At 46.3% G+C, this 42,667-nt stretch carries 38 protein-coding genes and 1 other RNA gene (1 of these 39 running past the window's edge); 25 read left to right on the forward strand and 14 right to left on the reverse strand.

All coding sequences use genetic code 11. The annotated features are described in order from the left end of the window. A protein-coding gene (locus QUA70_RS09170) for a putative PEP-binding protein (RefSeq protein ID WP_333346392.1) crosses the window boundary here: on the reverse strand, positions 1 to 2,283 show its 5' portion. It extends 204 nt beyond the left edge of the window; only the first 2,283 of its 2,487 coding nucleotides appear in the window; the start codon lies at positions 2,281 to 2,283; the stop codon falls past the left edge of the window. Between the two features lie 72 nt (positions 2,284 to 2,355). Between QUA70_RS09170 and QUA70_RS09175 the strand changes: the two genes are divergently transcribed. Continuing rightward, on the forward strand, positions 2,356 to 3,042 hold the full coding sequence (locus QUA70_RS09175; RefSeq protein WP_333335176.1) for a ComF family protein: 687 nt from the start codon (positions 2,356 to 2,358) through the stop codon (positions 3,040 to 3,042). 138 nt (positions 3,043 to 3,180) lie between these two features. Here QUA70_RS09175 and QUA70_RS09180 read toward each other — a convergent pair whose 3' ends face one another. Further along, the gene (locus QUA70_RS09180) at positions 3,181 to 3,735 is read right to left on the reverse strand and encodes a 2'-5' RNA ligase family protein (protein WP_333335178.1); all 555 of its coding nucleotides are present in this window, start codon (positions 3,733 to 3,735) and stop codon (positions 3,181 to 3,183) included. Between the two features lie 120 nt (positions 3,736 to 3,855). On the opposite strand from QUA70_RS09180, the gene QUA70_RS09185 reads away from it, so the two are divergent. From QUA70_RS09185 to QUA70_RS09240, 12 genes are all read left to right on the forward strand, one after another. Further along, on the forward strand, positions 3,856 to 4,122 hold the full coding sequence (locus QUA70_RS09185) for a YciI family protein (RefSeq protein WP_006632991.1): 267 nt from the start codon (positions 3,856 to 3,858) through the stop codon (positions 4,120 to 4,122). A 23-nt stretch (positions 4,123 to 4,145) separates the two neighbouring features. Next, an RNA gene (ffs, locus tag QUA70_RS09190) (signal recognition particle sRNA small type) lies at positions 4,146 to 4,242 on the forward strand. A 23-nt stretch (positions 4,243 to 4,265) separates the two neighbouring features. Next, complete coding sequence (locus QUA70_RS09195) at positions 4,266 to 4,646, forward strand: phasin-related domain-containing protein (RefSeq protein ID WP_333335181.1); 381 nt, start codon at positions 4,266 to 4,268, stop codon at positions 4,644 to 4,646. Positions 4,647 to 4,844: 198 nt separating this feature from the next. Beyond that, positions 4,845 to 5,288, forward strand: a complete 444-nt coding sequence (locus QUA70_RS09200; protein WP_242723709.1) for a hypothetical protein — start codon at positions 4,845 to 4,847, stop codon at positions 5,286 to 5,288. A gap of 34 nt (positions 5,289 to 5,322) precedes the next feature. Continuing rightward, on the forward strand, positions 5,323 to 5,892 hold the full coding sequence (locus QUA70_RS09205; RefSeq protein WP_333335185.1) for a Uma2 family endonuclease: 570 nt from the start codon (positions 5,323 to 5,325) through the stop codon (positions 5,890 to 5,892). A gap of 96 nt (positions 5,893 to 5,988) precedes the next feature. Further along, positions 5,989 to 7,335 carry a DNA phosphorothioation system restriction enzyme gene (locus tag QUA70_RS09210; protein ID WP_333346455.1) on the forward strand — a complete coding sequence of 449 codons (1,347 nt, stop codon included), beginning with the start codon at positions 5,989 to 5,991 and terminating at the stop codon, positions 7,333 to 7,335. Positions 7,336 to 7,422: 87 nt separating this feature from the next. Beyond that, positions 7,423 to 7,698 carry a hypothetical protein gene (locus QUA70_RS09215; RefSeq protein WP_333346389.1) on the forward strand — a complete coding sequence of 92 codons (276 nt, stop codon included), beginning with the start codon at positions 7,423 to 7,425 and terminating at the stop codon, positions 7,696 to 7,698. Next, on the forward strand, positions 7,695 to 9,761 hold the full coding sequence (locus tag QUA70_RS09220; protein WP_333346386.1) for an AAA family ATPase: 2,067 nt from the start codon (positions 7,695 to 7,697) through the stop codon (positions 9,759 to 9,761). The genes QUA70_RS09215 and QUA70_RS09220 overlap by 4 nt, the downstream gene beginning before the upstream one ends. Further along, positions 9,751 to 10,407 (forward strand): Uma2 family endonuclease, encoded by a 657-nt coding sequence (locus QUA70_RS09225; protein WP_333335193.1) that lies wholly within the window; start codon positions 9,751 to 9,753, stop codon positions 10,405 to 10,407. Before QUA70_RS09220 ends, QUA70_RS09225 begins: the two co-directional genes overlap by 11 nt. Before the next feature lie 12 nt (positions 10,408 to 10,419). Further along, complete coding sequence (locus tag QUA70_RS09230) at positions 10,420 to 10,749, forward strand: nucleoside triphosphate pyrophosphohydrolase (RefSeq protein WP_333335194.1); 330 nt, start codon at positions 10,420 to 10,422, stop codon at positions 10,747 to 10,749. A 134-nt stretch (positions 10,750 to 10,883) separates the two neighbouring features. Next, positions 10,884 to 11,354, forward strand: a complete 471-nt coding sequence (locus tag QUA70_RS09235; RefSeq protein ID WP_333335197.1) for a DNA phosphorothioation-associated protein 4 — start codon at positions 10,884 to 10,886, stop codon at positions 11,352 to 11,354. A 208-nt stretch (positions 11,355 to 11,562) separates the two neighbouring features. Then, positions 11,563 to 12,159: an endonuclease/exonuclease/phosphatase family protein gene (locus QUA70_RS09240; RefSeq protein ID WP_333346383.1), complete on the forward strand. Its 597-nt coding sequence runs from the start codon at positions 11,563 to 11,565 to the stop codon at positions 12,157 to 12,159. Positions 12,160 to 12,435: 276 nt separating this feature from the next. On the opposite strand, the gene QUA70_RS09245 is transcribed toward QUA70_RS09240, so the two are convergent. The 3 genes from QUA70_RS09245 to QUA70_RS09255 form a co-directional block, all read right to left on the reverse strand. Continuing rightward, positions 12,436 to 12,828, reverse strand: a complete 393-nt coding sequence (locus tag QUA70_RS09245; RefSeq protein ID WP_172191416.1) for a type II toxin-antitoxin system VapC family toxin — start codon at positions 12,826 to 12,828, stop codon at positions 12,436 to 12,438. Next, complete coding sequence (locus tag QUA70_RS09250; RefSeq protein WP_333335203.1) at positions 12,829 to 13,080, reverse strand: DUF2281 domain-containing protein; 252 nt, start codon at positions 13,078 to 13,080, stop codon at positions 12,829 to 12,831. 97 nt (positions 13,081 to 13,177) lie between these two features. Next, the gene (locus QUA70_RS09255; RefSeq protein ID WP_333346380.1) at positions 13,178 to 14,770 is read right to left on the reverse strand and encodes a DGQHR domain-containing protein; all 1,593 of its coding nucleotides are present in this window, start codon (positions 14,768 to 14,770) and stop codon (positions 13,178 to 13,180) included. A gap of 230 nt (positions 14,771 to 15,000) precedes the next feature. Between QUA70_RS09255 and dndB the strand changes: the two genes are divergently transcribed. Continuing rightward, positions 15,001 to 16,137 (forward strand): DNA sulfur modification protein DndB, encoded by a 1,137-nt coding sequence (gene dndB, locus QUA70_RS09260; protein WP_333346377.1) that lies wholly within the window; start codon positions 15,001 to 15,003, stop codon positions 16,135 to 16,137. Between the two features lie 31 nt (positions 16,138 to 16,168). On the opposite strand, the gene QUA70_RS09265 is transcribed toward dndB, so the two are convergent. Next, complete coding sequence (locus tag QUA70_RS09265; RefSeq protein WP_333346374.1) at positions 16,169 to 16,780, reverse strand: hypothetical protein; 612 nt, start codon at positions 16,778 to 16,780, stop codon at positions 16,169 to 16,171. A 222-nt stretch (positions 16,781 to 17,002) separates the two neighbouring features. Between QUA70_RS09265 and QUA70_RS09270 the strand changes: the two genes are divergently transcribed. The 3 genes from QUA70_RS09270 (at position 17,003) to QUA70_RS09280 (ending at position 20,406) form a co-directional block, all read left to right on the forward strand. Continuing rightward, positions 17,003 to 17,971, forward strand: a complete 969-nt coding sequence (locus tag QUA70_RS09270) for an HNH endonuclease (protein WP_333346371.1) — start codon at positions 17,003 to 17,005, stop codon at positions 17,969 to 17,971. 22 nt (positions 17,972 to 17,993) lie between these two features. Next, on the forward strand, positions 17,994 to 19,712 hold the full coding sequence (dndC, locus tag QUA70_RS09275; protein ID WP_333346370.1) for a DNA phosphorothioation system sulfurtransferase DndC: 1,719 nt from the start codon (positions 17,994 to 17,996) through the stop codon (positions 19,710 to 19,712). A 130-nt stretch (positions 19,713 to 19,842) separates the two neighbouring features. After that, on the forward strand, positions 19,843 to 20,406 hold the full coding sequence (locus tag QUA70_RS09280; RefSeq protein ID WP_333330988.1) for a GxxExxY protein: 564 nt from the start codon (positions 19,843 to 19,845) through the stop codon (positions 20,404 to 20,406). Between the two features lie 86 nt (positions 20,407 to 20,492). On the opposite strand, the gene QUA70_RS09285 is transcribed toward QUA70_RS09280, so the two are convergent. Further along, the gene (locus tag QUA70_RS09285) at positions 20,493 to 20,633 is read right to left on the reverse strand and encodes a hypothetical protein (RefSeq protein WP_333330991.1); all 141 of its coding nucleotides are present in this window, start codon (positions 20,631 to 20,633) and stop codon (positions 20,493 to 20,495) included. A 5-nt stretch (positions 20,634 to 20,638) separates the two neighbouring features. Between QUA70_RS09285 and dndD the strand changes: the two genes are divergently transcribed. Continuing rightward, entirely contained in the window at positions 20,639 to 22,636 is a 1,998-nt protein-coding gene (dndD, locus tag QUA70_RS09290) for a DNA sulfur modification protein DndD (RefSeq protein WP_333330994.1), read from the forward strand. Between the two features lie 265 nt (positions 22,637 to 22,901). Then, the gene (dndE, locus tag QUA70_RS09295; RefSeq protein WP_333346362.1) at positions 22,902 to 23,303 is read left to right on the forward strand and encodes a DNA sulfur modification protein DndE; all 402 of its coding nucleotides are present in this window, start codon (positions 22,902 to 22,904) and stop codon (positions 23,301 to 23,303) included. Between the two features lie 29 nt (positions 23,304 to 23,332). Here dndE and thiD read toward each other — a convergent pair whose 3' ends face one another. After that, on the reverse strand, positions 23,333 to 24,139 hold the full coding sequence (gene thiD, locus QUA70_RS09300) for a bifunctional hydroxymethylpyrimidine kinase/phosphomethylpyrimidine kinase (RefSeq protein WP_333346359.1): 807 nt from the start codon (positions 24,137 to 24,139) through the stop codon (positions 23,333 to 23,335). 152 nt (positions 24,140 to 24,291) lie between these two features. Between thiD and QUA70_RS09305 the strand changes: the two genes are divergently transcribed. Continuing rightward, positions 24,292 to 25,056 carry an MBL fold metallo-hydrolase gene (locus tag QUA70_RS09305; protein ID WP_333346357.1) on the forward strand — a complete coding sequence of 255 codons (765 nt, stop codon included), beginning with the start codon at positions 24,292 to 24,294 and terminating at the stop codon, positions 25,054 to 25,056. Positions 25,057 to 25,112: 56 nt separating this feature from the next. Here QUA70_RS09305 and ftsZ read toward each other — a convergent pair whose 3' ends face one another. Both ftsZ and QUA70_RS09315 read right to left on the reverse strand, forming a co-directional pair. Next, the gene (ftsZ, locus tag QUA70_RS09310) at positions 25,113 to 26,387 is read right to left on the reverse strand and encodes a cell division protein FtsZ (RefSeq protein WP_333027130.1); all 1,275 of its coding nucleotides are present in this window, start codon (positions 26,385 to 26,387) and stop codon (positions 25,113 to 25,115) included. Between the two features lie 378 nt (positions 26,388 to 26,765). Continuing rightward, entirely contained in the window at positions 26,766 to 27,668 is a 903-nt protein-coding gene (locus QUA70_RS09315) for an FtsQ-type POTRA domain-containing protein (protein ID WP_333346354.1), read from the reverse strand. Between the two features lie 338 nt (positions 27,669 to 28,006). Here QUA70_RS09315 and QUA70_RS09320 point away from each other — a divergent pair, with 338 nt between their 5' ends. From QUA70_RS09320 to QUA70_RS09335, 4 genes are all read left to right on the forward strand, one after another. Continuing rightward, positions 28,007 to 29,338 (forward strand): P-loop NTPase fold protein, encoded by a 1,332-nt coding sequence (locus QUA70_RS09320; RefSeq protein WP_333346351.1) that lies wholly within the window; start codon positions 28,007 to 28,009, stop codon positions 29,336 to 29,338. 683 nt (positions 29,339 to 30,021) lie between these two features. After that, positions 30,022 to 35,493 carry a WD40 domain-containing protein gene (locus tag QUA70_RS09325; RefSeq protein ID WP_333346348.1) on the forward strand — a complete coding sequence of 1,824 codons (5,472 nt, stop codon included), beginning with the start codon at positions 30,022 to 30,024 and terminating at the stop codon, positions 35,491 to 35,493. 175 nt (positions 35,494 to 35,668) lie between these two features. Beyond that, positions 35,669 to 36,472, forward strand: coding sequence for a TPM domain-containing protein (locus QUA70_RS09330; RefSeq protein WP_333346345.1), 804 nt, complete (start codon positions 35,669 to 35,671; stop codon positions 36,470 to 36,472). A gap of 131 nt (positions 36,473 to 36,603) precedes the next feature. Next, positions 36,604 to 37,227, forward strand: a complete 624-nt coding sequence (locus QUA70_RS09335) for a precorrin-8X methylmutase (protein WP_015179019.1) — start codon at positions 36,604 to 36,606, stop codon at positions 37,225 to 37,227. Positions 37,228 to 37,235: 8 nt separating this feature from the next. Here the strand turns inward: QUA70_RS09335 and QUA70_RS09340 are convergent, their stop codons facing one another. The 4 genes from QUA70_RS09340 to dapB form a co-directional block, all read right to left on the reverse strand. Further along, positions 37,236 to 37,571 carry a DUF2442 domain-containing protein gene (locus QUA70_RS09340; RefSeq protein WP_333346342.1) on the reverse strand — a complete coding sequence of 112 codons (336 nt, stop codon included), beginning with the start codon at positions 37,569 to 37,571 and terminating at the stop codon, positions 37,236 to 37,238. After that, complete coding sequence (locus tag QUA70_RS09345) at positions 37,552 to 37,788, reverse strand: DUF4160 domain-containing protein (protein WP_333346339.1); 237 nt, start codon at positions 37,786 to 37,788, stop codon at positions 37,552 to 37,554. Before QUA70_RS09345 ends, QUA70_RS09340 begins: the two co-directional genes overlap by 20 nt. Before the next feature lie 72 nt (positions 37,789 to 37,860). Then, on the reverse strand, positions 37,861 to 38,571 hold the full coding sequence (locus QUA70_RS09350; RefSeq protein WP_333346337.1) for a phosphate ABC transporter permease: 711 nt from the start codon (positions 38,569 to 38,571) through the stop codon (positions 37,861 to 37,863). A 181-nt stretch (positions 38,572 to 38,752) separates the two neighbouring features. After that, complete coding sequence (dapB, locus tag QUA70_RS09355; RefSeq protein ID WP_333346453.1) at positions 38,753 to 39,580, reverse strand: 4-hydroxy-tetrahydrodipicolinate reductase; 828 nt, start codon at positions 39,578 to 39,580, stop codon at positions 38,753 to 38,755. A gap of 299 nt (positions 39,581 to 39,879) precedes the next feature. On the opposite strand from dapB, the gene QUA70_RS09360 reads away from it, so the two are divergent. Continuing rightward, the gene (locus tag QUA70_RS09360) at positions 39,880 to 42,405 is read left to right on the forward strand and encodes an EAL domain-containing protein (protein WP_333331026.1); all 2,526 of its coding nucleotides are present in this window, start codon (positions 39,880 to 39,882) and stop codon (positions 42,403 to 42,405) included. Positions 42,406 to 42,667 lie beyond the last annotated feature (262 nt).

Here is a 42,667-nt window from a genome sequence, read left to right on the forward strand (position 1 = left end):
GATTAATTGTTCGATCGCCCTCATCACTGCTCGATCGCGCCCGTTGAAAGCACTTGCTACCAGGTCGGAGTGGCGGTGAATGCCTAACAGCAATTGGGTTAAATCGTTGGTGCCGATGGAAATTCCTTGAACTCCTGCTTTTACGTAATCTGGCAATAAAAATAACACCGAAGGAACTTCCGCCATAATCCACAGTTGAAAGTCGGCTGAGCGGTTTTTCCAAACTGTTTCTAAGCGCTGGCGGCAGTAGATAAACTCGTCAACTGAACGCACGAAAGGCAAAATTAAATTAACATTTGTATAGCCTGACTCCCAGACTTTTTGAAGTACGCACAGTTCCCAATCAAATAACTCGGGTTCAAAGGTATTACTGAAACTGCCGTGGGCGCCTGACTCGCGCAAATCCAGAGAGCGATAAAATATCGGCCGCGGCGAAACTGCAGCAGCAAATAAACTCAGGCAATCCGCCATGCGATCGACAAATTCCGATTGGCGGCCGTTTTGCAACCAAATTTTGGGGTTTTGACAGTCCAAAGCTTCCAATGCCATTAATTCCGATCGCAGCAATCCGATGCCGTCTATTGGCAGATTTTTGAGGCGGTCGATCGAACTTGTTTGGCTGACATTAACTAGCACTTGAGTCGCCGTTGGTGGCCCCCAAACATATTCGGCAGACTCAGATTGTCGAGATTTAGGCCCGGAATTGGACGATCGATCAGAGGTAGAAGATTGGTGCTTGGCTATTGACATTTTGGCTGCTGTACTGTATATATCGGCATTTTTTGCTGTGTCCCAAAGTCGGCGGCTGTCTCCTGTGTCGATCGCATCCTGTTGGGCGAGGGCAAAAACTTCTCCGCTATCGCCGTCTACCAAAACGGAATCGCCCGAGGCGATCGCCCGAGTGGCCCCGGTCACTCCCACAACGGCGGGAATCCCCAATTCTCTAGCTAAAATGGCGCCGTGGCAGGTCATGCCTCCTTGTTCCGCCACCACCCCAGCAGCAACCTTCAGCCAAGGCAGCCAATTCGGCTCGATTGTCCGGGCTACCAAAATGCCTCCGGCTAAGAATTCCGCGTTTTCTGGGTGGGAATTAGTCATAACTTGGGCAATTGCTTCGGCTTTTCCTGATGCTGCTCCCACACCTCTAAGTATCGCAGGAGTTCGGGCTGGGGCGATCGAGTTTGGCTGCGGGAGGGCGATCGGATTTTCCTCTATCGGCGCGACTTTTTCCCCTTTTACAAGACGAACTTGAGTGAAATAAAACTGCGGTTCGCTGCTGTTTTCTCTCTGGTTTAGCGTCCACTCTAAGATTAAATCTGAGTCAAATTCGGCGCTCACTTTTTTACTCAATTCAATAATTTTTTGCAGTTGCAATTCCTCTAAAACGTATTCTGTTTGTCCTTCCTCTCCCAGCCCTAAAACTTCCACGCAACTCTCAGGAAAATCAGGAATTAGGAATGAAGAATCAGGAATTAAAAAAGCAGCAAACTTGCCGATATGCAGTTCTTTTTTCGGTTCTCCATCGCCGATTTTGAGATTGTAGGCTAATGTTTTGTAACCGATACGCTGGAATTTAACCGCGCTTGTTTCCGGCTGCACTTGATAGTAATCCGGGATGGTTTCTCCCCTAGCGAGGGACAATCCCAAACCGCTGGTGGCTTGGATTTCCCACTGTACACCCGCCTTTGTTTTCACCTCGCCTGCGGCGATGGCTTCTTGAAGTGGCTGCACCAAAACTGCGGGATTGATTTGCTGTACCCGCAGGCCGCACCGCTGCCAGTAAAATAGACTTCGGGCTCTGAACATTTCTGCCCAAGCTCGTTTGAGTCCGGCCCCAATGGCTTCGGGTTCTGCCCGTACTGCCTGAGATTCCAGAATGCCGACTGTTTTCGGGTTCCAGGAAGTCAGGGAAGGGCGAAAAATTAAGGCTGTGGAGTTTAAGTTTGACTTTGAGTTGAGTTGACTAACAGCAGACTCTAGGGTGGAGAGCAGTGAATCTGGCAGTTTGCCGGCGAGGATTTGGTGGCGGATGCTGCGGGCGATCGATTGCAGTTGTCTGGGTTCATCGACATTCAAGTGCAAGGAAGAGTGTGGCCAGTCAGCAAACAGCGGTTCTAGGCACTCGATCGACTCTAAAAACTGCCAGAATGTTGTAGCTGGCACGACAAAACCCGGTACAACGGGATGATTTTTCTGGAGCAAACAGCTCAAGTAAAATGCTTTTTCTCCCACTGCATCTCGGTCTGAAGGTTGAATTTTGTCTAACCAGTAGAGGTTTTTCACGCTACGAGCCTGTCCGTGGAAACAAATTGAATTTGATAGTTTTTCCCATTAATCACTTACCACAATTTTAGGATGAAAAAGCGACAATGGACGGGATTAGTCAAATCTTTTCTCAATCTATTTCTTAAGTCTAACTGTCCTCTTTGTCAGCGACCGGCCGCCGGAGAGTTTTGTCCGTACTGTCACAAGCAACTTCAGCGATGTCAGTTAAGCGATCCGGGTCGATTTTGGGATTCAGAGCAGCGTGTTTTTGTGTGGGGTGAGTACGGCGGGGCTCTTAAACGGGCGATCGCAGCTTTGAAATATGACGGCAATCCGCAATTAGCCAAACCTCTAGGCGGCTGGCTGGCAGAATCTTGGCTGAGTTTTCCCGAATTAGCTATAGACAATCTAACAGTTGTACCGATTCCCATGCACAAAGAAAAGGTCAAGGAGCGCGGTTTTAACCAAGCGGAACTTTTGGCTGAAAGTTTTTGTGAGCTGACTGGTTTGCCTTTGCAGCGGCACGGTTTGGAGCGGGTGAAAAATACTCAGGCTTTATTCGCTCTGACGCCACAGCAGCGGCAAGCGGAAATGAAAAATGCTTTAAGTTTGGGCAAAGATTTTCGTCGCCGGCTCCCGCGCGATCGAGTGCTGTTAGTTGATGATATTTACACTAGCGGTACTACGGTTAAGTCGGCAATTAAAATATTGAAACTGTCGGGAATTTCGGTTTATGGAACTGTGGCACTTGCAACTCCGAATAAGAGCGATCGGTAAGCTGTGACTGGCTTTAATTTTAAACAGGTTTGTAGTGAGGAAATGATATTTATCAGGATTTCCTAAGAAAAAAAATTTGGAAAAACGAACCGCGAAGACGCGAAGTCCGCGAAGGAAGAGAAAGAAGAGAGAGAGTGTTTAGGCCGAAAGCGGGAATTGGTTGCTGATGTTCCACCGGCTGCCGTCGTGAAGCAGTAAAGTTAATGCCGAAGCGGTAAACTCAAAGTGGAGCGATCGCCCGGAGAATTCCAGCCAAGCCGTTTGAAAATTATCCTTAGTTAAATCGCGAAAGGCTACTGTCATGTGCGGTACAAATGGGCGAGTCTGAGAAACTCGATCGACTATTCCCAAAGTTGCCTCGATATAACTCATCAAATCTTTGTGAATCTCCAGCAATTCGGGTGATTTGACAACATCAGCGTAAATGACACGGGGGGCAAAAGCAGCAAAACCGGATAGAGTAACGGGAATTGAGAGTCGGTTTGCAGAAAACTGGTTCAAACTTTCCTCTAGTTTGGGAACACTCTCCGCTAAGCATTCAAAAGGAGGTTGCAGCGTGATGTGCGGCGGCGAATTCAAAGCACCGCGGCTGTTGTAGTGTTCCGCAAAATATAGTTTAATCTCAGTAATGTGCTGTTCAATATCGGGAGGTGGCACTAAGGCAATAAAAAATCGCTGTTTTGACTGGTTCATGGGATAACATCGCAGTTAAGAAAGGATGGTGGAAAATGGAATATAGAGCATTTGCCCTAGATCCCATTGCTGATCACCCATTCTCAATCTAAAATATAAAATCTAAAATCCCAAATAAAAATGCCTTGGTTTGTCAAAATTGAGCAAGGAATTGTCGAAAAGCCTGTCTTTGACCAATACGTGCCAGCTCACAGAGCTTATGTCCGAGAGTTGATTTCTAAAGGACACCGAGCGAAAACTGGCTACTGGGGGCGGCGGGGCGGCGGTATGTTGCTGTTTGAGGCTGGTTCGATGGATGAGGCGAAGGCGATCGTCGCTGAAGACCCGCTGGTGAAGAATGGTTGCGTTATTTATGAAATTTATCACTGGTGTGTGGTTGAAGAATAAATAACTGTGTTATACTCATAAATGAACTGGACCCACGCGATTCCAACGCCCAAATCTTGTCAGGACCGGAAGGTAGCAGCAACACGGGATGCTTGTAATAGGCGTGGTCTCCGGTTCACCCAGTTTTATGAGGTGTAGCTCCTATGCCTGGTTTCGGAGATATTTTACAAAAAGCAGTTTACCTTGGTGTCGGGCTCGCTTCCTATGCGGGTGAAAAAGCTGGCAGCAAGTTAACTGAATTACGCACTGAAGCCCAAAAGCTGGCAGACGAATTAGTCAAGCGTGGCGAGATGTCCACGGAAGAAGCTCGCCGCTTTGTTGATGATATGGTGCAACAGGCTCAGCAGCAGCCTCCCGTAGAATCGGCTGGGAACGAAAAACCCGCTGAACCTCGGCGGATTGAGATTATTTCTGAGGAAGAAGATGTCTCGGCAAAAGATGTTAAAGAGACAGGCGGCGTAGACAAGCTCCGCGAACAGGTGCAGAATTTACAAGAGGAATTGCGGCGGCTGAAGCGAGATTAAACTCAAAAAAGCTCGCTCAGCAAAGCATGAAGGGAACTCAGGATAATACTCTTGAGTTCCCTTTTTGAATATCTCCCCTGTCAGATGTGGACGGATATCAGGCAATAGGTAATAGAATTGAAAGTAGGTGCAAGCACTTCACTTGAGGCTGGCTGCACTTGTCCGTAAAATATTTTGTAATAGCAAGCTGTCAAATTCATGGAAGATTGGTCTAAAGATTTTTTCGGAGTAATGGAAAATGCTGTTTCTGAAGTAGAGCATTTTTTCAGCGAAATGGGCGAAGAGTTTGTCGAAATGCTGGACGTTTTGGCAAAAATGTCGGAAGAGTTTACAGAAGAAGTACAAAATAATCTGATTAACGACATTGACGGTTATTTCAATGAATTTGACGGTTTATTTAATGAATTTATCGAACCGATAATTGAAATTTGCCGCGACTTCGACCCGGAGTTTGATGAGATAGATTTGTCGATGGTGACTTATGTAGACCCTTCGCCGACGCAGCAGCCGGCTTGTCGTGGTTGTCGCAACTATCACGGTCAAGTTTATGGGGGAAATTTGTTGGTTTGTGCGATGCACCCTACTGGTGTGGAATCGGAGAGTTGTGCGGATTGGGAAACAGACGGCGATGCAGATTTTTAATGGCGGAGTTGATTTGTTGAGGGGTTAATGGCTTATGGTAACGTCAATTCAGTCTCCGTCAAAGATTTCTCTGGAAGAGTTTCTGCTATTGCCACAGACTAAGCCGGCTAGCGAGTATGTTGATGGTCAAATTTATCAAAAAGATATGCCACAAGGAAAACACAGCACGTTACAAATCAAATTTTCATCCGCTATTAATCAAGTTGGCCAACCGCAAAAGTTAGCTTTTGCTTTTCCTGAATTGCGCTGTACTTTTGGGGGATGTGCTGTTGTTCCAGATTTAGCAGTATTTGAGTGGTGGCGCATTCCTCTGAATTCTCAGGAAGAAATTGAAAATAGGTTTGAAATTGCTCCGGATTGGATAATTGAGGTTTTATCGCCGGAGCAAAGTTCAACTCGCGTGATTAAGAAGATTCTGTTTTGCCTGAAGAATCATACTAAATTAGGTTGGCTGATTGACCCGGAAGAAGAATGGGTAATTGTTTTTAAACCGCAGCAGGAACCTGAGATTAAAGAGAATGAAGATATTTTACCTGTGCTCGATGTGCTGTCGGATTTGCAACTGTCGGCGGATGATTTGTTTGGGCTGTTAAGTTTTAATTAGAAATGAGTTACAGTTGAGTCAGGGTAATTTTGCATCTAACGACATTGAAAGGTGAATCGCTCAACGGCTAATAATTCGCAATTTGGGTTTCCGAAAATGCCGCCCTCGCTGCAATTACGACAGTATCAGCGAGTGGCGGTTGCTAATTGGTTTGCGAATCAGGGACGCGGTACGCTGAAGATGGCGACGGGTAGCGGCAAGACGATTACTGCACTGGCGATCGCCACTGAATTATACAATAAAATTAACCTGCAAGTCCTGCTGGTAATTTGCCCTTACTGTCACCTGGTGAATCAGTGGGCGCGCGAATCGGAGAAATTTGGTTTAAAACCTATTTTGGCTTTTGATAGCGCCCGCAGTTGGCAGAATAAGCTGGCTGGGGGTTTGTATGAAGTGCGAGCGGGCGATCGAGCATTTCTCACAATCATCACTACTAATGCTACCTTAATGGGAGATAGTTTGCGATCGCAACTGCGCTATTTCCCAGAAAAAACCCTGATTATTGGAGACGAAGTTCACAACTTAGGCGCGCCCCGTTTAGGACAAAGTTTGCCGCGCAATATTGGACTGCGACTCGCCCTTTCCGCCACACCAGAAAGGCATTTCGACGAAGAGGGAACCGAAGCTATTTTAGATTATTTCGGCCCAGTGTTGCAGCCGGAACTCACCTTAGCTGACGCCATCCGCCAAAAAGCATTAGTACATTATTTATACTATCCAATTTTAGTAGAATTGACAGAAGCCGAAACCCGCAAGTATTCCCGCTTAACTCAAAAGATTGGCTGGGCGCTTTGGGGCGATGAAAAAGTAGAAGAAAACGATGCTTTAACGACTCTATTAATGCAGCGAGCCCGGTTGATTGGAGCGGCTGCTAATAAATTAGTAGCTTTGCGAGAATTAATGATTCACCGTCTCGACACAAGCCATACTTTATTTTACTGTGGCGACGGTGCGATTGAAGGAGGTGCGCGCCGAAATAACAACCGCCAACTAACAGAAACCGCGAAGTTATTGGGTTCAGAATTAGGCTACCGAGTTAACACTTATACGGCGGCCACTCCTTTAGCAGAAAGAGAACGATTACGTCAGCAATTTGAGAGTGGAGAATTGCAAGGTTTGGTAGCGATTCGGTGTTTGGATGAAGGCGTGGATATTCCTGCAATTCGCAATGCTGTAATTTTAGCAAGCAGCAGCAATCCGCGCCAGTTTATTCAGCGCCGGGGACGGATTTTGCGGCCGCATCCGGGGAAGGAAAGAGCAACTTTATTTGACATGATAGTTTTGCCTCCAGATTTGGGCAGAGAAACCTTAGAAGTCGAGCGCAATTTGCTGCGAAAAGAGTTGAAGCGGTTCTTGGAATTTGCCGATTTAGCCGACAATGCTGGGGAAGCTAGGGTGAAATTGTTGCAAATTCAGAGGCGTTACGGGCTATTAGACATTTGACATTTATTAAGGTTCGGTTTATGTTTGAGAATAGAGAATTATTTGATCGCAGTTTTAGTTGCTACTTTTAATATTTGCAAAAAAAATATGACGGAAAATCTGAATGAAAATTTGATTATGGCATTTAGATATGAAGATAGTGCGATCGCAGCCTTACCGACAAGCATTTTAGCAGAAAAGCGTTCTTCTTATCAAACTCATCAGGAATTCAGCGACGTACAGGAACCAATTACTAGCGCGCCGCCAGAAGTTCGACAAATTATCGAGCGGGTATTGGAACTTGAAAAAGATAAACTCTACATGAGGGCTCCCCGCTATATTAGCGATGACATTTTGAAAATTATTAAGGAAGCAATTGTATGAAGTTAATTTCAATTACTCTGTGCAATTTTAGGCAGTTTCACGGCAAAACTCCCGAAATTAAGCTTGCTTGGGGCGAGCAAAATATTACGGTAATTCACGGTAATAACGGTGCTGGAAAAACAGCTTTGATGAATGCCTTTACGTGGGGACTTTACGGAAAACTTAGCGCGGCTGTTGCTGCGGAAGAACAATTAGTCAATAAACGCGCTATTGCGGAAGCAAAACCGGGTAAAAGAGTAGATTGTTGGGTGGAAATCGTGTTTGAACACGACAGCAAGCGCTACAAAACAAAGCGTAGTTGCCGCGCTTATAAAAGTGAAAATACTGTAGAACACATCAAAAACGAATTGTCGATGCAGGTAGTGAGGGATGACGGTCGCTGTGTGCTGCCACCGCAGCATCCAGATGATATTATCGGACGGATTTTGCCGGAAAGTTTGCATCAATATTTCTTTTTTGATGGGGAGCGAATCGAGCAAATTGTTCGGCACGATAAGAAAGCCGAAATTGCTGAAGCTACTAAGGAATTGCTGGGAGTAGAGGTATTGAATCGCTCGATCCGACATTTGGGAGATGCCAAAAAGTCACTAGAAACAGATTTAAGAATGATGGGCGGTTCCGAAATCAAGAAACTTTTAAAAGATAAGCAAAAATCTCAGGAAGAGGTTGAACAACTTTTACAAAAACAAGTGGAAATTGAGCAGGAGTTGACTCATCAAGGTGAGGTCAAAAAAGCAGTTAACGGTGATTTGCTGGAAATCAGCGGTGCTGCTGAGTGGCAACAGTTGCGAGAGGAATTGTCCAAGCAGCGGAGTTTATTTAAGCAACAAATTGTTCTGGCTTCAGATGCGATGAAACGAGCAATTTCTATGCGCGGTTACGCGGTATTTTTGTCGGATGCGGCGGCTGAATTTAAAGTGATTGTCGGTGGTTTACGGGAGAAAGGCGAGTTGCTTTCGGGGATTCAACGGCCGTTTTTGGAAGAGTTATTAGCGCAGCAGCGGTGTATCTGCGGTGCGGGATTAGTGGAGGGTTCTGAAGCTTGCGAAAATGTTAGCGGTTGGATGGATAAAGCGGGTGTTGGCGATGTGGAAGAAAATACTATTCGGATTAGCGATCGGGTAAATGAATTTGATAGGCAAGTGGCAGATTTTTGGGAGGAGATTGATCGGCAGCAAGGCAACATCAGCCGCGACAGAACCGAACTTTCTAAGGTGGAAACGCAGTTAGACGATATTCACAACAAGTTGCGAAATTTTCCTGACGGCGATGTCAGCCGCTTGCAAAAGCGCTTGGATGAAATTGAGGCAAAAATTGGCGATTTGCACCGGGAAACAGGCTCTAACCAGCAGCAGATTGAGAGTTTGAATGTGCAGGTGTCGGCTTTGGACAAGCAAATCGATAAGCAGCAACTGAATGAGCAAAGGCAAGTATTAGCCCAGCGCCGGATTGCTGCGACTCAGGATGCGATCGATCGCCTAACTGAAGTGCGCTCGCGCTTAGAAAAACAGTTTTGTTCTCAGTTGGAAAAACGGGTGCAAGATATTTTTAGTCAAATTTCTTTTACTCCTTACATCCCCAAGTTGAGCGATAAATACGAACTGACGCTAGTAGAAAATACGTCGGGTAGAGAATCTTTGGTTGCCGCTTCTACAGGAGAAAATCAAATTCTCAGTTTATCGTTTATCGGCGGAATTATTGAGGGCGTGCGTGAGTGGAGTCAAAAGAATACTTTGATGGGCCCGGATAGCAGTACATTTCCAATTGTGATGGATTCTCCCTTTGGGAGTTTGGACGAGATTTATCGCAAGCAAATCGCGAATAAGCTGCCGAAGTTGGCGAATCAATTGGTAGTTTTGGTAACTAAAACTCAGTGGCGCGGAGAAGTTGCTCAAGAGATGGAAAGTTGCACGGGCCGGGAATACGTGCTGGTGTACAATTCTCCCAAAGCTGATTGTGAAGAAGATGCGATCGAACTGGGCGGGACGCGCTATCCTTTAGTTAAGCGCAGTCCCAATGAATTTGAATATACAGAAATTGTAGAGGTGGATTATGGCTTCTAATTCGGCAATTACGCAGGCTTTGGAAACGGATATTTGGGTGAAGGCGACGTGGGAAGAGTTTCTAAATTTTGCTGAGGATTCAGCATGGGAAAAGGGCAAATTTTATTACTATCAAGAACACATGAGGGTAGAAATGTCACCAGTAGGGCCATTGCACGCGCGTCATAATTCAATCATCCCGTATGTAGTTATTCTGTTTGCTACATTGAGAAATATCCGAGTAGTTCAATTTGCTAATGCCAGTTTTAGGAAAGCAGGTATTCGCGAGTTTCAACCTGATTTAGCTTACTACATCGGTTCCGATTTGAGAGTTCCTCCTAATGACAGTAATTCACCTGTTGATTTGGATGAATACGATCCGCCTAATTTGGTAATAGAAATTGGTGCATCTTCTTTTAACGATGATTTAGGCAGTAAGCGGTTGCTTTACGAAAATGCAGGAATTAGTGAATATTGGGTGGAACGTGCAAACACGCGGGAGGTTTTTGCGTTTGCGATTAATGGCGGAGGTAGCGGGAGAATTCAAGAGTCGCGGGTTTTACCGGGGCTGGAAATCCGGTTAGTTGAGGAAGCTTTGAACCGGAGTCAAACCCAAGATGATGGGGAAATTAATCGCTGGTTGATTCAAACTTTTAGTCAAGGTTGAAAGGAGTTTGACGTGGAAAAAGAGTATCATAAGTTGGTGCGCGATCGCATTCCTGAAATTATTCGCCAAAGCGGGAATGAATGCGAGTTTGTAATTTTGTCGGACGCAGAATACCGTCAAGCTTTGATGCAGAAATTGATTGAAGAAGCGGGGGAAGCGGCGGAGGCTGACGAGGAAGATTTGGTGGCGGAATTGGCGGATTTGTATGAGGTAATAGATGCGGTGATGGCGAGTTTTGGCATTTCGGGCGATCGACTTTTGGCGGAACAAATGAAGCGGCGGGAAGCAAGAGGAGGTTTTGCACAAAAAATTATGTTGTTGCGGACAAAAAGTAGAAAATAACTAATACCTGTAGGAACGGGTTTAGCGCGCCCTACAATATATCCCACCCGCACTTTATAAAAATTGCCAAGTTTGCGGATATAATTAGATTATTTACAGATGTATTTTTGTCAAAATTGAGATAGTAGTTTGCAATGGTTGCTAACAAAATTAGAATTGCTAAAGATAAAGCGGAGTTAGTCAAATCATTAACTTTATCGGATAACAACACTGGCCCTTTCCAGACTTACGCCGATGTCATCGCTTTCGCCGCATCCTTGGGAAAGCAGCGGAAAAAACGATCGCCTTTGGGGGAAATTTCTAAACGAGAACCGGGTGCGATAGATGTTGATATTTTTGTATCCAGGGGTTACGATATGGCGATTAAGTTAATTGCGATCGCCGAAACCAAAAATCCTCAAATTCTCTCCCATCTCGACGAACAATTGGAAGCAGAACGCTTGCAAATTTTTGAAGAATATGCTAATGGTGGACTGGAAATTTTGCGAGAAGAGTTGCGGGGTGCGGCGGATTATACCGATCGCCTGTTGTTGGTTTTGATTTCAGAAAGAGACAACCAACATCGGTCAAATGAAGAATTCGATTTAAGCAAGTTCTTATTTTAATAGGTTCCCAATGAAGTATGTACTAGCAGAGATCATAAAGAAAGGACTCAAGGAATCGGCAAAAATTTTCGCTTACAGCTACTCAGGATTCATTATCTGCTATTTCATTCTTAAATTAATTTTTTGGGATCGACTGTGGATTATTGCCTTAATTAGCACTTTTAGCCCCTTAATTTTATTCCCAATTTTCTTGCTTCCGATCATCGGAGTGTCAATTATCAAAAAAAGATGGTTCACTATTATTTCGGCGATCGCCTGCATTCTCCTAATAAGTTGGCTGCACCTTAAATACTTTAGCCCAAAACCAATAAACATCACAAATTCGCAGCCCAGCATCAAAGTTTTATCTCATAACCTCAGTTGGTATAAAACTCAGTCACCAACTTTAGTTAAACTGATTCAGCAGCAACAACCAGATATTATATTTTTACAAGAAATAGTTCTGAAACATAGCGAAAGAGCTTTCACCTGGTTAAAAGCAGACTACCCCTATCAAATTGGAACTCACCCTGTAGGAATTCTCAGTAAATATCCAATTGTATCCAGCGAAATACTGCACTTAGCTGGCCATCCAGAAACACAGCAGCGGGCAATTATTAAATTTAACGAACAAGAAGTAGTGATTTATAATATGCAAGCTACCGGGCCGTGGTTGAAGATATCTAAAAAATTGGGTTTTATCAAAATTCCAGTTTACAAATATGACAAACGATCGCCTGAAATTCAAGACTTAGTGCAGCGAGTTGAGCGAGAAACTCTGCCAGTAATTGTCGCGGGCGATTTTAATATGACCGACGAAACTTAAGACTATGACAGGGTGCAGAAAGTCATGCAAGATTCTTTCCGAAAATCTGGATTTGGGTTTGGTTTTACCTGGCCTCACGGTTGGGAACTTAAATTCTTGGTAAAAAGGTCGAATTGGAGATTAAATTATCCGGTTTTCCGGATTGATTATATTTGGTATTCAAAGCATTGGGGTGCTAAATCGAGTTCGGTTTTAAAGGCAACAGAGTCCGATCATTTGCCTGTAGGAGCCGAACTTATTTTGTTAAAGGAAGCCAGATTGTGAGACGTTTTTTAGTCAATACCAGTCTGCGATTGCGAGTTCTGAAACTCTAGAAAATTCGTTGACATTGTGGGTGACGAGAGTCGCTTGGAGGGCTACGGCTGTCCCTGCAATCAAAACATCCATCGGGCCGATGGGAGTACCTTGTTGCTCCAACTGGGCGCGAATTGTAGCAGCCGCAAGAGCAGCATCGCGATCGAAAGGAATAACGTTAACTCTGCTCAAAAATTGCTGAAGTTGTTGGGTACGTTTTGCCGGCGAATTGGATTTAGCAATGCCGACTTGCAACTCAAAAAGGACGATCGTAGAAACGACTATTTCCTGGGGAGAAACATTAGCAAGGTTTTGAGCAACTTGTCCTTGACCTTTGAAATAGTAGATCAAAGTGTTGGTATCCAAAACGTACATTTACAGACTCTCCCGCAGGATGTCTTGTCCGGATTCAGCACGAATATCTTCCAGGGATGGAAAATCTTTTGCCCAAGTTCCAGCAAGGGAAAAAACAAGTTCAGTCCAAGGAATCGCAGAGTCTAGGGTGTCTGTTGGTTGGTTTGCGCTCAGGTGCTTGGCACAAACGAATTCAGCGAAAGTGAGAATTTCGCTGGCTTGGTCTTTGGGAAGGGTTTTGACGATTGCGTAAATCTGTTCAGCGATGGTCATAATCTGGTTCTAGGTAAGGTGCAGATTCAATTATACAAAACCCATTTGCTCCCTGCTTTATCAGTCTTCGTCGCTGTGGACTTTGCCCAAGAAAAACTTAGCTCAGCACAGGCGGCAATCCTACCTCTTGCGGCTGCACAAATCGGCCGTTAAAACTAATAGCTTTATCCTCAAAAGTCCTCGCTTCCGCTACCGCTTGCCGCAAATGAGCTCGCTCCATATCGTCCTGAATTCCCCCCACCAAATATACAATTAACTTCGTCGCTAAATCCTTTCCAGAAACTAGCATTCGCTTTTTGTTCGGATCGTACAAAATCCCGTACCACGCAGACTCAGGATTGTCCATGTGGCTAAATCCTTCATCGACATCGTACCTGCGGAGTTTGTCGAAAATAAATTTCAGGGAAAGTTTCTTTCTAAATACTAGAATTCCCAAAGCATTAGCTAAAGCAACTTGACCGACTGGACGGAACAAAATATTTCCCTCGCCCCCTGGCTTTTCAAAACTAAATCGGCGCAATTCGGCCGTTTCTTCGCCGCTTTCAATTCTTTGATAGCTGGGCAAAGTTGCTAAATGATCGAACAATTTTTTAAACTCTTCAATTCCCTCTTTGAGTTCTTCATCTTCGGGACGCATGGGGATTAAACCTTTTCGTTCCGGCTTCCAATGAGGGAATTTGTATTCTAAATACCGTTCGGACATATCTTGCAGCGCTTGCAATGTGGTTAAGACCGTTGATTTTGCTGCGACTGTGGCGCTGTCCCAATTGACGCGGGGGTTTCTGTCATCTTGCTCTTTTAATAAGGGATGGGTGACGGCAATTTTTCGGGCTGCGATCGCAAATCCGTTATCCTCGTTCAATAATGCTAGCTGGCCCTGACTCAGCGTTACGGCCATTAGGTTAACGTGCACAAAGATCGATCGCACGCGCCGTTGTGCTTGCTGTCGCGTTTCCCCCGCTACCGCCGCCGGGATAAACTCAATTCCGATTTTTTCGTGAGCTAATTTATACACTGTTTCGGGGTCTATTTGATACTCTTCTGCTAAATCTTCCAGAGTAATTGCAGCGCCGACAGGTTTTTTATTTTTGTTGTATCTTTGCAGGATTCCGGTTTTAATTAAACTCATTAAACCTTGAACTCCCATCAGCCGATGCTGGCCGTCTAAAGCAAAAATTGAGACTTTTTGAGAGACATTCAAAAGCCCTAAGTTCTCGTTTTTATCAAAGGATGTAAATTCAGTCGCGGATTTGGTTGCTACGCCATTTTTATCCCATTCCTCGGCTAGAGGATTATCTACCCACGGGGGACTGACGACTACTAAAACTGCGGGGAATTTGTGCGATTTTCTGGCGGCTAAATATTGAGTGAGGGCGGCTTGGCGCGACCAATCTAAGGGACGCTGGATAATTTCGTCAATGGTTTCGTCGTCGCGGACGATGTTGTTGGTTTGGAGGTCGAATTTTTGGCGGAAAAGCGGCATCTGGGAGGCGAAACGGACGCGAGAGTCTAACCATTCTAGGGTGACTGAACCGATGTATGCTTCGCTGTTTCCCATCTGGGTTTTTTGTACGAAAATGCGATCGTCCTTTCCTAAATAATTATCTAATAAAAGTGCGATTTCCTGTCTGTCGCTATTTTCTTTTTCTAAAATTTTTATAGCGAGGTCATCCGCTGGGTTGGTGTTCATCGGCGGTTTTTATATAATTAGGCTATTTTTTCAAAAAATATCATATATTAAACTTTATGTCAACACTTGTTTTTAAAAAAACCTTGTGAAATACTTAAGTTATGCCCGAATAGCCCACCCTGATACCATAAAACTTGCAAAAAGTCAATAGCTATTAAGGCCCAATGCCCAATACCCCATGCCCAATGCCCCATGCCCAATGCCCCATGCCCAATGCCCCATTCTAAAATATGTCTACTCCTTCCTTTGAATACATTTTGCCGGTAATTCGGGGCATTCAAGCGGGCCGCGAATATTACGTGTCGATGTGTCCCGTGCGTTTTTTGCCGAAATTGTTTCCCTTTGAATCTGAAGATTTGCCGCCGTCTATGCGGGCGAAACGCGCCCTTAACAAAGCTAGGATTCCCGAAATTGCTGATTATTTTGTTAAGAATCCTACAAATTATACTTGTGGGGCAATTGCTGCTTCGATTGATGCGGATATTACTTTTGAAGCAGTGGGAAATGAGGCAGAAGAACGGAAAATTGGTCGCTTGCGAGTGCCGATGGATGCTAAGTTTACTATCAATGACGGACAGCATCGACGGGCGGCTTTTGAGATGGCTTTGAGGGAAAATCCGCAGTTGGGATATGAGACGGTGGCGCTGATTTTGTTTCTCGATATTGGGTTGGAAAAATCGCAGCAGATGTTTGCTGATTTGAACGGTTTTCAAGTTCCTTTGGAGGCGTCACTCAGTCTACTTTACAACCACCGGGACGATCGCGCTTTTGTGGTGAAGGCGGTTGTTAAGCAGGTTGAGGTTTTCCGGTGTTTGACTGAGATGGAGAGGGGGAGTTTGAACGGGCGATCGCACAAATTGTTTACGCTGAGTGCGATCGATCGTGCTATCATGGCTTTGCTGTCTAATATTCACGGCAGCGAACAGGCAAAACCCTCTGGTTCTCGCACCAAAAAAGAACAGAAAGAGGAAGAACTTGCTCAAAAAATACAACTGGCGGTTAGTTATTGGAATGCGGTTAGCAGTTTTATTCCAGATTGGCAATTAGTTCTGCACAAGCAAGTTGCGGCGGGGGAAATGCGCCGGGATTGCGTACACTGTCACAGTGTTGTGCTTGAGTGTTTGGGGGAAGTTGGGGCGGCTTTGCTGTCGGTTTTTCCTGAGAGTTGGGAGGAACGTTTGAGCCTTTTGCAGCAGGTTGATTGGTCGATTTCTAATCCTGATTGGGAGAATGGGATTTTGTTGAAAGGGGGGATTTCGCGATCGAGGGCGAGTGTTAGTTGGATGACTGATTATTTGAAAAAGCGGTTGGGTTTGGAAACCGCAGATGCAGCACAGGCGGGACGCCCGTGCCACCTGCGTTTGTAATTGCAGCGCCCAAATGCCGCCAAAAACTAGGCTAATTAAAATAGCGTCTGAATGGTTCTGCAAGAATGCCCAATATTTGGTCTAGCTGAGTAATAAAATATTCAGTCAAATCAATTTTTAACAACTGATTTTCTAGAATTAGGAATTTCCAGTTTGTACCCGTTGAAACTGCTCCATAAATTGCGGATTGTTCTTGCCCTTTGCGCGCATTAAATATTTGAGCGGCTGCCATCTGAGCCGCACACTGTCCCAATCCTATTCTAATATCGTTGTCTTTTGCTTCCACTAATGTCAAGACTGGGGCAGTCACCAATGATTGATTGCTCGATGCGCTGAGGAGAAAGTCACAAGCCCCGGTTAATCCTTTGCTCTCTTCTACGTTAAATGTGTTGCCGGAAAAGTAGCCGATTTTGTTATTAAAAGTGCGCCGTATTTCGAGTAGAATGGGAGTGAGGATTAATTCTGATCGAGCTTTTTCGGTGCTGATACTTGAGGCTAATTCTAAAGCTTCGTCTAGAGTTTGTGTGAGGCGTTCTGAAGGTGCGAGGGGGGTAATTTGGCTGAATAAGTGGGGAATGTCTTCAACGGTTAGATCCAGGGTTGAGACGGCTTGGTCGAGGGTTTTGAAGTCGCTGTAGGACATATTTGATTTGCGGTGGGAGATAGGATTTTTTGCACGGCAGATGCACGCGGACAGTGATATAATTATCTCCTGTCTAGGCTATAAAATTACTTTTTAGTCTGTTGACACTGCTTAAATTGTCTAGTTTCTGCATTATGGTTTTGCCTTGTGGCGCTTAACCCTCTGTTGACAATAGTGTAAAATTTCAGGTCGGATTGTATTTAATCCTAGCGGGAGGAGAAAATGACTACAGGAGAAAACTCCGAAAATAAAAATCTAGCGTATTATCGACAACGTTTTGCAGCCCTTAATGTCAGTAATACACGCCAACGTGGTCAAGCTAATCATAAGCCCATATTACTATTATCAATCATCGATCTAATTGCTCAAGGAATAATTAGGGAGAATCGAATTTATGTTTCAGACGACTTAATTAAAACCTTTAATAAATATTGGGATATCTTAGGTTCGGAATCTCACAATCGTGGTTTGCACTATCCATTTTGGCATTTGGAAGGCGATGGTTTCTGGCATAAAACATTAAAGTCGGGATTTAATGGTTCAAAGCCTAAGACCACTAACAAGCTAAGAGAAGCTGTAGAATACGGTAGTTGGGATAATGAATTATTCAGTTTACTTCAAGACCAAAATTCGAGATCGGAATTAATAGATACACTGATTGCGACATGGTTTTCATTAAATAGGGAGGATATTGGAGATATTTTGCAAGTTAATCAAGACTTTGAAAAAGTTACTCAGACAGAAAGAGAACTATCAGACTCAGCAGTAATTACTGACGCAGAACCGAAATTTTATTTAACCAAATCTGCTGTTAGAAATGCTTTTTTCAGGAAAGCAGTAGTACATACATATGATTACAAGTGTGCATTTTGTCGATTGAAAGTCATCAGGAATCTCACTCAAACTATTGTAGATGGCTCACATATTAAGCCGTTTTCAAAGTTTTATGATAATCAAATTAATAATGGGATATCATTGTGTAAAAATCATCATTGGGCTTTTGACCAGGGTTGGTTTGCTATAGATGATAATTACAGAATTATCGTCGCTGATGACTTAGAAGAGGAATCCCCCAATGCCAGATGTATGAAAGATTTTCATAGTGAAACTATTCTCCTGCCAACTTCAGACCAAGATTTACCAAGACTTGAATCGCTAGAATGGCATCGGCTGAATGTATTTAGAGCTTAATGAAGTAACTGAGGTTGAAGACATGACAGAAACAATGCAAATACCACTCTTTCCACCCCGTAGTGTTAGTGAGTTAGTGGCAGAAATCGAAAAATTAAGTAAAGAAATTAAAGAGTTATATTGTTTAGATGATATACCTTGGGTTTTAGGATATTCCGGCGGAAAAGACAGCACTACGGTAGTGCAGCTTATCTGGTATGCGATAGCAGAATTACCACCTGAAAAAAGAACGAAAAAAATCTATGTAATCACCACAGATACACTTGTAGAGAACCCTATAGTTTCTATTTGGGTACGTCAGTCATTAAAACAGATGAAGTCTGCTGCTATAGAGCAACAGCTACCAATAGAACCTTATATGCTTTATCCAGATGTCAAAGATACTTTCTGGGTAAACTTGATGGGAAAAGGCTACCCAGCACCGAGACATGGATTTCGCTGGTGTACTGAACGCCTGAAAATCCTTCCTTCTAATCGGTTTGTTCGTGATATGGTGAGAATCAATGGAGAAGTGATTCTGATATTGGGTACTCGCAAAGCTGAAAGCATTAAACGCGCGGTTTCAATGGAGAAACATGAAATAGGTCGCATGAGTGACCGTCTAAATAATAATTCTAGTTCCATTAAATCTCTGCTTTATCAGAGTCCTAGTCTGCCTAATTCCCTAATTTATAGTCCGATAGAAGATTGGCGAACTGATGAAGTCTGGATTTATCTAAATCAGTGGGCTAATCCTTGGGAAAATAGCAACAAAGATTTATTTACCATGTATCGAGGTGCAACAGCCGACAATGAATGTCCTCTAGTTGTCGATACTTCTACCCCTAGCTGCGGCAGTTCTCGCTTTGGCTGCTGGGTTTGCACAATGGTAAGCCAAGATAAATCTATGGAGGCAATGATTCAAAACGATGAGGAAAAAGAATGGATGCAACCTCTCCTCGATATTCGCAACGAATTAGACATTAAAAACGATCGCCCAAAAAGAGACTTCCGCCGCATCTACGGTAGAGTAGAACTGTTTGAACGCAACATGGGCGACGACACAACCTCCGTCGAACCCATCCCAGGGCCCTACACCAAATTCTGGCGAGAACACTGGCTGAGACGAGTCTTGGAAGCACAAACCCACATCCGCAAAACCGCACCCCTAGAAATGCGCGACATCACCTTAATTACCCCAGAAGAACTTAGCGAAATCCGCCGCATTTGGCTGGAAGAAAAGCATGAATTTGACGACTCTTTGCCCCGGATTTACGAAGAAGTTACGGGCGAACCTTTTGAAGATTCGCGTCCCGCCGCTGAAAGAAAACTCCTCGGTAGCGATGAATGGACTGTGATCGAAGACATTTGCAGCGAGGACAAAATGCACCTCGAATTGATGGCAAAACTCCTTGATACAGAACGCCAATACTACACGAAGCCCCGCCGTACAGGCATTTACGGCGATTTGGACAAATGCTTTGAAACCAGTTCGCGATCGAAGGAAGAAGCGATTGGCAACGCCCACTATCAACGCAATTTAAAAAAAGCGGTGGAAGATATTAAAGCAAATCCGGCCGAAAACATTCAGCAATTCAAAGATGCGATCGCCCAAACGAACAGTTCCGCCAAAAACGATACGGTTGATATTGCCAAACTTAAAGAAGAACTCGAAAGCAACAGCAATCAAAGCAGACAGCTATCTTGGGCGGATATTAAATTTTCACCGCCAAATTCAGGAGAGGAAAATAGCAAAGATTAGCGCGCGCTAGCCTGCGGTTAAACCCAAACTTGTTGACAGCCACCCCGCCGAGCGATCGCATATAATGGTTTTTCAACTAACCGCAGCATTAACAAACCACCATCGTTTAAATTACACAATTTTTACGACCATGCTTGACCCTAATATTCCCCATCAGGATCTTACATACAGCATCATCGGCTGTGCAATGAGAGTACACCGGAGGACACAAAAAGGTTTAAGAGAAAAACATTACCAAAGAGCATTTGATGCAGAAATGCTGAAATCCAGTATTACAACAGAAATGGAATATCCCAGACAAATTTATGACGGTCAAGTTTGGATGGGAATTCTCTATCTAGACCATTGGGTAAATGAATGTATTGTAGTAGAAGATAAAGCCGTAAATTATCCAATGACCGATAAAGACCAAGCTCAAATCATAGCTTACTTAGCATCGACAGGAGCGAAAGTAGGTTTATTTATCAACTTTGGTCGCAGTAAATTAGAATATCACCGCATTCTCCCACCAAAATCCGTACAAGGTTGGCAACAACACATTCAACCATACTTGTGGCGGCCGAAAACAAATGGCAGAGGTTGGACAAGAGGAAGTGCAGGAACCTATGAAGAAACAGATGACGAACTCCCATTACCTCCCCACATTCAGTCCCAAAACGAAGAGGAAGATTCAACCGGTGTAATTGATTGGTAGCAAGGGAGGAGGGCGGTTAGCAGCGGATTTTGTAACGGATGTAACGGATGTAACGGATGATTAGTGGGAGATCACCAAATCTGCCACTAACCGCCGCCCACCAACCACCCATCCGCTAAATCCGCGACCAAATCTGCCACTAACCGTCCCCCACCAACCACCCATCCGCTAAATCCGCTACAAAATCCGTTGCTAACCGCCCCCCCACCAACCAACAACATATACATCTACAATGCAATTCCTCGAACTCGTCCTCAAAAACTTCGGGCCCTATGCAGGCACCCAAACCATCAATCTCCGCCCCGAAAAAGACGGAAATCCCTGCCCAGTCATTTTATTTGGCGGCATGAATGGCGGCGGCAAAACCACCCTCATGGACGCCATTCGCCTTGCCCTCTACGGTGGCCGCGCCCAATGTTCCACCAGAGGCAATTTAAGCTACAGCGACTTTCTCAATCAATGCGTCAACCGCCACACTCCCCCATTAGAAGATACCCGCGTCGAACTAACATTTGAACAAGTCCAAGACGACAAATTAGCTCAATTCAAAATAGTTAGATACTGGAAAAAATTAGATATCAAAGACAACCTAAGCATTCTCATATACAGCGAAATTGTCAGCGATTGGTGGTCGGACAAAGCAATTACTAACACCTGGGACGAATACATCGAAACCCTTTTGCCCGTCGGAATATCCAACCTATTTTTGTTTGACGGCGAACAAGTAAAAGAACTCGCCGAACTCGAAACACCGCCGGAGTTTGTCGTCGGGGCGATTAAATCTCTTTTAGGTTTAGAATTAGCAGAACGCCTCGCCGTCGATTTAGAAATATTAGCCGGCCGCAAGCGGAAAGAAATTGCTGGCAAAAAAGACTTGGCTGCTTTAGAGAAAATTGAACAAACTTTTCAGAAAATTACTGATGAAATAGACTTAGCTAAGCAAGAACAAGCCAGCTTTAAAAACGAGTTAGATAAAGCTCAAAAAAATCAGCAACAAGCCTCAGAAAAGTTTATTTATGAAGGCGGGAAAATTGCCGCCGATCGCAGTCAACTAGACAGACAGCTAAACGATTACAGAAATCAGGCCGAAAAAAACCGTCAAGCCATGATGGAATTGGCATCAAATACGCTACCACTAGCCCTAATTTCACCCTTGCTAAGTGAAGCAAAAATTCAAGCAGAAACAGAAGCCAGCCAGCAGCAAGCAAAGATTGCCCAAAATGTTATCAAACAAAGAAGCGATCGCCTCCTCAACTATATAGCGGAAATCTCCTTAAATCCCCAACAGCTAGATAAAATTCAAGACTTCATCCGCCAAGAAAACCAAGAACTCGAACAGCAAGCCGGAACAGACGCCCCGCCCTGGATGAACGCCGACAACAACAGCATCCAGCAACTAGAAAACCTTCTTAGCTACCAAATCAAAGCCCAGCAAATTCTAGCCCGCGACCAAATAGAAGAAATCAAAAGCATCGAAGCAGAAATCGACTTTACAGACAGACAACTCGCAGCCGCCGCTTCCCCCGAAGCCTACGAAAAACTAGAAGAAGAAGTCAGGAAAGCCCAAAAAGCAGTCGCTATCGCAGCCGCAGCCTTAGAATCAGCCAACCGCCGCGTCGATGAATTAGAGAGAGAATTAGCCAAAAACCAAAAAGAACTAGAAAACTACAGCAGCGAATACATCACCATCAGAAACAGCCAACACGTCATCGCTTCCATCGCCAAAGCCCAAGCCACCCTGAAACTCTTTAAAGAAAAACTCACCCTCAAAAAACTCAACAAACTCGAAATAGAAATTACCGACTGTTTCCGCTACCTGTTGCACAAAACCGACCTCGTGCACAGAGTTGCGATCGACACTCAAACATTTAGCCTCTCCATTTACGATCCAGAAGGCAAACCGGTACCCAAACACCGACTTTCAGCCGGGGAAAAACAATTGCTGGCGATCGCCTTTTTGTGGGGATTGGCTAGAGTATCCGGGAGACAATTGCCAGTGGCGATCGACACTCCCTTGGGCCGCCTCGACTCCTCCCACAGAAACAACCTAGTGGAACGCTATTTCCCCTCGGCCAGCCACCAAGTCATTCTGCTTTCTACCGACACGGAAATTAGAAAAGTAGAATACGAAAAACTCCAAGAATTAGAGGCGATCGCCCACAGCTACCTCCTCAAATACGACTCCGCCAAACACCAAACCACCGTCGAAAAAGGTTACTTCTGGGAATAAAAATTCGCCCTAAAAATTAGCCGCAACCCCTTGACTTTGCCCTGGGGTTGCGGTAGTATATATAGGATAATGGGATGGTGGCGAAAATTTTATTTTTGCCACCATCCCATTATTAAGGATAAATCCTACTACAATCACAATACCAAAAAAAACCGATTTAATCAAGTCGTGCCGTGTAAAAAAATGTTAATTATTTCGGGTTATCTAGAGGCTTTGCTTCCCCAATATTAACACTTTTTACAATATACCAAACAATCTTAAACTCATGGAACCACCACTCGATCGCATCCGCCTCTCTCAAACAGGCAAAGACCAACTATCAAAACTGAAACGATCGACCAAAATCGATCAGTGGAATATTCTCTGCAGGTGGGGGTTTTGCCGATCGCTCGCCGAACCAAGCATCCCATCCCCAGTACCAATTCCCAGCGACAGCAACGTCGAATTAAGCTGGGATGTTTTCGGCGGCGACATGGCTGATATCCTGATAATTGCCCTCAAACAGCGGTGTCACCAAGACAAATTAGGCACAGAAAAAGAAACTCTAGCGAAACAGTTTCGCCTGCACTTGCACCGAGGAATTGGTTATTTGGCCGGCGATCCGAATATTAAGAAAATCGAAGACTTGGTGGCGATCGCTTTATCGCCAGAGAAATTAAGAAACTAACTGACTGTTGACTTCTTCCGTCTTCCTTCTTACTTCAACAGCGGGAAAAAATGACCTACTGGCCCTTGGCCTTCCCCAATATCCAAAGCATATTTGAGAGCAGTAGTCACATAATCCTTAGCCAATGTCACCGCCGTAAACAAATCTTTACCCAAAGCCAAATTAGCGGCGATCGCAGCACTCAAAGTACAACCAGTCCCGTGAGTATTCCCAGTATCAACATTCTCAGTCTTCAACACATCCAACCGCGTACCATCAAACCAAACATCAATTCCCCGCAAATCTCCCGCCATCCCGCCGCCCTTCACCAAAACAGCTTTCGCACCCAAACGATAAATCTGCTGCGCCGCCGATCGCATATCGTCTAGAGAAACAATCTGCAAACCGCTCAAAATCTGAGCCTCAAACCGATTCGGAGTCACGACAGCAGCCATTGGAATCAAAACATCGCGCAAAAATGCGATCGCCCCGTCATCAATCAATCGATCGCCCGATCGTGAAACCATCACCGGATCGACAACCAAATTCCCTATTCCCAAAGCTTCCACCTGTGAAGCCACCGCCACCATAATTTCCCGGTTCAGCAGCATCCCAGTTTTCACAGCGTGCACCCCAATATCGCTAACCACAGCCTCAATTTGAGCCGCCACAGCCTCAGCAGACAAAGCATCCACCCGCATCACCCCCAAAGTATTTTGAGCCGTCACACAAGTCAAAGCACTCGTACCGTGTACACAGTGAAACGCAAAAGTCCGCAAATCCGCCTGAATCCCAGCCCCACCGCCACTATCAGATCCAGCCACAGTCAAAGCCACAGGAATCTTCGATTTAATCATCTTTTTTCAACCGCAGATAAACACAGACACATCCCAATAATATCTGGGTTCATCGTGGCACGGGCGTCCCGCCTGTGCTTCCGAAGGCGTTAAAATTCCCAAACAAAATTAGCTATGATTAAACCAAATGTAAAGAATTATTGCAAACAACTGTGAAACTCACCCGAATCGACCTCAACTCTTGGATCTTCCACATCGCAGATCAAACCATCCTCGTCGATCCCTGGCTGCTCGATCCCCTTGTATTTTACGGTCAACCCTGGCTGTTCACCGCCTACCACAACACCCCCGGATCCTTCACTCCCAGCACCTTACCGCCGATCGACCTCATCCTGATTTCCCAAGGATTAGACGACCACTGTCACAGACCCACACTCGAACAGCTCGATCGCACAATTCCCGCGATCGCCTCACCCACCGCCGCCAAAGTCCTCAGCAGTTTAGGCTACACTAATATCACATCTTTAGCCAATTGGCAAGAGTTAAATTTTAAAGAAAAGTTACAAATAACCGCCGTACCCGGAGCCGAAATCGGGCCGGGACAGGAAGAAAACGGCTATTTGCTCAAAGATTTAAGCAGCGGCGAGACACTTTATTACGAACCGCACCTGCCACCATTAGAAAAAGTCAAACAGAAAATAGACACAGTAGACGTAGCCATAGCCCCAGTCATCGGTCAAATCTTCCCCTTCCTCGGACAAGTCATCATCGGCCCTTCGGAAGCCCTGAAGCTTGCCCAAACCGTAAAACCTCGGTTTTTCCTGCCTACAGCGGCGGGAGACATCCGAGCCACAGGCATTTTACCAATGTTAGTGCGATCGATCGGCAGCATCCCCGAATTTCGCGATTTACTAGCAAAATCGGGACTCTCCACCCAACTCCTCGAACCCGAACCAGGCCAAACCCTAGAAATTTGAGATTTTAGATTTGAGATTTTAGATTTAATCCGCCATCCAAAATCCCAAATCCACATTTATCTAGGCGGGCGACGGTTACGCAAAAACTCAGGAATATCCAATCCCAAATCCTGCGGCGGTTTCGCTTTCGGATCAGGCGTCTGTTGAGCAGGAGTCGTCGGCACAGTTGCAGCCCGCCAAGGAGCATTAACATTTTGCGTCCGCCCCGGAGCCGGAGGCGACGGAACTTCTCCCGAAAAACCAGTAGCGATCACAGTAATCTTAATTTCGCCCTGAAGCCGCTCGTCAATCACCGCTCCAAAAATAATATTGGCATTCGGATCGACAACCTCGTAAATCGTCTCAGCCGCCGCATTCACCTCGTGCAACGTCATGTCAGTACCGCCAGTGATGTTAAACACCACACCTCTAGCGCCCTCAATAGACGAAGCTTCCAGCAGAGGCGAAGAAATAGCCTGCATTGCAGCCTCCCTAGCCCGCGACTTGCCCGAACCCACGCCGATGCCCATCAAAGCCGAACCCGCATCCGCCATTACTGCCCGCACGTCAGCAAAGTCAACATTCACTAAACCGGGAATAGTAATAATGTCAGAAATACCCTGAACCCCTTGGCGCAGGATATCGTCAGCAACTCGAAAAGCCTCTTGTACCGGCATTTGTTCCGAAATCACAGACAGCAGCTTGTCGTTAGGAATTACGATCAGCGTATCCACCCGGGTTTGCAAAGCCGCAATCCCTTCCTCAGCTTGGCTGGTGCGCCGCCGTCCCTCAAACGTAAAAGGCCGCGTCACTATGCCCACAGTCAAGGCGCCCATTTCTTTAGCGACCTCAGCCACGATCGGAGCCGCGCCCGTGCCCGTACCGCCGCCCATGCCGGCCGTGATAAACACCAAATCCGCATGATTCAGAGCATTAGCAACCTCGTCGCGAGATTCCTCCGCAGCCTTTTGACCGATCGCCGGATTGCCCCCGGCGCCCAAACCGCGCGTCAACTTCTGTCCTACTTGCAAGCGTTTCGGAGCATTTGAGAGAACCAGAGCTTGGGAATCTGTATTCACGCACCAAAACTCGACACCAGAAACCTCGCTAGCAATCATCCGGTTAACGGCGTTGCCCCCACCACCGCCGACGCCAATTACTTTGATTTTGGCGGCGCTGCTGGGCATTATGTCTTTGGGATTGACCATAGGATCGATATCAATACTATCTACATTTACATAACCAGACTTGCGTCTAAACGGATTGGCGGAATCTGCAGCCACCGGAAAATTTTTTACTTCTTCCGAAGGGGGACTGTCTTGGTCAGACCCCTGTCTATTATTAAGCTTCATTAGAGTCGGGGATAGTAGATTACAGCTTGTTAACTAAACGCCAATTCACAATCAACTATAGGCTAAGTTGCGCGAAAAACTAACACTGATCAATGCTTAATGTTAGCAATCTCGGATTTTGTCGGTCTCGCTAGCCCAGACCTCGCTTGACGCCATCAAGGTGCTTGACTAGATCCAGGTACTTGTACGCAACGCAGAAGGAAAAAAAGGGCTAGTATCCCTTCCCCAATTGGTATGGAAACAAAAATCTGATTGTTTTTTTCCGACGCGGAGGGGTATCAAAAAAACTCTCCTTATTTCAATACCTACGTATTTATCCTGATGGGTAAAAATTCTGCCGATCGCTCGCGATACCTTCTACCTTCTGTTGACAGAGGCTCAATTCTGGGTGCGAGTGGGTGCGGGAGTGGAACTCTCCAAACTGGGGGGGAGTTCTGGCAAATGGACGATCGGGGAAGCAGGATTTTTCAAGTCAATGTAGGCTATTTTGCTTGAATCTAGCTGTTTTGGCAATTGTCGCATTCGGTCTAAAACCTTAAGTTGCTCCGCAGTCTTGGAACTGTACGGCCCTAAGTGTACGGTACCGATCTCTGTTTTCAAGATCAAGTTTTTCGCGTCTTGCCAATTAATCTCAAACACTTTCACCGTCAAGCCGCTGAGTCCTTCGTAAAACTTCGGCCAAGAGGCGCGATACAGTTCCAAAGGCCCGATGACTTTTAAAGTGGGCAAAGAACGCTGAGGCTGCGTTCCTCGATCGCTGCCGGGCCCGATCGAACTATTCTGCGATCGCACAGCAGTATAACTATCCGACGGCATCCAACCTCCGCGAGCGTCCAGCCACCCCACTTTTTCCTTGTCGCTGTTGGATCTCAACACCGCTGTCGGCTGCGCCACCGCCACCGGCAGGCGTTCTGCCACTTCTACAGTCAAACTCGGGGGAAACAAGTTGCGAGTCACCTTCGCTTTGGCGATCGGCCCCGTTGACTCCAGCTTTTCGGCCAGCGCCTGCGGTTGAATCCCCCACAGCGACTGCGGGTAAGACAGCGGCATCAAAGACCGCACCGCCTTATCTGATAGCCACTGATTGCCCTCCACCTTCACTTGTTCCGATCGGGCAATCAACCAAGCCGGCTGAGCAATCCACCACAGCAAACCTCCAGCGATTGCGCTCGCTGCTAGCATTTGCCACACCAGAGCCGCCAATCGAGCGCGCCTCTGCTGCCGCAACTTTTGGCGCCTGCGCCCTAACTCTGTTTGAGAAACCGCTCCAAAACTAGCCATCTACGTCTTGACAATATAGTAATTAAGGATTAGCACAAATTCAAAACTGTTTAATCTCCCTCTCTGGAACCCTGTTTTCCCCTACCATTTAACCAGATCCCCGCAAATTTACCCATACTCCTGCCAATATAAGTAATATCACTGATCCCGCTAAGTAATAAAAAATTATTAATTAAAAATTCCCAATTCCAGCGCCCGGAAAACCCCTTACCTGATAAAGGTTCTTTGGGTATTTAGGGCATTACCCCACAGGGCAAAAGGTTACAAATCAAACTAAACTCAACTAAAGAAAGTTTAGACTTTCGATTAACTTTTTTAACTTTTATTCGGCTTCAATTGTGAGCGCACTCGAATTAGACAGATTCTATAAAGCCTGCAACCCGAGCAAGACCCTTGTTGCTGGAGACCCAGGGGATTATCAATACTACATTGATTTTGGTTCCGTGCGTGGCGGCAAAATCATTGAATCTTTACAGCGAACCATTACCCGCATCTCCCCCAACGAGCCAACCTGTCAGCTATTTACAGGACATATCGGGTGTGGCAAATCTACGGAATTGTTTCGACTGAAAGCTGAGTTAGAGCAAGAGGGTTTTTGCGTCGTCTACTTTGAGTCTTCCCAAGACTTAGACATGGGGGATGTAGATATCAGCGATATTTTGCTGAGCATTGCGCGCCAAGTCAGCGAAACTATGGAATCCGCTAAAATCAAACTCAGACCGAGCTATTTTACCAATCTGTTTGCAGAAGTGGCAGAATTTTTGCAGACTCCCATAGATTTGTCAGCGGAAGCCGAGTTATCTGTAGGCATTGCTAGAGTGACTGCTAAAACTAAAGACTCTCCCAAACTGCGATCGCAACTTAGGCAATATCTCGAACCCCGCACCAACAGCATTTTGCAGTCGATCAACGAAGAACTCCTCAACAAAGCTAACGCCGAACTTAAGCAGCAAGGCAAAAAAGGGCTCGCAGTCATCGTTGACAACCTCGATCGCCTCGATGCCTCCCTCAAACCCAGCGGACGCACCCAGCCAGAATACTTGTTTTTAGACCGTGGCGAACAGTTGAAAAAACTTAATTGCCATGTTGTCTACACGATTCCCTTGACTTTGATTTTTTCCAACGATTTCGGCCGCCTCGCCAGTCGATTTGGAGTCAAGCCCAAGGTGATGCCGATGGTACCAGTGCAAATGCGATCGGGCGACGACCACCTCGAAGGAATGGCACTGCTGCGCCAGCTAGTATTAGCTAGAGCTTTCCCGAAAGTTGCTCCCGATCAACGCATTGATTTGATTTCCCAGGTGTTTGACTCTCCCGAAACTTTAGATCGGCTTTGCCGGATTAGTGGCGGTCACGTTCGCAATCTACTGATGCTTTTGTATAGCTGTTTGCAGCACGAAGACCCTCCCTTCTCTCGCGAATGCCTCGAAAGCGTCATTCAAGAATATCGCGATGACCTTTTGGGAGCCATCAATGACATGGAATGGGAATTGCTGTTTCAAGTCGTCAAGCGACAAAGTGTAACCGGCGAAGAAGAGTCTCAAATTTTGTTGCGAAGTATGTTTGTCTTTGAATACCGCGATCAAGAAGGTCGTTGGTTTGGGATTAATCCAGCCCTAGCAGAAACCAGAAAATATAAGGAGTGGCTGCAGCGCACTGAAGCAAAATAGTTAGGATTTTTGAGATAGCTTCGTGACTCTAAGAACCCTTAACCACGAGGGAGTTAGAAAGTATTTAACTGAAAATTCATCTCTCACAACTCCGAAATCTTACAATTTAATAAAGAAATCAGTCAGCGGTTTTTGCCACTGGCTGATTTCTGTTGAATGCTGGCTATAGGCGGTGAATGTTATTGTCGTGTAAAACTTTGCCGCCACTAAGGACTTTGCCCACTTTCAACTCTCATATCTGCAATGTCATACCCCCTATTTCTATTTTTACCTGTTGCTCTTAATTTCACATAATCCCATCCCCGACGACATTTTTTTTTTCGGTTGTGTTAAATGCCTGCTACAGATATATCGGAGTTGTTTACTAATAGCTAGCCGTCGGTATGATTATGAGCTTAGCAGTTGGCTATTTATGATAGGTAGTTTTTTATATCTCGCTGAATCAAAAAATCTAAGGCAGCATTAAATTTTTATTTGGAAGTCTAGCATTCTCTGAGATTGAAAGGTATGATATCTTTACATTGGATCTAATAACTATCTAAGTATTGATAGGAGAAGTACGGAAAACTACGTATTTATACAGAGATAAAGCGTCAGACAGGGACGACCATCTCTAAGTAGATACGCTTTCAGTCACGATTGGCGAGAGTTAGGTAATTGATTTAGGCAAAAGAGGTGCACGCATGACCGATCTAATTAAGGCACAAGAAACTGCTAACTACAACGAGCGATCGCTCAAAACTCTGGTAAGATCCATCGCAATGTCTCAACACCAATTCTCGCTAATTTTGGTGCGCTGCAACTACGAGCAGTTGCGCCAGCAAATAGCGCAACGACTGCGAGAAGTGTCCCCAGTTCCCATTCAATATCTCGTCCTGCCAGCTTCAGTCAAAACCCTTTACACTACCCTGCAGGCAAGCACTTTCCAGGAGGGGTACTCGCCTGTGGTTTCTGCCTCGGCTTTGATGGTATTTGGTTTAGAAACAGTAGTAGCGATCGACGAACTGATGGCCTCTACCAATCAAGTGCGAGACGAATTTCGCAAAAATTTTTCCTGCCCGGTAATTTTGTGGGTAACAGATGACATCGTGACCAAAATGATTCGTCTGGCCCCGGATTTCAAAAGTTGGGCCGCCGCCACAATTAAATTTGAAATGGGCGTTGACGAATTAATTAATTTCCTCGCTAGGCGAGCCGATACTATATTTAAAATAGGCGAACTCAATCAAGAACTCGCCAGCAGCAACGTCAGCACCATCGCTAGTTGTGAAACCTGCGAAACCCAGTGCGAAAAAAGCGGCCTGGAGCGCGAAATCAGCCCTGGAGAACGCTTTCTAACTTTTAACTCAGGGCCCCAAAACCGACGACAATCAGATCTCCACTCCTATTCGCCATTGAGTCCGGGCAATACCTTCGATTTGGCGATCGGCTCTTTGCCACGCCGAGAACTAGAATTAGCTTTAAGAGATTTACAAAATCGCGGTGAAGAATTAGAACCCGCCCTCAAAGCCAGCCTGCAATTCGTTCTCGGTCGAGATTACTATGTCAGCGACCAAACCGAAACTGCCTTAATTCACTACCAAGAAAGTTTAGTATTTTGGCAGCAGAAAACGGGCAACTGGGAACTGGCCAACTTGGAACATCCCGAAAACCCAGAAACCTTCTCCTCCTTGTCGAATCCTGTCCCCAAAATTTTATTTTTAGAGAGAGAAGGCATAGTGCTGTTTCACATAGCCCTATGTCACCGGTTGCAAGCAGCCAGAAACCCGGTAGCCAACCGCCACCACTGGGAACAAGCTTGGATTAGCCTGGAACAATCTAGAAACGCTTTCTCCCTTGCCTCACGCCCGGAATTGGTAGCTGAGGTGACAGCACACCTCGGAGAAGTCCTGCAGCGCCTGAAAGCTTGGGGAGAGTTGCAAGCATTAGCGGAAAATTCTTTGCAGTTGCACTTCACTTACGGTACTCCCAGCCAACTAGCTCAAGATTACGGCTTTTTGGCGGAAGTTGCCCTGCAACAGTCGAGGTGGAGTCAAGCCCGCCAGCTAGCCGAGTTGGCTTTGGCGATTTTGGATCAAACGCCTAATGATTTGAGATTGCTGATTGAAGATTTGAGATTGGGGTTTGAGGGAAATTATCCAGAATTTGTGGGCCCTAACGAGTTAAGTAACGAACCCAAATCTAAAATCCAACATCCTAAATCCGACAGGAGTTCGTATCTTTTACTTTTAGCCCGAAGTTTGCGGCAGCTAGGCCAGTGGGAAGCGGCGGTTCATTCTTTGGAGTTGGCTCAATCTCAAAGCGAGCCGAAGTACGACCCCCGACTTTACATCGATATTTTGACAGAATTGCAAGCGGTTTATTTCGAGCAGGGAGAGTATCTTAAAGCGTTTCGGATTAAAAAAACCCAGCGTTCGATCGAATATCAATACGGATTTAGAGCTTTTATCGGAGCCAGCCAATTGCAGCAGCAGCGCCAAGCGGTCAATCCTTCAGGTCCCTCAGCTCAAAACCAAGCTGCCATCGCAGCGTCCATGACAGCTTACTCGCGCCAAAAAGATATCAATAGCTTGCTAGAAAGAATTAGCAGGGACGACCATAAATTAACTATTATTCATGGGCCCAGCGGTGTTGGGAAAAGTTCTCTAGTCAATGCCGGCTTAGTACCAGCTTTGAAAAATATTACTCCGGGCGGGCGGGATACATTGCCCGTAGTAGTCAAAGTTTACACCGACTGGCTGGTGGAGTTAGAAAATGCTTTGAACAGCGCACTGTACGACAAACAAGCCGAAGAGGAAAGTAAATTAATCTCGAAAGGACTACAGGGAATCCACAAAAAAAGTTGCTCGGTTATTCCTGCTCGCAGCTCGGAAGTCTCTTCTTTTATTATAGATCAGTTGCGCGAAAATGCCACAAATAATTTGTTGACTGTGCTGATTTTCGATCAATTTGAAGAGTTTTTCTTTGTTTCGACTTCAGTGGCACAAAGACAACTATTTTATAATTTTTTGCGGTTGTTTTTGAATTTGCCTTATGTCAAGATAATTCTGTGCTTGCGCGAAGATTATTTGCACTACTTACTAGATTGCGATCGCTTCCCAAATCTTGACGCTATTAACAATAATATTCTCGACAAAAGCATCCGCTACCAACTGCGGAGTTTTTCTATCAAAGACGCGCGGGCTGTCATTGGACACTTAACAGAACGGGCGGAATTTTATTTAGAGCCTGCACTTATCGATGCCTTCGTAGAAGATTTAGCAGACGAACTGCAAGAAGTGCGACCAATCGAATTGCAGGTAGTAGGAGCGCAACTGCAAGAAGAAGGTATTACCAGTCTAGCACAATACCAGCAATTGGGGGACAATCCCAAAGCGGAATTAGTGAAACGATCGCTCGAAGGAGTCATCTCTGACTGCGGTCTGGTTAACGAAGATGCAGCGTGGAAAATCTTGTTTTCCCTGACAGATGAAAGAGGCGTTCGCCTGATAAAAACCAAACACGAACTCTCGTTAGTTACAGGTCCGTCGCCAGCCGATGCCCGCGAAACCGAATTATCGGCGATCGGCAGAAACCGACTTTCCCTACAGCGACAGTTCGCAAAAGACCCTGAAAGCCGACAAAAGAAAACCGACAACCTCGACTTAATTTTAGACATTTTAGTTGGTCACGGTTTGCTATTTCTGCTACGAGAAGCGCCCGAAGACCGCTATCAATTGGTACACGACTATTTAGTGCGACCGATCCGCCAAAGATTCGGCTTAGAAGCCAGACTGCACAAAGCAGAAGCAGACAAAAAAATGAGTCAAGCACAGCTCTACCGAGCCAATACTTTTCTCAAACAACTGCTGGGAGTAGCAGTGATCGGCGTCATGCTGCTAACCAGTTCCACCATCGCCGCCGTAAACTTTTGGTGGCGGGCCGTGGGTCAAAAACAGCTAGCTGTCGCTCAAACTCAGCGAGCCGAAATCAGTACCCTAACAGCAGCTTCTGAAGCACTTTATTTCTCAAACAACAAATTTGACGCCATGATGGAAAGTTTGAGAGCTGGCAAAAAGTGGAAACAAATCGAAAACTCCCAACAAATGTATACTCTCAAAGACACCGAAATTCTGATTTCTGCTGCCCTCCAGCAGGCAGTTTATGGAGTCAAAGAACGCAACCGCTTAGAGGGACACGGCGATGTAGTTTGGGGTCTTAGCTTCAGTCCAGACGGCGAAACAATCGCTTCTTCCAGTGTAGATAAAACTGTCAAACTTTGGCGGCGCGATGGCAGTTTGCTGGCAACTTTCAAAGACCATACTAACAGCGTCTCCTGTGTCACGTTCAGTCCCGACAACAAAATCATCGCCTCGGCAAGTTTAGATAAAACTGTCAAAATTTGGCAAACAGACGGCAGTTTGCTGGCAACTTTCAACGGGCATACTAATAGCGTTACCAGCGTTGCTTTTAGCCCTGACGGTCAAACGATCGCCAGTGGCTCTACAGATAAAACTATCAAACTTTGGAAAACCGACGGCACGCTGCTGCGAACGATCGAACAATTTGCTCCTGTAAATTGGCTAAGCTTCAGCCGCGACGGCAACATAATCGCTGTGGCGAGCGATGACGGTACTGTGAAACTTTGGAGTTCTGACGGTCGGTTAATCGCTAATTTCTGGCACAGCGAAAACAGACAACCCTCGAAAATTTACACCGTCAGTTTCTCCCCGGATGGTGAAACGATCGCCAGTGCGGGTGAAGATAAAACGGTGAAAATCTGGAGCCTCGCTGCACTCAAACACCCAGCAACCGAAAATTCAACACAAGCAAAAAAAGGTGAACTGCTAACAACTTTGCGGGGACACAGCAAGTGGGTATTTGGTGTCAGTTTCTCTCCCGACGGTCAAACACTTGCTTCGGGAAGTGCAGACGGGACTGTCAAACTCTGGAGTCTGGCTGGTGTTGGCGACAAACGCCCAACCGATGCTAGCAACATTAAACCAGAGAGTCGTTTGCTGAGAACTTTTGAAGGACACGCCGATCGAGTTACTCAGGTGAGTTTTAGCCCCGAAGGCAAAACCCTGGCTTCGGCAAGTTTTGACAAAACTGTCAGGCTGTGGCGGCTCGATGACGTGCCACTCAAAACCCTCGACGGACACCAAAACCGGGTGCAAGGCGTTACTTTTAGCCCCGACGGCCAAAGGCTGGCTTCTGCTTCTACAGACAAAACTATCAAACTCTGGAGTCGCACGGGGGTTTTGCTAGAAACCTTGGAAGGACACACTCAGAGAGTCGCCAGCGTCAGTTTCAGCCCCGACGGCCAGCTACTTGCTTCTGGGAGTTACGACAAAACGGTGAAAGTCTGGAGTTTGACAGAAGATGGCATGAATAATATTCTCCCTTGTCCTTCGGCCCCGCTATTCCCGTGTTCGCCTTCTGTGCTGTTCACTCTCGACGCCCACGCCGACAGCGTGATGAGCGTGAGTTTTAGCCCTGACAGCCAGATACTCGCTTCGGGGAGCAAGGATAAGACTGTGAAACTCTGGACTAGAAACGGCAGGTTGATTAAAACTTTGACGGGACACACAGGCTGGGTGACTGGGGTGACTTTCAGTCCCGACGGCTCGATGCTGGCTTCTGCAAGCGATGACGGTACTCTCAAACTCTGGAATCGGGACGGTCGTTTGCTGAGAACTTTTGAAGGAGCTCACAACAGTTTTGTGTTGGGGGTTGCTTTTAGCCCTGATGGCAAAATGCTGGCTTCGGCTGGTTACGACAATTCGGTGAAATTGTGGAAGGTGGACGGGACTTTGGTGGCGACGCTGCTGAAAGGTTCTAGCGACAGCGTGACTAGCGTTGGTTTTAGCCCGGATGGTTTGTTGGTTGCTTCGGGCAGTTACGATCATAAGGTGAAGCTGTGGAGTCGCAGCGGGACTTTGCTGAAAACTTTGACGGGTCACAAGGATAGCGTGATGAGCGTGAGTTTTAGCCCGGATGGGAAGGTTCTGGCTTCTGCAGGCCGGGATAATCGGGTGATTTTGTGGAATTTGGATCTTGACGATTTGCTGGTGAGGGGCTGCGATTGGGTGGGGGATTATCTGAGAACTAATCCTAATGTGAGCGATCGCGATCGGCGTCTCTGTGACGGGGTTGGGGCAAAATCTCAATTTTAGTCTGAAGGAAGATGGAAGAGGGAAGAAGGATTCCAAACTTTCCTTCCCCGAACCCTTCCCCTTGCTCTCGGCTTCCTGTAAAGTAAATAATTGTAAAGAAATATGAGTTTTCTCTTATCCTCTGGTTAAGACGGCCAGCTAGCATTCACAATTAAGACCCGGATTATAAGTTCCTATGTCACAGCTTTTCCCGCGAAAATTTCTAGCCTCTGTTGCCGCGTTTTTTCTGGCTTTGTCCGTGTGGGCGATCGCACCAGCAGCCCACGCTTTCAATAATCCCGATTTGTTGCCGTCAACTCAGACGCCGATCATTGACTTAGCTAAAGCCCTTACGGATATTGAAGAACAAAATTTGGCAAAAAATTTAAAGGCATTTGAAGCCGAAACCGGCTGGAAACTGCGAGTGCTCACTCAGTACGATCGCACGCCCGGTTTGGCTGTTAAAAGTTATTGGGGGCTAGATAACAAGAGTGTGTTGCTAGTTGCTGACCCCCGAGGGGGCAATTTGCTCAATTTTAATGTGGGCGACTCGCTGTATCCGCTGCTGCCGCGCACTTTTTGGGTGGAACTGCAAACCCGCTACGGTAATCAATTTTTTGTGCGGGACAATGGGGAAGATCGAGCGATTATTGAATCTTTGGAGTCGATAGAAGGCTGTTTGCGTCAGGGCGGATGCCGCGTGGTTCCCGGTTTGCCGAGGGAACAGTGGATTCTGACGTTAATTACGTCGGTGGTTGGCGGCGTCATCTGCGGGTTTGCGGCTCAGCCTCGGAAGCCGGGACAGGTTGTGGCTTGGCAGTGGGCGCTGATTTTTTCGCCGCTGTGGGGCATTCTGTTTTTCGCTTTCGGACTTGGGCCGGTGGTGACTCGGACTTCTGACTGGTTGCCTGTGGTTCGGAATGTGGCCGGTTTTGCGATCGGAGTTTTGGTGGCATTCCTGACTCCGGTGTTGGGCAAATCTTCTTCGTCGGAAACTTAGTCATTTGTTGACAGGAAAGCAGTTGACAGGAAAGTAGTTGACAGGAAAGCAGATTTTACTCAACAGTCAACGAATGACTAAAAGCTGGTAAGCTGATACCTGACAACTCAGAGGCGACAGCTATCCAACAAATGGAATGGCACGTAAGCGATGCCCAGAGTCTGGGATTAATCGATAACGAAATTGGCGACCACGGTTTTTCAGCGGCGGAGTACGAAATAGTCCGCCGCGTGATTTATGCGACTGCTGATTTTGAGTACAAGTCTTTAATTAGTTTTTCCGATCAGGCTTTGCAGGCTGGGGCGGCTGCTTTGGCTGCTCGGACTACGATCGTGGTAGATGTGCCGATGGTGCAGGTGGGCATTACGCCCCTAATCCAAAGTACCTTTGCGAATCCGGTTTACTGTTCGATGGAGGCTTTGACACGCCCCCAAAAGGAAAGGACGCGGGCTGCTTGGGGGATTGAAACTTTGGCAAGACGCTATCCTGAGGGGATTTTTGTGGTGGGCCAGGCTCAAACTGCTTTGTCGGCGATCGTAGATTTGATTGAATCTGAGGAAATTCGGCCGGCTTTGGTAATTGGAACTCCTTCTGGGTTTGTGGGGGTGGACGTGGCTAAGTCGCGGCTGCACGATTCGATGATTCCTCACATTCGGATTGAGGGCCGCAAGGGCTCTGCCGTGGTAGCTGTGGCTATTGTTAACGGGCTGGTCGATTTGGCTTGGCAAGCTTACGGCCAAGAGGGGAACAGTTGATCGAGAAGTCAGCAGTCATTAGTCATTAGTCGTTCTGGATTATTTTGAGCAGTGTTGCGGTTAATTAACCAACTTTCAAACGATCGTTGACTTTCACTGCTGCGTCGGCCGGCTAGCAAACCTTCAACTCCAATATGTTCGTCTAAATCAACCCATTCAATGGCATAACCATCTCCAAGTAGCTGCCAATTATGTCTTTCCTCCGGGGTACCGTGCAACAAACGGGGATACCAAGCTAAGGGCACGCTCAAACTGCGACCATCAACTAAGTCCACAATTACTTTTTCATCTGTCACCGTGACTTTAATTACGAGGGGTTCTGTTTCAAGTACCAAAGTAGTCATGCCAAGCCTCCAACAATATTTGTTCATATTCCTCTACAAGACGAGCAATCTGATTTAATTCATGCTCTTTGAAGCCTCGATTTTTTTCTAGAGATACAGGATTCATCCAAAATTTGGCAAGTTGCCGATCGCGCTTAACATGAATGTGGGCGGGTTCGCCTCTATCGGAACTAAAAAAGATGAAACTGTAGGGGTCAACCTGAAGAACCGTAGGCATTAGCTGCTATCTTGTGAATTTTGTCCTAATTTTCACCTGAAATCGCTCTTAAATTTGTGGCTACGATCAATATTAATAATCAGCGGGCGATCGCCTTTTTACATCTCTGCTTTGATTAGTGCGATCGCGGTCTTTTTTCCTACCTTTTTTAATTTGCTGGCTCATCTCGACAAACAAATCCCTGCGTAAATAAGGATAGTCGCTCACCCACACGTCGCGGCTGGGAATATAAATATCTGATACTTTGGTAATCGTGCTCAAATCTTCTTGATTTGACATGATTAACATTAAAGCAGCTTGGCCGGGGACAATTCCTTGGTGTTCTTTCCGCAAGGGAGCTCGAAGTGTAGTGGTAAATCCGGTTTTGTCGCCAACTTCTAAGTTGATTCGCGGTTCTAGGTTGTCAATTATTACGAGTTGTCCTTTTTGATTGACTGTTTCTTCTTGACTGGTGACTTCATCTGTGATGTAAATATCCAAAACTCGTCCTTGCCAAAAACCGCCGTATTGATATTTGCGACATTCTGCATTCCGCAAACTCGCCCACAAAATCGGCCCCCACAGCCAGTACAAACCAGCTATCAATCCGGTGATTAAAACTAGCGGCCCGACATCGGAACCGACGAAGCTGTAGACAACCAGCACGAGAATTACGATAACCGCAGAGATTAACATTCTCCTCAAGAAATCGGGCGGTTTCCCCCAGCAATATTTGTATTGAACTCCCGTGGCGACGGCGGGAATTAGTTCTTGAAAGGTTTGGCGGGTTAAGGGAATTAGCATAGGAAGTTCGGCAACAGATTTTGTAACGGATGCAACGGATGTCTGTTCGGCAGCGAATTATATAAGGGTTGTAACGGATTTAACGGATTGAGGTTGAAGTCAGAAATCAGAAGTTAGAAGTCAAAAGTTAGAAGTTAGATTAATTCCCCATTACCAATGACTAATGACTAATGACTAATGACTACAAGATTTTTTCCAGGCCGTAAACGAGCGATCGCAGTTCAAGGACTTTGCGTATAGACAGCAAGACTCCGGGCATATAACAAGCTCGATCGCTCGTATCGTGTCGTAAAGTATAAACTTGACCGGCGCCGCCAAAAATTACCTCTTGGTGGGCAATTAAACCGGGTAAACGGATGCTGTGAATGCGAATCCCTTCATCGGCCACTGAACCCCGAGCTCCCGGCAATTTTTCGGTTTCCTCAACTTCTGGCAGATTGAAAGTTTTTCCCATTTCTGCTAACATTTGGGCAGTTTGAATCGCCGTGCCGCTGGGAGCGTCGGCTTTTTGATTGTGGTGCAGCTCGATAATTTCTACGTGTTCAAAATACTGAGATGCCGTGACGGCGGCTTGTTGGAGCAAAACCATGCCGATCGAGAAATTGGGTATGATCAAACAGCCGATGCTGGCTTTGTCAGCAAATTCAGCTAAGTTTTCAATTTGCTTGCTGCTCAATCCGGTAGTGCCGACTACTGGGCGAACTCCGTAAGCTATTGCCGATCGCACGTTTTCATAAACCGATTTCGGGTGCGTAAAATCTACCATCACGCCTAACTGCTTTTCCTGAGCTGCTAATACCAGCATTCCTTGCAAGTCGTCTGTGATGGGAACTTCTAACGGGTCGCATCCGGCTAATTCGCCGGCATCGGCGTTGAGGCACTCAGGAGAGCGGTCTACAGCCCCAAATAAGGTCATGTCACTAGCATGGGCGATCGCCTTAATTACTTCGCGGCCCATTTTGCCTGCAGCACCGTTAACAATCACCGGAATCGGAAGTTGATTCGCCATCATCTCAAAAATATCCTGAAAGTTAGATCGACTAAATTTTAACGCTTGTGCGAATTTGGGGAAACAAGGAATGAAAGACAGGATTTGTCAGCAAATCTTCAAAAACCCGGTTCCCATTCGAGAAATACTTTGCCAAATCGAGTAATTAGCTTAAAGAAACTCGGTTGTGGCACAAGTTCTGAAAAAATTACATTCAATCTCATATTAAGCTCAATTCTGTAAGAACAGACTGCAAAGCTAATTTGCACCGACATATTTTTTCTGTGACTGCCAAATTCTCTCGAAATCTTCGATATGTCATGTCTGTCGCAACTGGCTTCGACCTGAGTTATCAAAACCGACGGGTCAGGATTTTGCCTGCAATGCTTGCGGGCGTGACTGTAACGCTGCTGAATATGGGAGTTCGGCAGTTGGGAGGCCTGCAAAGCTTGGAATTGGGGAGTTTTGACTCGTTAGTGCGCTTGCAGCCAGATCCGGGCCCCGATCCGCGGCTGCTGGTAGTGGCAATTTCTGAGGCCGATATTCAAGCTTTGGGGAGATTTCCGATTTCCGACGGTGCGATCGCTCAAACCTTGACAAAACTGCAAAAGTATCAGCCAAAAGTCATCGGTTTGGACTTGTACCGGGATTTGCCTCAAGCACCGGGACACCAAGAATTGCTAGCCGGGCTGAAAGCACCGAATGTGGTGGCGATCTATAAATTGAGCGATTCAGAAAGTCAGGGAGTGGGTGCGCCCCCGGGGATACCGCCCGATCGGGTCGGTTTTAACGACTTCGTGCTCGATCCTGATGGCGTTGTACGCCGCAATTTGCTCTCAGTCTCCCAAGCACAGAAGAATACTGCTTTCTCTTTTTCTGTGCAAGTGGCTTTGTTGTATCTCAAAGACAGAGTGCAGCCGGAAAATAGCCCTGTTCATCCCCACCAAATCAACTGGGGAAAGGCAGAATTTGTGCCTTTAACTGCTGACAGCGGGGGCTATGCAAATCTCGACGCCAAAGGCTACCAAATTTTGCTCAAATACCGTTCTGGTAAGGATGTGGCGCGACAAGTCAGTATCAGGCAGGTATTGAAGGGAGAAATTGACCCAAGCTGGGTTAAGGACAAGATTGTGCTGATCGGGACGACGGCACCGAGTACCAGAGATTTGTTTTTGACGCCCTACAGCCCGGTTAAAAAGCAAAGTCCGAAAATGCCGGGGGTGTTGCTGCACGCGCAAATGCTCAGCCAAATATTGAGTGCGGTTTTGGATGGGCGATCGCTATTTTGGGTGTGGCCCGAATGGGCGGAAATTTTGTGGAACGGTGCTTGGGCGTTGGTGGGCGGGGTTTTGGCTTGGCGGATTCAGCACCCTGTGAGGGCAGGATTGGCTGGGGGTGCTGCATTGATGGGGCTGTTGGGGATTAGTTGTGGGATTTTTATTTGGGGTGGGTGGGTGCCGCTGGTGTCGCCGACTTTGGGTTTGGTGGTGACTGGTGTGGGTGTCAGTGCTTACAGGAAGCTTTACGATGCTTTTCACGACTCTCTAACGGGTTTGCCGAACCGGGATTTGTTCGTGGATTGCCTGGGGCGGGCGATGATCGCCAATACTAGGGGCCGGCGCAGCTATCTGTTTGCGGTGCTGTTTTTGGATTTAGACAGGTTTAAGGTGATTAATGATTCTTTGGGTCATTTGGTGGGGGATGAACTGCTGATGGCGGTGGTGCTGCGGTTGAGGGCGATTATTGGCTCCGGGGATACTGTGGCGCGGGTGGGGGGCGACGATTTTGCGATTTTGGTGAGGAATATTGATGTTGACAGTGCGGTGAATTTGGCCGATCGAATTCACAAAGCTTTAATTGTACCTTTTGAGTTGAAGGGCCAGGAGGTGTTTGTCACTGCGAGCATCGGGATTGCCATCGGGGGCGAACCCGCTGCTAATGTCAGGGAACAGCCGGAACACTTGCTGCGGGACGCCCACACGGCGATGTACCGGGCGAAGGCTTTGGGAACGGGAAGGTATCAGGTGTTTAATGCTTCGATGCACGATTTGGCGGTGGAGAGGTTGCAGTTGGAGACGGATTTGCGGATGGCCCTCAAGCGTCGGGAGTTTTTGCTGCACTACCAGCCGTTTGTATCTTTGGCAAGCGGTAAGATTATTGGGTTTGAGGCTTTGGTGCGTTGGCAACATCCGCTGCGAGGTTTGATTCCACCGATGAAGTTTATTCCGGTGGCTGAGGAAACGGGGGCAATTGTGCCGCTGGGTGAGTGGGTGTTGGAGGAGGCTTGTCGGCAGTTGGGGCTTTGGGAGGGAATGTTTGATTTCGATCGACCTTTGATTATGAGTGTAAATTTATCTGGCAAGCAGTTTGCTCAGCCGGATTTGGTCGATCGCCTGAAGGTGATTTTGGAAACAACGGGTTTGAGTGCCGAGAGTTTGAAGTTGGAGATTACTGAGAGTGTGGTGATGGATGATGTGGAGTCGGCGATCGCGGTTTTGAAGCAGATGAAAGCGTTAAATGTCAAGTTGGGAATTGATGATTTTGGCACTGGTTATTCGTCGTTGAGTTATTTGAGTCGGTTTCCTACGGATACTTTGAAGGTTGATAAGTCGTTTGTGGGGCGGATGGAGCTCGAAAGCGAGGGGGAGAATGTGGCGATCGTGCGGACGATTGTGGCGCTGGCTCACGCTTTGGGGATGGATGTGATTGCTGAGGGTGTGGAGACGGCGGCACAATTAGCTAAGTTGAGGTCGATCGGCTGCGAATATGGTCAGGGTTATTTTTTTGCTAAGCCGTTACCGAGCGAGGCTGCGACTGCTTTGATGGCTTCTCTGCCGCAGTGGTAGTTGTGGGTTATTAGTTATTAGTTATTGTACGTTAGAGCTAAAATTGAAAGTCGATCAGGTTCCCAAAACAGCTCTTTAACCTGTTGGATGCTAAAATTAGTGTTATCTAAACAAACATGAAGCTGAAAGAACTTGTCAGTCATCTCGTTATCGATCCTCGAAAATTAACAGAGTATGCTCTTAATTCAATACTCCGGACAGTTTTTAAAGAGGGATGCGACGCCTACGGCAAGCAACGCTTACGCAATAAATCACAGAAGCG

This window comes from Microcoleus sp. LAD1_D5, assembly GCF_036702115.1.
GTDB lineage: Bacteria > Cyanobacteriota > Cyanobacteriia > Cyanobacteriales > Microcoleaceae > Microcoleus.

Excerpts from the sequence above, each read along its gene's own strand:
- QUA70_RS09175 (WP_333335176.1), top strand. The coding sequence starts at position 2,356 with ATGAAAAAGCGACAATGGACGGGATTAGTCAAATCTTTTCTCAATCTA.
- QUA70_RS09180 (WP_333335178.1), bottom strand. The coding sequence starts at position 3,735 with ATGAACCAGTCAAAACAGCGATTTTTTATTGCCTTAGTGCCACCTCCC.
- QUA70_RS09185 (WP_006632991.1), top strand. The coding sequence starts at position 3,856 with ATGCCTTGGTTTGTCAAAATTGAGCAAGGAATTGTCGAAAAGCCTGTC.
- QUA70_RS09195 (WP_333335181.1), top strand. The coding sequence starts at position 4,266 with ATGCCTGGTTTCGGAGATATTTTACAAAAAGCAGTTTACCTTGGTGTC.
- QUA70_RS09200 (WP_242723709.1), top strand. The coding sequence starts at position 4,845 with ATGGAAGATTGGTCTAAAGATTTTTTCGGAGTAATGGAAAATGCTGTT.
- QUA70_RS09205 (WP_333335185.1), top strand. The coding sequence starts at position 5,323 with ATGGTAACGTCAATTCAGTCTCCGTCAAAGATTTCTCTGGAAGAGTTT.
- QUA70_RS09210 (WP_333346455.1), top strand. The coding sequence starts at position 5,989 with ATGCCGCCCTCGCTGCAATTACGACAGTATCAGCGAGTGGCGGTTGCT.
- QUA70_RS09215 (WP_333346389.1), top strand. The coding sequence starts at position 7,423 with ATGACGGAAAATCTGAATGAAAATTTGATTATGGCATTTAGATATGAA.
- QUA70_RS09220 (WP_333346386.1), top strand. The coding sequence starts at position 7,695 with ATGAAGTTAATTTCAATTACTCTGTGCAATTTTAGGCAGTTTCACGGC.
- QUA70_RS09225 (WP_333335193.1), top strand. The coding sequence starts at position 9,751 with ATGGCTTCTAATTCGGCAATTACGCAGGCTTTGGAAACGGATATTTGG.
- QUA70_RS09235 (WP_333335197.1), top strand. The coding sequence starts at position 10,884 with ATGGTTGCTAACAAAATTAGAATTGCTAAAGATAAAGCGGAGTTAGTC.
- QUA70_RS09245 (WP_172191416.1), bottom strand. The coding sequence starts at position 12,828 with ATGTACGTTTTGGATACCAACACTTTGATCTACTATTTCAAAGGTCAA.
- QUA70_RS09250 (WP_333335203.1), bottom strand. The coding sequence starts at position 13,080 with ATGACCATCGCTGAACAGATTTACGCAATCGTCAAAACCCTTCCCAAA.
- QUA70_RS09255 (WP_333346380.1), bottom strand. The coding sequence starts at position 14,770 with ATGAACACCAACCCAGCGGATGACCTCGCTATAAAAATTTTAGAAAAA.
- dndB (WP_333346377.1), top strand. The coding sequence starts at position 15,001 with ATGTCTACTCCTTCCTTTGAATACATTTTGCCGGTAATTCGGGGCATT.
- QUA70_RS09265 (WP_333346374.1), bottom strand. The coding sequence starts at position 16,780 with ATGTCCTACAGCGACTTCAAAACCCTCGACCAAGCCGTCTCAACCCTG.
- QUA70_RS09270 (WP_333346371.1), top strand. The coding sequence starts at position 17,003 with ATGACTACAGGAGAAAACTCCGAAAATAAAAATCTAGCGTATTATCGA.
- dndC (WP_333346370.1), top strand. The coding sequence starts at position 17,994 with ATGACAGAAACAATGCAAATACCACTCTTTCCACCCCGTAGTGTTAGT.
- QUA70_RS09280 (WP_333330988.1), top strand. The coding sequence starts at position 19,843 with ATGCTTGACCCTAATATTCCCCATCAGGATCTTACATACAGCATCATC.
- QUA70_RS09285 (WP_333330991.1), bottom strand. The coding sequence starts at position 20,633 with ATGTATATGTTGTTGGTTGGTGGGGGGGCGGTTAGCAACGGATTTTGT.
- dndD (WP_333330994.1), top strand. The coding sequence starts at position 20,639 with ATGCAATTCCTCGAACTCGTCCTCAAAAACTTCGGGCCCTATGCAGGC.
- dndE (WP_333346362.1), top strand. The coding sequence starts at position 22,902 with ATGGAACCACCACTCGATCGCATCCGCCTCTCTCAAACAGGCAAAGAC.
- thiD (WP_333346359.1), bottom strand. The coding sequence starts at position 24,139 with ATGATTAAATCGAAGATTCCTGTGGCTTTGACTGTGGCTGGATCTGAT.
- ftsZ (WP_333027130.1), bottom strand. The coding sequence starts at position 26,387 with ATGAAGCTTAATAATAGACAGGGGTCTGACCAAGACAGTCCCCCTTCG.
- QUA70_RS09315 (WP_333346354.1), bottom strand. The coding sequence starts at position 27,668 with ATGGCTAGTTTTGGAGCGGTTTCTCAAACAGAGTTAGGGCGCAGGCGC.
- QUA70_RS09325 (WP_333346348.1), top strand. The coding sequence starts at position 30,022 with ATGACCGATCTAATTAAGGCACAAGAAACTGCTAACTACAACGAGCGA.
- QUA70_RS09330 (WP_333346345.1), top strand. The coding sequence starts at position 35,669 with ATGTCACAGCTTTTCCCGCGAAAATTTCTAGCCTCTGTTGCCGCGTTT.
- QUA70_RS09335 (WP_015179019.1), top strand. The coding sequence starts at position 36,604 with ATGGAATGGCACGTAAGCGATGCCCAGAGTCTGGGATTAATCGATAAC.
- QUA70_RS09340 (WP_333346342.1), bottom strand. The coding sequence starts at position 37,571 with ATGACTACTTTGGTACTTGAAACAGAACCCCTCGTAATTAAAGTCACG.
- QUA70_RS09345 (WP_333346339.1), bottom strand. The coding sequence starts at position 37,788 with ATGCCTACGGTTCTTCAGGTTGACCCCTACAGTTTCATCTTTTTTAGT.
- QUA70_RS09350 (WP_333346337.1), bottom strand. The coding sequence starts at position 38,571 with ATGCTAATTCCCTTAACCCGCCAAACCTTTCAAGAACTAATTCCCGCC.
- dapB (WP_333346453.1), bottom strand. The coding sequence starts at position 39,580 with ATGGCGAATCAACTTCCGATTCCGGTGATTGTTAACGGTGCTGCAGGC.
- QUA70_RS09360 (WP_333331026.1), top strand. The coding sequence starts at position 39,880 with ATGTCTGTCGCAACTGGCTTCGACCTGAGTTATCAAAACCGACGGGTC.